The sequence below is a fragment of the Sphingobium sp. CCH11-B1 genome (assembly GCF_001556865.1).
In the GTDB taxonomy this organism is placed as follows: domain Bacteria; phylum Pseudomonadota; class Alphaproteobacteria; order Sphingomonadales; family Sphingomonadaceae; genus Sphingobium.
Window position 1 is genome coordinate 1 of record NZ_LSJY01000089.1, and the last position, 52,491, is coordinate 52,491.

A 52,491-nucleotide genomic window follows, 5' to 3' on the forward strand; every position below is an offset into this window, starting at 1 on the left:
AAAGGGGGTCCCTCTTCGACGCCGATCGGGGGTCCCTTTTGAACGCCGTTTGACAGCTTACCTTCCAACTCTTCTACTAGATCGACTAGATCCTGCATGTCCACATCGTAGTCGATGGGATCGTCAGCCTCGTCTTCATCAAGCGCGAGCTGGCGCAGATCAGAGTCATCGAGCAAGTTTTCGAGCCCGTGGATTTTTTGCGCCAGTCGCCGACTCACGGAAAGATCGACGCTCCCCAAACCAGCGGGTGCCTTGGTGCGATAGATGTGAATGTTCGTTTCGGTCCCAGGCTTCAGCCCGAGACGGTGAATTCGATCTATCGATTGCAGGTAATGCGTGGAGACATAGCTTCGGTCGAGATAGATGGCGTCGTGACATACAGTGTGCAGGCTGATGCCCTCACCAGCGGCTGCTGGGTTCGCGATCATCACTTTGCAGAACGGGTCCTGGTGAAATTTTGCGAGACGGCCCTCTCGCGTACTCATGTCCGTGGCTTCGCCAGTGGGAATGGCCCCATACAGCGACACGGGATTCAGGTCGGCCAAAAGACGTTCGAGATCGAGGATCGACTGCGTAAAGATGGTCCAGATGACGGACTTCTTTCCCTCTTTCGCCAATGCGCGCGCGTGCGCACACACCGCTTTCATCTTGAGAGATGCACCTTCTTCTACGACCTTGTCGGCGATGCCCGAGGAGATGTCGCGCATGTCCCGCGTCATAGCTTGCAGCGCCAACGTAGGATTAGTCGAAAGCTGCAAGAGGCGCATGACAGACTTACGCGCGGATAAGAAATCCGGCTGACTTGCCCTCGACATGGCCTTGGTAATTTGTCGGAGAACCTCCTCTTTAACGACGCCGTAAAGCGCTAACTGGCCATCGGCCATCGCCACATCATGGAAATGCCGGACAGCAGGTTTAAGGCCCAGCTCATGCTTCGTCGTGCGGACATACAAATCACCGAGCACCTGGCGCGGCGATACGCCCCGCTGGATTTGAAGATCGTATCCCTGACCCGGCCACAGGAAGCTAAGTTGGGACGCCATGTCATTGGCATCCTGTGGCATCGGAGTTCCGGAAAGAATGTCGCGGCGCGCCGGCGAGGACGCGATATTGATGAGGAACGCCCCTCTCTGTGATGCAAGCCCCGCCTTCATGCGATGTGACTCGTCGAGCACTAAATGGACGGATTGTCGCGAGAAGTAGGCAGCAACGAGCGATTGTTGCCTGACGAGCAAATCGTAGGACATCAAGAAGCGACGAGCACCGCTCCGAAGGGCCACTTCATTCTGCAAGTCGCTGCCCGACAAGACAGTGAATTCTTCACGGACCCACTCTGGCGCATTCGCATCTACGCACTCCGCTACGATTCCGCGCCACGCCGGAAAAGCCGCTTTAGGAGCCACTACAAAGAGGTGGGCATCGGGTTTGGCCGCGAGCAAACTTAGCGCTAAGGTGACGGTCGTTTTGCCCGCTCCGGGTACCGAGAAGTTCGCCCCATGCGGCAATGAGAGTAGGCGCGCTAAATCCCTCAACTGGAAGGGTTTGAGCTGCCGCCGAAATCCAAGGGCGTCCAACCGCGGCTGAATCTCCCTTTCGTCGATTTGGAGCACCAACGTGTCCTTCGACGCGCGGGCCTTTTTCGTCTCGACTACGAAAGCCGCAACCTTCGCCCTTGCGCGGTCGGTCGGTACAAGTCGAAACGCCAACGCCTTCTGAGTGCTCGCACTCCCGAACTCACGGATGACGCCAAGCACTTCAGGCCAAGGAAGGTCGATGACATCATCCAAAAGGATGGCGTCGGCCTGAGCAGAAAATCGAGCCTTTAAGCGTTCCCAAATCGGCGAGATGCCTTCGTCGCCGGTCTTAGACAGCGTTCCCCGGACTCTCGGCGTGTCGTAATCGATCCCAATTTCGAGAGGCATTGCGCGGCCCGCTTCCAACCTAAGACTTCAGCTTCGCGATTTTGCCTTCAAGCTCCGCAACGATTTTCTTTATGGCATCAAGCTGCTTGGAAATTTTCGGAACGGTCGACTTCTCGGCCCGTGACATATCGACGGAAGCAAGTTTCGTGTGGGCTTGCTGGACCGCCTTCAGCGCAGCCCCGCCAGACTTCTGACCCTTGTCTAGCTGGATTTCCGTCTGCGCAGCTTCGATCAGCGCTTCGATAGCCGCTTCATTGTCTTGTGCACGAAGGGCGGCAATTACCCCAGCAAAGCTTGTGGGCTGTGGCTCGTCCCCGATGTCGATTGCGAAGTCGTCAGCGCCATCGTCATCATCGGCCTCCTCAACTTCGGTCACGATGCCCAGTTCACCTGCGACGCGGTCGAGGACATTATCCGCAAGCGTGCCGATAGCAGGATTGTAGTCGTAGAGGCGTCCTTCAAGCCGGCCCTTGTTCTGATAAAGCGACCACGCAATCGCACGGCTGGCCTCTTTCATAGCCTCCGACTTACCTTCAAGGAGCTTCGGCAAGTCGCCGAAAAGCTGTTCTGCGTCCTCGCGGATTTCGCTGTAATTCCCTTTAGTGCCTGGAGCCTCCTTGAGATAAAGGTCAGCCTCCGCCAGCGTTTGGATGGCGTACTTTACGTCCTTCTCTTTCCGGCGAAGCTGATCGGCGACTACCTTTGGCGTGCGTCCGAGATTGACCAGGCGACTGATCAGCTGCGCCTCGCCGATCCAGTCGTAGTCCAATTTTGTTTCTGGCACCGCCTGCAAATTTGCTTCGATGTCGACAATTTCTTCGGCGGTTGCATCGGCTGGCAAGACGAGCACGTCGATGTGGCTGAAGTGCGCGAACTTGCTGCCCTGGTCATAAAGCTCTCGAAGCGCCGCGAGCCGACGGTTGCCATTTACGACAATTCCGCCCGCCGTGATCAGTAACGGTTGGCGTTGCCCCTCCGTCTCAAGCACATCTGACACAGGCACGACCGAGTCGGCTTTGCCCTTGAGGGAGAGGCGGTGCAGGAGCTGATGCTGAGCTTGCTGAACCTCTTCGGACTCTGTACCTGCAGCGAAGTAGTCCGACTTCTTTCCATTCTCGGCGATGTAGTCGCGCTGATCTGTGAAAGTACGGAAGTTCTCCATGCGATAGACCGGAAGGTCAATCGGCACCTGGATGAACGGCAGTTTATGGACGCGATTCCGGAAGCCGTAAAACTCTCGCTTTTCGGTTGCCGCAACCACTTTGCTGGCAATTGTCGCGGCGCGGCTGACAGGCGCGGTGAGCTGGACCTTATACGGCATCGCTGGCTCGCCCTTATTCGAACGCGATCAGGAGGATAGGCACGTGGATGACCTGCGCGAAGACCGCCAGCTCTTTTGAGACACGCTCAAAATTGGCGATGTTGCTGCCGATTTTTGAAGCGGCGAACTTTGTGGGCAGGGCGAACGCGGCCGCCTTGATCCGCTTCGATTGAGCGAGATATTCCAGCTTCAACAAGTCATAGGGCGCGCGGCTCATGTTTCCGGTTTGAACTTGGAACGCGAGATCATCCTTGATGGCGGTGACCGTGTTACGCAGCTCCTGATCGATCTTAACGTTCAGCGCCCAACCTTCCGCCGTAAATTCAGCGGCGATGTGGTTGCGGATGTCGTTGGTGCAACCAGGCTGCATCTTGATCGCAGGAGCCTCGAAGACATCCGTGATCCACTCATAAAGGTCGCGCTCTTCCCACGCGGCCCGCCCGTGATGGTGATCGTAGATGAATTGAAGCTTCATCCGTTAGCCCTCGTTCGGATCGTAGACCGGCTTGTTCAGCGGGCGGGTTCTCAGATCACCAGCGTAGAAGCTGTCGATGCGATCGGCGGCAATATCGATATATTGTTGTGTAATGTCGCAGCCATAAGCCATCCGCCCATGCTTGAGCGCGGCGATAGCGGACGAGCCAACACCCAGGTAAGGGTCGAGCACGTTCTGGCCAGGGTTTGTTAGAGCAAGCACGAGGCGCTCAACCAGCGCCACGGGAAACTGGCACGGGTGGTCCGTCTTCTCGACATGGTTGGCTTTGACGTTCGGAATGTCCCAAACATCCGCAGGGTTCTTTCCTAAGGGGTTACCTGAAAGCTCGCCCCGGTTCGGGCCTTTGAAGTGTTTTTTGTTCGGATACTTCGATGGCACTCGAACCGGATCGAGATTGAATATGTAATCGTCCGACTTCGTGAACCACAGTATGGTTTCATGCCGTCCAGAAAACCGACGCTGACAGTGAAGCCCGTGCCCGAAGGTCCACACGATGCGGTTACGAAGCTTGAGCCCGTGTTGCTTGAACAGCCCGTACAGAACTATGTCGAGTGGAAATACTTCTCCATCATCCACGTGGTTGCCGACCTGCCAGCAAATCGAGCCGTTGGGATGAAGAAGACGCACTGCCTCCGCGATGGTGGAAGCCTGCTGCTCTATGTAAAGCTCCAGCGACGTCCGGCGCTCGTACTCTTTGCCAATGTTGTAGGGCGGCGAAGTAACAATCAGGTTCATGCTTTCTTTCTTTAAAGACCGCATGAAATCGATGTTGTCCGCGCACTCGATTGTGTGCTGCGGTTTAGAAGAAAACGGGATGACGTTTTGCGCTGACCTTTTCACGCCAGAGTGTTCGCACTTAGCCGCTTTGTTGGCAAGATCGACGTCAGCGTCGGGGGCGCCTGGAAAGCTTAATGATTTTCGCAACTTGGATCGCCTTTCGACATGCCGTTAGGGTATGGCCCGTCGCCAGCCGCGGCGAGGCTGAATGACCGCTGGTTCTTACATTGTCTGAAAAGCTGAGAAGTGCGGCGAGTCGCGACCTGGGAAAGGGGTTGGACCTGCCCTTTCAACCGGCTTTGGAACTGCCACCTTGCCCCCGTCGGTATCACTCTTTTCAACGGGCGGCGCACGATCAGCGGTGACGAGACGTGCGAGATCAATTGCTCACCTCAGGCGCTGATGCGTTGGCGATCGAGACTAGCGTAGGCCGCATCCAAGCAGGAGCTTTGATGGCAGTTGAAGCCAGCACTTTCTTGTCACTGGGAGACAGATGGCTCACCGCAACCCGTGCAACGTCAGCCGCCCGAACGGGGCCGAGATGGCGAAGCGCCTGAACCACAGTTCCCGCTGGGCTACCCGGCGCGATAAGATGCTTGGGTGAGGCGTGACGGATATCCACGACCCGCTTACCCAGCACAACACGGCGTGATGGGCCATCAGTCAGATAGGTGCTCTGGGCCGGCACTTGGGATACTAGACCAAGAGCATTCGCAGCCCGCGCGCCCGCGATCTGTATGTGCGAACCGGTCTCTCGGGCAAAAGCGCCGGCAATATCGTCTGGCGCAGGTGACAGTGCCCCAAGCTCGGGATGAAACTTTGGGAAATCGTAGAGCCCTCGCGCGAGGCGACGGAGATGTCCGCCTTTAACCAACCGGCAAAGGGCTTGATCAACAGATGGGCGAGCAGCGACCGTCAGGAAATCGCTGGGTGTGAAAACGCTGCCGCGCCCGCGAGCGCGCACACGCTTCATAACCAAGTCAGGAACAGAGTCGGCCACCGTTTTCATGTGTCAGAAAATAGCGCAAGTTTTTCTGACTAGCAACCGTCCGTGTCATTACCTCATTAAGCGTCAACAGATTTCGAAGCAGCGCCACGCTAAGCTGCGACAGGTTGATCCTCGCTTCGAGGACCTGCGTCCGCCGCCGAAGCTTGCTGCAGGAAACGAGCGAGGGCTGACCGCCGCGACTCGCGATCAACGGCGTATGCGGTTTGCTTGAATTCAATGCCGTCCAGAAGGCCTTGGATGTAGCCGGAGATGGTATCAGCGGCCATGATCAGCGCCGTGTCGAGCGTGTGTATGTAGTTGCTGGTGACGGAGCCCTTAGAATGCCCAACCAATGCAGCGATGGTGACCTCCGTAAAGCCAAGATCATTTGCGATGCTGGCGAAGCTATGTCGCAGGACATGAGGCGTGATGTCGGCGAGCGGCGTATCGTCGAATATCTGCTCCCAATGGTTCGGCAAACTTCCGAAAGCGTTATCATCTCCTTGGCCCGAGAAGACGTAGGTGCCTGCTCTCACTTTCCGGCGCTTCTCCAGATATTCCACGACAGGCAGGCCGATTGGGCGGATTGACCTTCCCTCCTTGCTGTCCGTCAGTCGCAGGCAGCTTGAATCGGTATCGGCTTCGGCCCAAGTCAGAGTGACCATTTCGGTTCGGCGGCAGCCGGTCAGCGCAAGCTGGCGGATCAATTCGACCGAAACCTCATACTTCTCGTTCTCGGCCGCTTTAGCGAGCAACTGGCCAAGCACGCGATACTCGGCCTCGCTGAGCCTCCGAGCGCGGACGCTGTCCTTCGGTCGCCGCACACCGTGGGCAGGGTTCACTTCGATGATGCCAGCATCCACGGCGTAGGTGAGAATTCCACCGAACAAGCCGATCGTACGGGTAGCCGTCCCGGCTCCGCCCTTGACGATCGATTTTCCTCGCAGCTTCTTGGTCTTGGCAACGAGGCGCGTCTTGCCCGCCATGATGTCCTTCATGGCCTTGTTGATTTCGGCCTTGGTCAGATCCTTCACCCGTCGGGAACCGAGCAAGGGGACTATGTGCCGGTGGATTCGGCCAATGTCCGAGGCGATCGTGCCTGGCTTCTTCGGGCGCCCGCCTTTTCCGAGAATGAGGCCGGCGTTCAGGTCGGCGAGGTAGAGGTCGCACAGCTCTTTGACCGTGATCGCCCTATTGTCGAGCTGCTTCTCTTCTGCCGGGTCTTCGCCTTGAGCGATACGCCCCAGTTGCACCTTCGCTTCCTGGCGGGCCCGCTCGGGCGTCCAGACGCCGTGCAGGCCAATCGTGAAACGTCTCGATCGCTTGCCGAGCCGATACTGAATGACGTAGCTGCGCTTGCCGGAGGCGAACACTCTGAGGCCGAAACCGGGCAGTTCGTCGTCCCAAATAACGTAATCTTTTTCGCGACCGTCTGCGGCGTCGACGACCCGTTTAGTGAGCTTAGGCATGGGCTTCCTCCGACCCTACCGTTTCCTCTCGCGTAAGCACCACGTAAGCACGCGGGCGAAAACTGTGGCGGGGAGAAGAGTAGCTTCGGCGGAGAAGGAATTCAAATTGTTTAGCATTTACAGGGAGATAGGCGGGCATTGGCGGCTCCTTGCGCTTTTTGGCGGAGCTAGCCATATTCCCTCCGAAGGCAAAGGCCAGAGGTTCGAATCCTCTTGGGTGCACCATTTACCGGCTTTCGAACGACAGCAGCCAGGCCTTGGTTTCCATGCCGCCGGCAAAACCCGTCAGTCCGCCCGCCTTGCCTATCACCCGGTGGCAGGGCAGGACGATGGATAGCGGATTGCGTCCGTTTGCGGCCCCTACCGCCCTGCTCGCGGACGGACGACCGACCTGCGCTGCGATCTCGCTATAGCTGCGCGTTTCACCAAAGGGGATGGCAGCCAGCGCAGTCCACACCTGCTGCTGAAAGGGCGTGCCCTGGGGATCGAGCGGAAGGTCGAAGCTGCGCCGGGCGCCAGAGAAATATTCCCCAAGCTGCCGCGCCGCAGCCGTCAGGATGGGATGCCCCCGCCCGTCCTGCCGCGGCGGAAGACGTACGCGTGCGGGATCGTCATCGGGCCACAGCAGCGCAACCAATGCCCCCTCGCTTGCAATCAGCGTCAGGTCGCCAACAGGGGACGACAGGCCGGTTTCGTACAGGATCATGGCATTCTCTCCATTTCGAGACGCCTTTCTAGCGGGACAGCGTCTATCCCGCCTCCCATCGATTGCGGTCAAATATTCTTATTTCAGGCCGCCGCCCATCGCCCGGTAAAGCTCGACCATGTTCGTCGCTCGCGTCAGCCGTGTCGCCAGCAGGCTCTGCTCGGCCGTATAGAGTGACCGCTGGGAATCCAGTGTCGAGAGGAAACTGTCCACGCCTGCCCGGAAGCGGGCTTCGGAAAGTGTGTAGGCAACCCGCGACGCATCGCGCAGGGAGGTCTGCGCTTCGATCTGCTGCGTCATCGTGCCCCGGCGGGCGAGCGCGTCGGCGACTTCGCGGAAGCCTGTCTGCACGCTCTTCTCATATGTCGCGACCATCGCGTCGTAGGTGGCGCGAGCATATTGGAGATTGCCCTTGCGTCGACCGAAATCGAAGATCGGCAGGCTGGCCGACGGAGCGACCGACCAGAAATCGCTGCCACTGCCGAACAGATTGGACAGGCCCTGGCTCACGGAGCCGAAAGCCGCCGTCAGTGAGATGGTCGGGAAGAAGGCTGCGCGCGCCGCCCCTATATTGGCGTTCGCCGCGCGCAGTTGATGTTCCGCCGCCGCAATGTCGGGCCGGCGCAGCAGCACTTCCGACGAAATATTGGCTGGCAGATTTTCCAGCGTTGCGCTTTGCCGCGGCATTGCATCGGGCAGGTCCCCAGCCGGCACCGTCGTCCCCGCCAGCAGGTTGAGCGCGTTCTGGTCCTGCGCGACCAGCGTCGTCGCCTGCGCGATGTCGGACCGTGCCTGGTCGTAGCTGGTCTGCGCCTGCCGCACCTCCAGTTCCGATGCAATCCCCTTGGCGAAGCGGGCGCGGGTCAGTTCCAGCGTCTTGCCGAATGTTTGTTCCAGGTCACGTCCGATCCGCAACCGCTCCTGATCCGCCGCCATGGTGAGCCAGGCATTGGCGATCTCCGCAATCAACGCGATCTGCGCGGCGTTGCGGTTCTCGACTGCCGCGAAATATTGCTCCTGCGCCGCCTTGCTCAGGTTCCGCACCCGCCCGAACAGGTCGATTTCCCAGGCCGAAATGCCGACCTGCGCCTGATAGACATCGTTGTTCAGCCGTTGCGACTGGCCGAACTGAACCAGCGGCTGCTCGCTATAGGTGGCGGACCCGGTCGCGCCGACCGTGGGCAACAGATCGGCGCGCTGCACCCGGTATTGCGCCCGCGCCTGTTCGATATTGGCGACTGCCAGCCGCAGGTCGCGATTGTTGGCGAGCGCGGTCTCAATGACCCGCGCCAGCCGCACATCGGTGAAGAAATCGCGCCAGGCCGTCTCCGCCGGCACGATCGCGCCGCCCGCATCGGCAGCATAAGCCGGGCCATCCGGCAAAGCGACCGGCACGGGACTGGCCGGCCGAACATATTTGGGTGCGAGGTCGCAAGCCGCGAGTGTCAGCGACAAGGTAAGCGCGCCCAGCGCATGGATGCTGCGCATCATGGTCTCAAGCCTCCCGCGGCGCGTCAGGGTTTACCCGGTCGCCTGCCGCCTCATGGTCCTTATGTTCACGGAACAGCCGCTTTACCACGGTAAAGAAGACCGGTACGAAGAAGATGGCCAGCACCGTCGCCGACAACATGCCGCCAACCACTGCCCAACCGATCGCATTCTGCCCGCCCGCGCCCGCGCCAGTGGAAACCGCCAGCGGCAGCACGCCGAAGACGAAGGCAAGGCTGGTCATCAAAATAGGTCGCAGGCGCAGCTTGCCCGCTTCGAGTGCAGCTTGCGCCGGAGCAAGCCCTTCGCGCATCTTCTCTTCGGCGAACTCCACGATGAGGATCGCATTCTTGGCAGAAACGCCGATCGTGGTGATGAGACCGACCTGCAGATAGACGTCGTTGTTAAGGCCCGCCAGCGTCGCGGCGATCACCGCGCCAAGCACGCCGAGCGGCACGACAAGCATGACGGCGATCGGCACCGACCAGCTCTCGTACAGCGCGGCAAGGCACAGGAATACGATCAGCATGGAGAGCGCATAGACATAGGGGGCCTGTCCGCCGGAGGTCTTTTCCTCGAAGGAAATGCCGTTCCACGCAAAGCCGACGCCGGGCGGCAGCTTGGCCGCTATCTCCTCCATGGCCTGCATCGCCGTGCCGGTGGATACACCCGGCGCAGGGCTGCCCTGGATGTTCATCGAAGGCACGCCATTGTAACGCTCCAGCCGCGCCGGCCCGTTGATCCACTCCGTCGTGGAGAAGGCCGACAGCGGCGCCATCGTGCCCGTGCTGCCGCGCACATGATAATTGCCGACGGCATCAGGGGATGTGCGGAATGGCGCGTCGGCCTGGACATAGACCCGCTTCACCCGGTCACGGTCGATGAAGTCGTTGACATAGGATCCGCCCAGATTGGTGCTGATCGTGTCGTTGACGTCCGCCTGCGCGATCCCCAGTGCACCTGCCGCCGCCTGATCGACGTTGAGCTTGATCTGCGGCGTATCCTCCAGCCCGTTGGGCCGAACCTGCGCCAGCCTTTTGTCGGCCATCGCCATGCCGAGCAGCTGGTTGCGCGCGGCTAGCAGCGCCTCATGCCCCAGATTCGCCTGGTCGAGCAGCTGGAAGTCGAACCCCGATGCATTGCCCAGTTCCTGCACCGCTGGCGGCACGAAGGCGAAGGCCATCCCCGCCTTGATCTTCTGGAACGCCATATTGGCGCGCAACGCGATAGCGGGAACCGCGTTCTTCTCGCCCTCGCGCTCCTTCCAGTCCTTCATTCGCGCGAAGAGGATGCCGACATTCTGCCCCTGCCCGACAAAGCCGAAGCCTGCGATGGTGAAGACGGCAGCGACATTATCCTTCTCTTGGATCGTATAATGATCGCGCATCCGCACCAGCGTCCGCTCGGTTTCCTCGATCGTGCTGCCGGCAGGCAGCGACACCTGGTTTATGATGATGCCCTGGTCCTCTTCGGGCAGGAAGCCGCCCGGCAGCCGCAAGAAAACAAACGCCATGCCGGCCACGATCAGGCCATAGACGATCATCGTCCTGCCCCAGCGCCGCTCGACCTTCTGAACGCCCTGCCCGTACCGGGTCACGCCCTTGTCGAAGGTGCGATTGAACCAGCCAAAGAAACGTCCGAAGATCGACCCGACCGGGCCGTTCCAGCTATGCCCATGATCGGCTGGCCGCAATATGGTGGCGCACAGCGCCGGCGTGAGGATCAAGGCGACCAGCACCGACAATATCATCGAAGATACGATGGTGATCGAAAACTGGCGGAAGATGACGCCGGTAGATCCGGGAAAGAAGGCCATGGGCAGAAACACGGCGGAAAGCACCATGCCAATGCCGATCAGCGCGCCGCTGATCTCGTCCATGGACTTCTTGGCCGCTTCCTTGGGGCTGAGCCCCTCGGTCTGGATCAGGCGCTCGACATTTTCGACCACGACGATCGCGTCGTCGACGAGCAGGCCAATCGCCAGCACCATGCCAAACAAGGTGAGCGTGTTGATGGTGAAGCCCGCCACGCTGAGCACCGCCAGCGATCCCAGCAGCACTATCGGCACCGCGATCGTCGGGATCAGCGTCGCCCGCCAGTTCTGGAGGAAGATGAACATGACGACGAAGACCAGCAGCACAGCCTCGACCAGGGTGTGGATGACCTGTTCGACCGACAGTCGAACGAATGTCGAATTGTCGACCGGGAAGTCATATTTGACCCAGACCGGGAAGTTCTTCGACAGCGCGTCCACCCGCTCCTTGACTGCCGTAACGGTGTCGAGCGCATTGGCCCCGGGCGCCAGCCGGATGCCGAAGCCGGCGGCCGGATGTCCATTGAACTTCGCGCTGAACCCGTAATTCTCCGCGCCCAGCTCGATCCGCGCGACGTCCGACAGCAGCACTACCGATCCATCGGGATTGCTGCGGAGGCGGATATTGCGAAATTCCTCGGGCGTCCGTAGCCTAGATTGCGCTGTCACTGTCGCGTTCAGCGCCTGGCCCGCGGGCGCGGGCAAGCCGCCTATCTGCCCCGCCGACACCTGTGCGTTCTGCGCCGTGATGGCGTTTTTGACGTCGCTTGTCGTGACCTGCAGCGTCGCCATCTTGAACGGGTCGAGCCAGATGCGCATCGCATATTGCGATCCGAACAGCTGCGTGTCGCCGACGCCCGTGACCCGGCTTATCGGATCCTGCAGGGACGACGCGACGAAATCGGCGGCATCCTGCCCGTCGTGAATGCCGTCATCGGCATAGACAGCCATGATCAGCAGGAAGCTCGCCGCCGACTTACTCACCCGCAGCCCCTGTTGCTGCACTTCCTGCGGCAGCAGCGGCGTCGCCTGCGCCAGCTTGTTCTGCACCTGCACCTGCGCGATGTCGGGATCGGTCCCCTGCTCGAAGGTCAGGGTGATGTTGAGATTGCCCGACCCGTCGCTGGTGGACGAAAAATAGCGCAGATTATCGATGCCCTTGAGCTGCTGCTCGATGATCTGCGTAGTCGTGCTCGACAGCGTTTCGGCGTTCGCGCCCGGATAGGTGGTCTGGATCGTCACCGCAGGCGGCGCGATCTCCGGGAACTGCGCCACCGGCAGCGATCGGATGGCAAGCAATCCGGCCAGCATGATGACGATGGCGATGACCCATGCAAAGATGGGCCGGTCGATGAAATAGCGAGCCATGGCTTATTGCGCCCCGCCGGCTGCGCCGTTCTGGCCTGCTACCACCTGCTGCGGCACGCCGGGTTTGACGAGTGTACCGGGGCGCAGATTGAGGAGTCCCTCCACGATCAGTTGGTCGCCGGCCTTCAGCCCCTTGGTCACGATCCACTTGTCGCCGACCGCGCGATCCACTTCGACCTGGCGCATCTCGACCTTATTGTCCCGACCCACGACCAGCGCCGTCGCGCGACCGCGCGCGTCGCGGCTGATCCCCTGCTGCGGCGCCAGAATGGCATTGGCCCGTTCCCCTTCGACCAGGCGGGCCCGGACATACATGCCCGGCAACAGCAGCCCGTCGGGGTTGGGGAAGATAGCGCGCAACGTCACTGCGCCGGATGTCGGATCGACCGTGACTTCAGCAAATTGCAGCCGCCCCTCGATCGGATAGACGCTGCCATTGGGCAGCAGCAGTTGAATGCGCGCGCCGTCCGCTTCGCTGACCCCGCCCGCCTTCATCGCCTGCCGCAAGTCGATGAGTTGCGCCGCGGATTGGGTGATGTCGACGTAGACGGTGTCGGTCCGTTGAATGGTCGCGAGCGCGTCCGCCTGGCCGGCCTGCACCAACGCGCCGGGCGTGAACAGCGAACGACCTATGCGGCCGGAAATGGGCGCGCGGATGCGGGTGAAATTCTGGTTGACCTGCGCAGCCTGCACCGCGCCGCGCTGGGCCGCGACATTGGCGCGGGCCTGCTGGGCGGCCGCTTCCGCATTGTCAAATTCCTGCCGGCTTACCGCATTGATGCCCACCAGATCGCGATAGCGTTCAGCCTGAAGCGCGGTGGAGCGGATTGCAGCCTGGGCGTTTGCCAAAGATCCCTGCGCTTGTGCCAGGGCCGCGCGGTAAGGCGAATCCTCGATCTCGTACAACAACTGTCCTGCGCGGACAAAACCACCCTCCTGGAACAGGCGACGGCGTATGACCCCGCTGATTTGGGGCCGGACTTCAGCGGTTTCGACTGCAGTGATGCGGCCCGGCAATTCATTCACGAGGGGCGCGGACTCGGTTTTCAGTGTCACTACGCCGACAGCCGGCGGTGGCGGCGCCGGCGGTTGCTCCTGGCCGCATGCGCTCAGCGTCAGCGCAGACGCGCACGCCAGCAGACCGATGATTGACCCCTTTTGCATGACCCGAGTTCCGTCTTTTGATAAGCTTATATTAGCGGAATGAACGTTCATTCCGCTTGCCGGCCACGTAGGATCGTGGCAGGGCAATTTCAAGGGTTAAAAGGTCAAGCATCGCCATGGTTGCAGTGCAACATGAAAAAAATGGTCGAACTGCCGTGCTGGCTGCTGCGCGCGACCTGTTCGACAGCCACGGCTTCCATCAAACCTCGATGGCGGAACTGGCGGCGTCCGCTCATGTGTCGGTCGGCCAGATCTATCGGCTGTTCAAAGGCAAGGAAGACATTATCGAAGCCCTGATCATCGACAATGTCGACCAATCGTGCGCGGAAATGACCGCGCTTTGCCGTCAACTCGATAGCGGAGAGCTGAGCGTTGATCAAGCGTTCGAAGCGCTTTTGCGCTACACGGTTGACAGTGAGGATGAGGCCTTATCCTTTGATATATTCGCAGAAAGTTTCCGCAACGAAGCGGTGTCGAAGACGATTGGCGACATGTGCGCCCGCTTCCGCAATATCATCCGCTATTTCGCATATGCTGCCAACCCGCGATTGGCCGGCCAGGATCTCGACGCTGCGGAGGAGGTGGTGCTGGCGTGCATGTTCGGGCTCGGCCACCGTAGCCTGTCCCGCCCGAAACTCGACGCGGCGTGCACGGCCGCCCTTTCCGCCAAGATGATTCTGGCAGCGCTGCGATCGCTAGCCCCGGCCCCAGCTCCTGCGTCGCGTTAGTCTTTTTGACCATCGCGCCTTTGCCACCGTTCGTCCCATCCGGCTGCAATTCATGTTGCACCGCCGAAACCTTCCCGCCCTAATCGGCTTGATATCCGAACTGAGCGGGAGGGAAGCATGACGATTACCAATCGTTTCGATCGCGCCTATTTTCAGGAACGGATCGAGACAAACCGGCAGCTGGCGGAAAAATCCCATAATCCGATTATTCGAGACCTCCATCTCGAATATATCCGGCTTTACGAGCATTTGTTGGAAGCGGAAGTTCCTGCCTGAAACCCGATGCTTCAGCGAGCTGACACGCCTTGTGGCAACGCCACCGCAGACCAACTTTTCTGAGGTATGAGATATTTCGCCGCGAGGGCCTGTAGCTGTGCGGGCGTAACGGACAGCAGGTCTTCCGACATGGCCTTCATGGCGTCGACATAGCGAGGATCCTGAGTCGCGCCTTCCATCTGGCTCATCCAGAAAGCGTTGCCGGTGCTGGCGCGCATCAGCAATTGCCGCATCGGCGCAACCGCGCGCTGCAATTCATCATCGCTGACCGGCGTTTTCGCCAGATCCTCGGCCGTCTTCTTCACGACATCGTAGAAATAAGCGATCCGATCGGGCCGAACCTGGCTGGTCACCAGGATGTAACCACCGCTTTCGTAAGAAAATGGCCAGTTGTTCTGTACGCTGGGGGAATAGGCGGCCCCCTCGGTCGAACGCAGCTTGTCGAAAAGCCTGTCGTTGAAGATTTGCGTCAATATCTCCAGCTGGCGCGCCTCTTTCTGCAAGGCAAAGCCACCGGCCGTGGGCCAGGCCATGACGGCGGCGGCCTGATCCTTGTCGCCATCGTGACGCAGCACGACCGGCGCATCGACATGGGCGGGAAACCGCATCGCCCGGTTGGCCGCCGGGACGGGCTTGTTCGCCCTTGCCGGCAGCGCGCCAAAGGTGGACGCCACCGCCTGGATCGCCTCATCGGGCTTCACCTGCCCGAAAATCTGGATTTCGATGGGCCCGGATGCCAAAATGGGTTCCCACGCCGCGCGGAAGCTCTGCGGCGTCAGAGCCGAAATCTCCTCGCGTGAAGGCGTGCGAAAGCGCACATCCTTGTCATGCAGCAGCCAGTTTAGATCGCGGCCAAGAACCGCGTCGGGCGATCGCGTCATCGCGTCATAAGCGACCAGCGCCCCGGTCTTCACGCGAGCGATCGGTGCCGGATCCCATCCCGGGAAGCCCAACTTGGCAGCGAAGAGCCGCAACTGGTCCTTATAATCGGCAGGGCGGGTCAGAGCCTGCAATTCGAAGGCATCATCATCAATGTTGAAATCCATCCCCATGCGCCGGCCGTTCGTCAGCTCATCAAGCTCGCCCTGCCCCAGCGATCCGATACCGCTTGCCACCAGCGCATAGCCACCGGCCCAGCCGGGAGCCGCGCGGGTCGGCGAAAATGCCTGCTGGCCATGGCCGAAGCGGACGTTGATTCGCACCTTTTCGGTTTCGACATCGTTGGCGAAGAGCGTGAGCTTCACGCCATTGGAGAAGGTGACGCTTTCCATGCCGGGCAGGCCGGTGGGCGTACGCGAAACGACAGTGCCGGGCGCGCCGAATTTGGGGAGGTCGTCCATCGTGACAAGCTTGTCCGCCAGTCGGACGTCGGTCGCCGCCTTCACCGGGGCCGCGACTGCGGCAGCGAGCCTTGCATCCAGCCCGGCCTGCGGTGTGCCCGTCACCAGGAGCGCGCGGAACACGCCGGCCGTGAACAGGCGACGGGTCGAATCCAATATCTTCTGCGGCGTCATGGCCGGCTTGCCGGCCCGGAAGATGTCCACCGCCGCCTGCGGGCTGACCGTCGTTTCCCGGATATCGACGGCGCTGACCAGATCGCTCGCCTGCTTCGACCCGGGCTCTGTATCCGCATTTTCCACCTGGATCGCGAGCGCCGTATCCATTTGCGCATATTCGCGATCGATTTCCGCCTGGCTGGGCGCGGCGGCCTTGGCATCCTCTACGATGGCGCGGACGTCGCCCAGCGCCTTTTCCCAATTGTTGCCGGTGGGCATGATCGTCATGAACGTGCCGTCGGCGGACCGGCTGACATCCTGCTGCTCGACGCTCGATTGCAGGAAGCTGCCGCCCGCGCGGGCCGCGCGCTCCAGCCGACGGCTGACGATCTGTAGCGCCAGCATGTCGGTGAGCTTGTCCTGGTTGTAGACGATCGTGTCGGCATGTGGCTTCCACGGGCGCAACCAGGCCAGGGTAAGCCCGAGCGGAGCGCCCGGTTCCACGATCACGCGGGTCACCGGCTGCTTCGCATCGGGCGCGCCGAAATCGGGCACCGTGCCGCCCGGCCCCACGCCCTTCCAGCCGCTGAAATTATCCTTCAGCAATTGTTCCACCGCCGCCGGGTCCATATCGCCCGACACGGCGATGACCGTGTTTTCGGGCCGATACCAGCGGTCGTGGAACGCCTGCAGCTTGTCCGCAGTCGCGGCGGTAAGCGCGGCAACGGTGCCGATCGGCGCGCGATCGGCCAGTGGCTGACCGGAAAAGAAGTGAAGGCGGCTGCCTTCGGAAATGCGCATCTGCGGACCGTCGCTCTCTCGCTTTTCCGCGAGCACCACCGCGCGTTCGGCATTGACCGCGCCGTCCACGATGTTGGGATCGCTCATCATGCCGGATAGGATTTTTAGACTTTCGCCCAGGCTTGCCGGTGTCGCCTGCGGCAGATCGAGCGCATAGGTGGTGCCGGTCGGCGTCGTTTGTGCATTGCTGTCGCTGCCGAAGGTCACGCCCAGCCGCTGCCAGATGCGCTTGGACTCGCCGTCCGGTACATGGCGCGATCCGCGCATGGAAAGATGTTCCATATAGTGCGCGTAGCCCAGTTCGTCGGGCTTCTCCATCAGCGAGCCGGCGTCCACCCGAAGTCGGACGGACACCTGCCCCGGCGGCACGCCGTTGCGGCGGATGGCGTAGCGCAACCCATTGGGCAATATGCCGAACCGCCAGGCGGTGTCGATCGGCACGTCGCTGTTTTCATAAAGCCACGGCCGCGTCTGCGCCTGCGTCGCGCCCTGCGTGGTGCCGGGTGCAGACGCGGGTTGCGCCGCGAGCGGCGAACCGGTGAGCAGCAGGGCGAGAAGGGAGAGCGAAGCGGCCGAACGGCGTGGGAAAAAGCGCATAGGCAGCCAGCCTAACGTCCTTTTCCTGAATGGCCACTGACAAGTTGGGACAGGTTTGGCGGCACAAAGCTCGCCCAACCATCATCCCGAACTGGTTCAGCATCCATCGTGCCTGCTTCCCAGCCAGGGATCGGCAGCGCCCCGGTGTGGCCGGATTTGTTGCTTCAATATTCCGAGGGCGCGGAGATGTTGTTTCTGAAACAGGCTCAGCAACGCGACGGAAGGAAGAGCAACCTGGCTGTTCCCCAGCGAAAACCGGGGAACAGCCAGGAACCCAGCCAATGCCGGGCGCAAGTTTTCAGCGTGGCGCGCCGGTGCGCTGCACCGCGCCCTTGTGCGCGCCAACGCCCCCGCGCCGCCGCCGCCGGCCGCCCGGCTTCTTCGCCACCTCGCCCTCACCGCGATGCGCCTTGTCGGGCGCGCCGCGCTGGGCCTTCTGGCCGTCCTGATAACGACGCTGCCCCTCGGCGCGCTTGGCCTGCTGAGCCGGACTCTGGCTCGGCCCCTTGCGCGGCGCTGCCGGCTTGGGAAGGTTGCGCACCGCTTCCATGAAATTCTCCGGCAGCGGCGCGATGTCCAGCTTCACCCGCGTTGTTTTCTCGATGGCCTTGAGATGGGGCCGCTCGTCGTCCGCCACGAAGCTGATCGCGACGCCTTCCGCACCGGCGCGCGCCGTGCGGCCGATCCGGTGAACATATTGCTCCGGCACGTTCGGAATCTCGAAGTTGATGACATGGCTGACGCCCGACACGTCAATGCCGCGCGCGGCAATGTCGGTCGCGACCAGCAGCTTGCAATGGCCGTGGCGGAACGCCTGGAGCGCGGTCGTCCGCTGCGCCTGGCTCTTGTTGCCGTGGATGGCGAAGGCCTGGATGCCCGCGCCTTCCAGGAAGCGCACGACCCGGTCCGCGCCATGCTTGGTGCGGGTGAAGATCAGCGCGCGATCAATGTCCTCGGTCTTGAGCACGATATGCAGAAGCGCCTGCTTTTCCGCCTGATTGACGAAGGTCGCCTGCTGGCGCACCCGTTCCGCCGTGGTCGATTGCGGCGCGACGCTGACCTTCACCGGGTCGTTGAGGAACTGGCCGGCCAGCGCCTCGATCTCCTTGGGCATGGTCGCCGAGAAGAACAGGTTCTGCCGGTCGCGCGGCAACAGTTTGGCGATGCGCTTCAACGGATGGATGAACCCCATGTCCATCATCTGGTCGGCCTCGTCCAAGACGAAGATTTCCGTGTCCTTGATGGTGAAGCAACGCTGGTCAATGAGGTCGAGCAAACGGCCGGGCGTCGCGACGACGATGTCGACGCCCTGCGACAAGGCGCGGATCTGCTTGTTGATCGGCACGCCGCCGAACACGGTTTCCACCGACAGTTTGAGGAAACGGCCATAGTCGCGAAAGCTCTGCGCGATCTGCGCGGCGAGTTCGCGAGTGGGCGAAAGCACCAGCATCCGGCACCCCAGCTTGGGCGTGGGCTTGGGATGACGAGCGAAATAGTCGAGGCTGGGCAGCGCGAAGGCGGCCGTCTTGCCGGTGCCGGTCTGCGCGATGCCGCACAGGTCGCGGCCCTCCAGCAGGACGGGAATCGCCTTCTGCTGGATCGGAGTGGGGTTGGCGTAATTTTTGGCGGCAAGCGCCTTTAGGATCGGCTCAGAAAGGCCAAGTTCGGTAAATTCCATGGATATGCTCACAAGTCGGCCGGGCGCCGGCCTGGTGCGAGACGACGCAGCAAGGGCGCAAGGCGGGTTACGAAACGACCCGCGTGAATAGGGAAGCCTCAAACAGCTTTGCGCAGACTTGTCATTGGCCGGTCCCCGCCGTTCAAGGCCAGGACGATCACGCTGCCAATCGCTGTGGGGCCAATATGGCCATCTGCTGCGCTGCGGCGCATATGGCGCACCGGCAGGCAAAAAGCAAGCGGCCCGGAAATGGCCCGGGCCGCCGCAATTTCTGTCCCTGATGATTTTCAGTTCAAAGCGCGACTTCGGCGTGCTTGCCCTTCATATCGGACCGGACATCGCCGCCGAACATCATCTTGAAGACACCCTTCAGCGACAGATCGGCAAGCCAGATTTCCGCCGTGCCAAGATCGTAACGCAGCATCAGCAGGCTGGGATCATCGCGGCCCTGTGGATACCATGCTTCCACCTGCTTGGACCAATATCGATCAATGATCGCCGGGTCGGTTTCCGGTGATAATGTCCCATCGATACAGGCGAACAGGCTGTGATCCTTTGCGGAAAACTGCGCCATGGCCGGACCGCCAGGAGCAAGCCGATTGTCTTTCGAGGTGTAGAACCAGAAGCAGTGGTTGGCGGCGGGGTCGAGCTGCGCGGTCATCGGCAGGCTATGCTCGCTGCTGTCTTCCAGCCCGACCATGACGAAGGGGCTGCTCGACAACTCTTTCCAGAACCGGTCGCGAATGTCGCTCGTGTCAGTCATAACCTGTCTCCTTTCGCTTTTCGCTTTGTTCTCCCAATCATCGGACCCTCGCGAAGTTCCGCCGCTTGATCTTGACCGCGTCTATCGCCACATGGGCGTCATGCTGATCGAGACCGAACTGACGCCCAATCCGGCGACCATTAAATTCCTGCCCGGCCGCGAAGTGATGGGTGCAGGAACTCGCGACTTCGCCTCCCCGGAAGAGGCGGAGGCATCGCCGCTCGCAGATGCCCTATTCGGCCTTGGCGACGTCACCGGCGTTTTCTTCGGCAGCGATTTCGTATCGGTAACCATAGCACCTGGCGCGGAATGGTCAGACGTGAAGCCCGATATACTGGCCACGCTGCTGGACCATTTTTCCGCCAATATGCCGCTCTTCGCGCCTGGATCGGCGGCCGGGATCGTGGTGCCGGATGGCGATGACGCCTTTGCGGACGATCCGGAGGATGCCGAGATCGTCGAGCAGATCCGAGACCTTATCGACACGCGCGTTCGCCCGGCCGTGGCCAATGACGGGGGCGACATCGTCTATCGCGGCTTCGACAAAGGCACCGTTTATCTCAAGATGCAGGGCGCATGCTCAGGCTGTCCGTCCTCCACCGCCACGCTGAAGAACGGGATTGAGCAGTTGCTCAAACATTATGTGCCCGAAGTGACCGAGGTGCGCGCGGTCTGACCCCGGTTCGGATCGACGCTGCGGCAATTGGCAAATCGCGGCGGATCGATTAACCGGCAGGAAAGTCTGCAGATGGCGGACACGTGACGGGGAATTTGCTTGCGCCTTCTGGTGATCGACACTGCCACTCAGGCCTTGTCCGTTGCGCTGCTGGAAAATGACGTCCCGATCGGGCGCTTTCACGAAATAGTGGGCCGGGGGCATGCCGAAGCGCTGCTGCCGGCGATCGCAGCCCTGCCGGACGGCGGACGGGCCGATAGGATCGTCGTGGATATCGGGCCGGGCAGCTTCACGGGAGTCCGCATCGGCATCGCCGCCGCGCGTGCGCTGGGGCTGGCGTGGCGGGTGCCAGTCCATGGATATAGCACCCCTGCCCTGATTGCGGCCATGGCCGCCCGCCAAAATGAGGCGGGAGGGCGCATCGCCGTCACCATAACCGGCGGACATGGCGAACTGTTCTGGCAATGGTTCGACCCTGCAGGCCGCGTCGCGGAAAGCCCCGTCGCATCGACCCTGATCGCTCAGCTGGCAGAGCAACTGGTCGCACCGGCCTATTATGGCACAGGTGCCGAAGCGCTGGTCACGGCGCGGGGCGCGGGCATCGCCGTCACCCTCTATCCTGACGCGGCAGACTATCCATTGATCGCCGACCAGCCTCTCCTCCCGCCCAGCCCGATCTACGGCCGGGGCGCCGATGCGATGACGATGGCGGAGCGCGCCGCGTCATGATGCCGGGTCTTTCGCTGGACATCTACGACCAGGGCGAACGCAACGCATTGGCCGATGCGATGGAGGTCATGGTCCGTGCCTTCGACCCGGCCTATGGCGAAGCCTGGACCCTGTCCCAACTGTCCGGGGTCATGCTCATGCCCGGCACATGGCTGACCGTAGCGCGTCTGGATGCGGCACCGCTGGGCTTTGCCCTGGTGCGGTCGGTGCTCGACGAATGCGAACTGCTGCTACTGGCCGTCGACCCGTCCTGGCGCGGCAAGGGGATCGGAGAGACCCTGCTGCGCGATTCCATGCTGACCGCTCGCCGCCGTGGAATAACATCGATGAATCTGGAGGTGCGCGCGACAAATAACGCCATAAGATTGTACGAAAAAAATGGCTTTGAATATGTACACCGCCGTCCCGGTTACTATCGCGGTAAGAATGGTCAACTTCACGACGCGCTCAGTTTCCGGCTCGATATGCTGATTTAAGGGGGATAAGCCCTTGCGCAAATGAACCGGGGGGTTTAGCGGTCCCCTACCGCTCCAGCATTCATTGTCCTCGGGCGGGTCGCACGACATACAGCCTTTGCAGGAAATAAAAATGGAAACTGAAACGGCCCAAAATGAGCTGCTGATTACTTTGACTTCGGACATTGTCGCCGCACATGTCTCGAATAACAGCGTCGCCGTCTCCGACGTGTCGACGCTGATCCAGAATGTGCATGCCGCGCTTGCCAATCTCAGTCAGCCTGCGCCCGCTCCTGAAGTAAAGCCTGAACCCGCCGTGTCCGTACGCTCGTCGGTCAAGCCGGATTACATCATCTGCCTGGAAGATGGTAAGAAGCTGAAGATGCTGAAGCGCCACCTGATGACCCATTATCAGATGACGCCGGAAGATTATCGCGCCAAATGGGGTCTGCCCGCAGACTATCCGATGGTCGCGCCTAACTATGCAGAACAGCGTCGCAGCCTGGCCAAGAAGATCGGCCTTGGCACAAAGCGTCGCCGCACCCGCGCGGCAAAATAATCTGTCGCACGCTCGACTGCATGAAGGACAAGGGCGCATCGGCGATGCGCCCTTCCCTGTTTTTGCAAATGTCGCTACCCTTGCACTTCCCTGCCGCACCGATCCAATAAGCGAGCCTGCATGAACCGCAAAATCGACGTCGAAGCCTTGTGTCACGAAAAGGGGCTGCGCATCACGGAGCAGCGCCGCGTGATCGCCCAGGTGCTGAGCGACGCCACCGATCATCCCGATGTGGAGGAGTTGCACAGGCGAGCAGCCGCGATCGATCCCGGCATATCAATCGCGACAGTGTACCGGACGGTTCGCCTGTTCGAGGAAGCGGGCATATTGGAACGGCATGACTTTGGCGACGGACGCGCCCGCTACGAAGCCGCCCCGGAATCCCATCACGATCATCTGATCGATGTGGAAACCGGCAACGTCATCGAATTCGTCGATCCCGAACTGGAGCAGTTGCAGAAGCAGATCGCGGAGAAGCTTGGCTTCCGGTTGGTCGACCATAGAATGGAACTGTACGGCGTCGCGCTCGACCGGAAGAACTGACACATCCTTGGCGCGCGCCCGCAGACTGTTGCGCATAGGCGCGCTGGTGTGCAGCCTGCTATTCTGCCTCATCCCGCATCTGGCCTGGCGGGCCATCCGCCGCCCTTCGCCCTGGCCGCGCCTCTTCCTGGCGATGGCCGCGCGGTCCGTCGGCGCGCGCGTGCGCATCGAAGGCGCGCCACAAGGCGGCGACATGTTCCTGCTCGCCAATCATGTCAGCTGGATCGACATTTTGGCGCTGGGCGGCGCGACCGGCACCGCCTTCGTCTCGCATGACGGCGTGGCAGGCTGGCCGGTGATCGGCTGGCTGGCGGCGCAGAACAACACGCTCTTCGTCGCCCGCGAACGGCGCGGCGCGCTGTCGTCACAATTGGAATCCCTGCGCGCCGCCATGTTAGGGCATCAGCCGGTTGCCCTTTTCCCCGAAGGCACCACGGGCGACGGCACAACCCTGCTCCCGTTCAAGCCGGCTCTGCTGGCCGTCCTTCTGCCTCCACCGCGGCCAGTCATGATCCAGCCAGTGCACATAGATTATGGCGCCAGCGCGCGGGAAATCGCGTGGCATGGCGCTGAGACGGCGGGCGCGAACGCAAAGCGCATGCTGGAGAGGCGCGGCGCGTTGACAGTCACCCTGCGCTTCCTTCAGCCGTTTGATCCTGCGGACTGCGCCGATCGCAAAACCATCGCGATGCGGGCGCATGCGGCGATTGCCGCCAGCATGGCGGAACATGCAATTGCGTGATCACCAGCGCCCTTCCGCTTGGATGATACCCCCTGTATAGCTGGACCACATGAATCGATCCGACGCCCCCAAGACCCCCGCGACATTCCACGTCAAATCCTTCGGCTGCCAGATGAACGTCTATGACGGCGAGCGCATGGCGGAGATGCTGGGGACGCAGGGCATGACCGCCACCGCGGAGGGAACGGACGCCGACCTGGTCATCCTCAACACCTGCCACATTCGCGAAAAGGCCGTGGACAAGGTCTATTCGGACATCGGCCGCATGGTCCGGGAGGATGGCAGCCGCCCGATGATCGCTGTCGCCGGGTGCGTCGCGCAGGCGGAAGGCAGCGAGATCCAACGTCGCGCCCGCAATGTCGACATCGTCGTCGGCCCGCAAGCCTATCACCGGCTGCCCGACCTGATCGAAAAGGCCGGACGCGGAGAAGCTGCGGTCGACACCGACATGCCGCTGGCGTCCAAGTTCGGCGCGCTTCCCGCCCGCACGCGGCAGGCGCGTCCCGCTGCCTTCCTGACCATCATGGAGGGCTGCGACAAATTCTGCACCTATTGCGTGGTGCCCTATACGCGCGGGGCGGAGATCAGCCGGCCCTGGTCCGCCATCGTCGACGAGGCGAAGGCACTGGTCGATGGCGGAGCGCGCGAAATCACGCTGCTCGGCCAGAATGTCAACGCCTGGACCGGCGAGGATAGCGGGGGTCGGGCGCAGGGCATGGACGGCTTGGTCCGCGAATTGGCGAAAATCCCGGATCTGAGGCGTATCCGTTACACGACCAGCCACCCCAACGACATGAGCGATGGCCTGATCGCCGCGCATGGCGAAATCGACAAGCTGATGCCCTTCCTTCATTTGCCGGTCCAGTCGGGGAACGACCGTATCCTCAAGGCCATGAACCGCAGCCACAGCGCCGAAAGCTATCTGCGCATCATAGAGCGTGTGCGCGCGGCGCGGCCCGATATTGCGGTATCGGGCGACTTCATCGTCGGCTTTCCGGGCGAAAGCGAAGCGGAGTTTCAGGACACGCTGAAGATCGTGGAGCAGGTGGGCTACGCGCAATGCTACAGCTTCAAATATAGTCCGCGCCCCGGCACGCCCGCCGCCGACATGGATGACCAGATCGATCCGCAGGTGATGGACGATCGCCTCGCCCGGCTGCAGGCACTGCTCAACCGTCAGCAGTCGGCGTTCAACGCCGCCACGGTGGGACGGCGTACGGACATATTGCTGGAACGCAAGGGTCGCCATGCCGGGCAGTTGATCGGCAAGTCGCCCTGGCTCCAGTCAGTCGTGGTCGACGCGCCGAACCTGTCCATCGGCGACATGGTTGAAGTTGACATCATCAGCGCCGGCCCGAACAGCCTGGCCGGCGAAACAAGGAGGAAAGCCGCTTGAACCAAAGCCTCGTCCTTTCCGCATCAGCGGGAAAACCAGCTCCTCAGGCGCCAGAGTCCGGCGGAACACAGAGGATGACGAGCGAGGGAGGCTGCTGAATGTCCAAAAAGCCAAATCATCACAACCGCGCTGCGGATACCGCCGAGCGCGCCCGTTTGGAAGTCACGTTCGATCGGCCGCATCTGCTGACCACACTGTTCGGGCAATATGACCAGAATCTGGTCGCGATCGAGAATCGTCTGGGTGTCTATATCGCCGCGCGCGGCAACAAGCTGCAGATCGAGGGCGAGGCGCAGGCCGCGGCCCGCGCGCGCGAGGTGATGACTGGCCTCTACAACCGCATCGTCGCCGGACAGGAGATCGATGCGGGCGCGGTAGAGGCGGTGATCGCCATGTCTTCGGAACCTACGCTCGACGGCATCATCCGCGGCGATGTCGCCGAACCGCCCAAGGTGATGATCCGGACGCGCAAGAAGACCATCGTCCCGCGCTCCGCAACGCAGGTCACCTATATGGAGGCGCTGACCCGCAACGACATCATCTTCGCGCTCGGCCCGGCAGGCACCGGCAAGACCTACCTTGCCGTGGCGCAGGCAGTCAGCCAGCTCATTACCGGCAGCGTCGATCGGTTGATCCTCTCGCGCCCCGCCGTGGAAGCGGGCGAGCGACTCGGCTTTCTGCCGGGCGACATGAAGGAGAAGGTCGATCCCTATCTCCGCCCGATCTACGATGCACTCTACGACACGCTGCCCGCCGAGCAGGTCGAGCGCCGCATCGCGAGCGGGGAGATAGAGATCGCGCCGCTCGCCTTCATGCGCGGTCGCACCCTGGCCAATGCCTTCATCGTTCTGGACGAGGCGCAGAACACCACCATCGCTCAGATGAAGATGTTCCTGACCCGTTTCGGCGAAGGCAGCCGCATGGTCATCTGCGGCGATCCAAAGCAGGTCGACCTTCCGCAGCCGGGCATTTCCGGCCTCGCCGACGCCGTCGTCCGGCTGGACGGCGTGGACGGCATCGCCATGGTGCCCTTCGGCATCGGCGACGTGGTCCGCCATCCTGTCGTCGGCCGCATCGTCCAGGCTTATGAGGGCCCGGATGCGTGACCTGACCCACAGGCTGTTCGCGCTGAGCCGGTCGACCGGCTCAGCCGGGGGGAGCGAGGCGCCCCGGACTTCGCTCCACCCGAACGGAATATCGCCATCATGATCGAGGTCGCGCTCCTACACGAAGACGGCTGGCCCGGTGCGGACTGGGAGATGCTGGCGCAGCGCGCGGTCGTGGCGGCGATCGCGCACAGCCCCTACGCTGCCTTCGCGACCGACGCCGCGCTCTATGAAGTCGCGGTGAAGCTTACCTCCGACGAAGAGGTGCACGGCCTCAACCGCACCTATCGCGACAAGGACAAGCCGACCAACGTCCTGTCCTTCCCGATGGTGCAAGAGGATCTGCTCCAGGCGACCGCAAATACGGACGATGGCGAAGTCCTGCTGGGCGATATCGTGCTAGCCGAAGGCGTATGTGCGGCCGAAGCGGCGGACAAAGGCATTTCCGTCGCCGATCATGCCGCCCACCTTATCGTGCACGGTACTTTTCATTTGCTCGGCTACGACCATATGGACGACAATGAGGCCGAAGCGATGGAGGCACTGGAAATTGCCGCGCTCGCCTCGCTTGGACTTTCCGATCCCTATGGGGATCGCGCAACAGGGGACTAAGGATAGCAATGGCTGACGACGGCACCACTTCGAAAGAAGCGGACAGTAGCGGCGAAGGCGGCATATGGAGCGGCATCAAGTCGCTCCTTTTCGGTGAAGGCGAAGAATCCAGCCTCCGCAGGGAGCTGGAAGAAGCGCTGGACGAATATGACGAAGAGGCACAGGGCGAAGCCGGAAGCACGCCATCCAAGGGCGACCTGTCCGCTATAGAGCGGCAGATGGTCCGCAATCTGCTCCATTTTTCCGAACATACCGTCGATGACGTGGCGGTGCCGCGGGCGGACATCATTGCGATCGAGGAAAAGGCGAGCTTCGCAGAGCTTGCCGCCCTGTTCGCCGAAGCCGGGCATAGCCGCATACCGGTCTATCGGGACAATCTCGACACCATCGTGGGCATGATCCACATCCGCGATGCCTTCGCGATCCTGGCCGGCAAGGCGCCGGTGCCCGAAACGCTCGAACCGCTGATCCGGCAGCCGCTCTATGTGCCCGAAAGCATGGGGGCGCTCGATCTGCTCGCTGAGATGCGAGCCAAGCGTACGCATCTCGCCATCGTGCTGGACGAATATTCGGGCACCGAAGGCCTCCTCACCTTCGAGGATCTGGTCGAGGAAATCGTCGGCGAGGTCGAGGACGAGCATGACGATGCGCCCGAGGCCATGCTGGTCCCGCTGGAGGATGGCCTGTGGGAGGCGGACGCACGGGCGGAACTGGACGATGTCGCGAAGGAGATCGACGAGAGGCTGGGCGATATCGAAGAGGATGTCGATACGCTGGGTGGCCTTGCCTTCATCCTTGCCGGCCGCGTCCCTGACCCCGGCGAGATATTGCTGCATGAGGAAAGCGGCTGGAAGCTGGAAATCGTTGCAAGCGACGGCCGTCGAGTCACAAGACTGCGGCTGCATCCGCCCGTCGGACAACCGCGGGAAGAGGAATGAGGCCCCGGCATAGTCGAAGCATCGACCGGAACTGAAGCCGCAAGCCGCGAGAAACATTCTCCGATAGTCGCGAAATATTAAGCCGGGGCGAATAGTTGCGGCTTATGAGATACGGGCGGATGAAGCGGCAAGATGGTCATGGCGCGGACATGCTGTTCGCGGCGCCGTGGAGCCTGTCGGAAAAGCTGTTGCTGGCGGCGATCTGCGCCGCGACGCTGTTCTTCGCGCTGGTGACGCCGCCGTTCCAGGCTCCCGACGAGAACCAGCATTATATGAAGGCGTTGACCCTGATGCAGGGTCGGCTGCTGACGGAACAGCGGGGAGAAGCGATCGGAGCGGACCTGCCGCGCGCGGCGCTCGACATCCATGCGGTCGATTTTCCGTCCGATGTCCCGCCGGACCTTCGCCATTTCACGGCTGAGCAACTGACGGACAGCGCGGCTGCGGACGGCGGGCGATCGGGGGTGGCCTTTGCCGATTTCCCCAACGTCGCCAGCTATTCCCCCTCGCTCTACGCGTCCGGCGCTGCGGGACTCGCGCTGGGCAAAGCTGCCGGGCTGCCCTGGATCGAAGCCTTTTATGCCGGGCGGCTGGTCAATGCGCTGGCAGGGCTGGCTTTGCTTGTCGCGGCGCTGACACTGCTCCCCTTCGGACGCAACGCCATGCTCGGCACGGCTCTCCTGCCGACCTTCGCCTATCAGACCGGATCGCTGTCGCCCGATGCCCTCATCAACGGCCTGGGCTTCCTGGGGCTCGCCCTGGCACTGAGGACCGGATTTATGGCGGCCGCGCCCGGACGCAGCCTTGCCTTGCTCGTGACAGCCCCGCTGCTGGCCCTGTGCAAGGGCGTGTATCTGCCGTTGATGGCCGCCGGCCTGCGCTGGCCATCGCAGCGCCGTGACTGGCGGCCGGCACTGATCCTGGCGGCCATGGCGCTCGGCGCGATTGGCTTCGTGGCGTGGATGCATCTGTCCGGCGGCAGCCAGGCGCTCTATCATATCCAGTCGCGCAAGACGGGCGAGACGATGATGACCGCGCCGTTGCGCGCGCAACTGGCAGTCATCCTTGCCGACCCTATCGGCTATATCCGCGTCCTGGTGTCGAGCGTGGCAGAACGCGCGCCTGTGTACGCGCTGCAGATTGTCGGCCGGTTCGGGTGGAACGCCATCCTCCTGCCCCTGCTCGCTTACCCCCTTGCCATGCTGATGCTGGCCGCAGCCGTCGCGAACGGATCGAGCGTGCGGTTCGGATGGAAGCAAAGGCTGTGGTGGCTGGCCGTCGCGGCGGGCATAGCGCTGCTGATCGAAACCGCCATGTATCTGACCGGCACGCCGCTCGCGGCGGACTATATTCAAGGGACGCAGGGCCGCTACTTCCTGCCGGTCCTGCCGCTGGTGCTGATCGCCCTTTCCCCCGCCGGGCCGGTGCGAGGCGCAAGGGGGCTGCTTGCCGCGTCCGCGATCCTGCTGCTGATGATCGCGGCCGTGACGGTGTACGACAGTTTCTGGGTGCATGGCTTCATCACCAGCGACGGCATGCCGCCGCATCAAAGCCTGCTACGGGCGTTCCTGCTCCCCTCCCCGCGCTGGTAGCCAGAGGCGGCAGAAGGCGAGCCAGCCCAGCCCCTCAATCCAGCCGGCGACCACATCGCTCGGCCAGTGGACGCCCAGCCATATCCGGCTGGCCCCGATCAGCAGGACCATGGCAGCGGCGGCGACATAAGCGCTCGCCCGGACTGCCAGCAACGCCAGCGCACCGAAGACCATCATGTTCCCCGCCGCATGGCCGCTGGGGAAACTGTAGGTGTGAACGATGTCGAGGTGCGGCAGCAGGTCGGGGCGGGGCGCGGCGAATATCTGCTTGAGCGCGAGGTTCAGCAGCGTGCCGCCGGCAATCGTCAGCGCCAGCCATATGGCGGATCGACGAAACCCGAACCAGAGGAGCGGCGCGAGCAGGACGGCAAGCAATACAAGCCGCCCTCCCGTCCCTCCGACGGCGGAGGCAAGGCGCATGACGGTGGTGACATGGTCGCCCATGCCCGTGGCGCGCGCCTGCCCCGCCGTCTCCATCAGTTCGACATTCACTCCATCGAGCCATCCCGCCCGTTGCGAGAGCGCGATGAGGAGGACGCAAAGCAGCGCGAGAGCCAAGGCCCCCGCACCCTTCGTGATCGATGACCGCCGATCAGATATGGAGCGCGCGTCCATAAGCGGCGAGCACGCTTTCGTGCATCGACTCCGAAATGGTCGGGTGCGGGAAGACCGTGTGCATCAGTTCCGCCTCGGTCGTCTCCAGCGTCTTGCCGATGGTATAGCCCTGGATCATCTCGGTCACTTCCGCGCCGATCATGTGTGCGCCCAGCAGCTCGCCCGTTTTGGCGTCGAACACCGTCTTGGTGAAGCCTTCCGCCTCGCCCAGCGCGATCGCCTTGCCATTGCCGATGAAGGGGAACATGCCGACCTTGACCTCGTAACCGGCTTCCTTCGCCTTCGCTTCGGTGAGGCCGACGCTGGCGATCTGCGGGTGGCAGTAGGTGCAGCCCGGGATGTTGCGCGGGTCCATCGCGTGCGGATGCTTGCCAGCGATGGCCTCGGCCGCGATCACACCTTCGTGGCTGGCCTTGTGCGCCAGCCATGGGGGGGCGGTGATGTCGCCAATGGCCCACAGCCCTTCGACATTGGTGCGGCACATCTCGTCGGTCTTCAGGAAGCCCCGATCGTCCACCGCAACGCCTAGTTCCTTGAGGCCGATGTCGGCGGTGTTGGGGACGATGCCGATGGCGACGATCATATGACTGAACTCGGCCGCCGTCTCCTTGCCAGCCTTGTCCTTGAGCTTGGCGGAAACGCCCTTGTCCGTGACCTTGATATCGCTGACGCCCGCCCCGGTCAGGATCGTCATGCCCTGCTTCTTCAACGCCTTTTCAAGAAAGGCGGAAACGTCGGCGTCCTCGACCGGTACGATGCGGTCCATCATCTCGACGACCGTCACGTCCGCGCCCATGTCATTGTAGAAGCTGGCGAACTCGATGCCGATCGCGCCCGAGCCGATGACGAGCAGCTTGGTGGGCATTTCGGGCGGCGTCATCGCATGGCGGTAGGTCCAGACGCGCTTGCCGTCCGCCGGCATGCCGGGAAGGTCGCGCGCCCGCGCGCCGGTGGCGAGGATGATGTTCTTCGCCGTCAGTTCCTCGGTCTTGCCGTCCCTGGTGACGCTGAGCTTGCCTTTGCCGGTCAGCTTGCCGTCGCCCATATGGACCGTGATCTTGTTTTTCTTCATCAGGTGCGTGACGCCCTGATTGAGCTGCTTGGCCACCCCGCGCGAGCGCTTCACGACCGCCGCGATGTCGGCGCTGATCTTTTCGGCGGCCAGGCCATAATCGCCGGCATGCTGCATATAATGATAGATTTCGGCCGACCGCAGCAGCGCCTTGGTCGGGATGCAGCCCCAGTTGAGGCAGATGCCGCCCAGATTTTCGCGCTCCACGATGGCGGTCTTCAATCCGAGCTGCGCGGCGCGGATCGCTGCGACATAGCCACCGGGGCCCGAACCCAGAACGATGAGATCGTAATTCTCAGCCATGATGTCTGTCTCTCTTGCTTATTCTGTTTCTGCCGGAAGCGGCGGCACGGACCGGGGCTGGCGGTCCTCACCGATCGCGACGAAGGTAAAGGTCGCGCGGGTCACGCGATAGCTGCGGTCGTCATGACGCGTCCGGCGCCAAGCTTCGACGTCGATCTTCATCGACGTGCGACCGACCGATTTGAGCGTGGCGAACACCGACACCTCGTCACCGACCACCACGGGACGAAGGAAGGTCATGCCTTCGACGGCGATCGTGACGGCGCGACCGTGGCTGTGCCGCGCTGCGACCGATCCCGCCGCCGAGTCCATCAGGCTCATCAGCCAGCCGCCGAATATGTCCCCGTAGGGATTGGTGTCGGCGGGCATGGCGATGACCCGGACCGCCGGGCTTGCTTCTGGCGGACTTTCGTCGGGATGGCTCATCAGGCGAGCAGGCCGATCGGATTTTCGATCAGTTCCTTGAATGCCTGCATCAGCCGGGCACCGTCCGCGCCGTCGATGGCGCGATGGTCGAAGCTGCCGGTGGCGGAAATGATCGTTGCGATCTGCACTGCGTCGTCGACGATATAGGGCCGCTTCTCACCCGCGCCGATGGCCATGATCATCGCCTGGGGCGGGTTGATCACCGCTTCGAACTGCTTGATGCCGAACATGCCCATATTGGACAGCGAGGCAGTGCCGCCCTGATATTCCTCGGGCTTGAGCTTGCCGTCTTTCGCGCGGGCGGCGAGATCCTTCATCGCGCCGGAGATGGAGGCGACACCGCGACCCGCCGCGTCAGTGACGATCGGCGTGATGAGGCCGCCGGGGATCGACACCGCGACGGAAATGTCCGCGCGCTGGAACTGGAGCATCTGGTCGCCGGCGAACTGCACATTGCACTCAGGCACCTGCATCAGCGCGACGCCAAGCGCCTTGATCAGCAGGTCGTTGACGGACAGCTTGACGTTGCGGCTGGCGAGGCCGGTGTTAAGTTCGCCGCGCAGTTTCAGCAGCTTGTCGAGCTGGATGTCGACGGTCAGGTAGATGTGCGGCACCTGCTGCTTGGATTCTGTCAGGCGGCGCGCGATCGTCTTGCGCATGCCGTTGAGCTTGATGACTTCGTGCGGAATGCCGAAGTCCTGCGCGGCGGCAGCGACGGGCGCGGGCGCAGCTGGGGCCGCCGCCGGGGCGGACGCGGCGGCGGACGGCGCGGATGCGGCCGCCGGAGCAGCGCCGGGCTGCGCCGCGTCGATGTCGGCCTTGACGATACGGCCGTTCGTGCCGCTGCCCTTGACGCTGGCAAGGTCGATGCCCTTCACCTCTGCAAGGCGGCGGGCGAGCGGGCTGGCCTTGATCCGGTCGCCCGATGCGACGGCGTCAGCCGCCTTTCCGGGAACCGGGTCGGCCTTCGGCGCGGCGGCGGCTGGCTCGGCCTTGGCGGGAACGGGATCGGCCTTGGGCGCTTCGGCCTTTGCCTCGCCGCCGCCCGCTGCCGCGGCCGCCACATCCTCGCCTTCTTCGGCGATGATGGCGATGACGGTGCCGACCTTCACGCCCTCGGAGCCTTCGGCAACCAGGATCTTGGCGACGACGCCTTCATCCACCGCCTCGAACTCCATTGTCGCCTTGTCGGTCTCGATCTCCGCCAGCAAGTCGCCGGACGACACAGTGTCGCCTTCCTTCACCAGCCACTTGGCGAGCGTGCCCTCCTCCATCGTCGGCGAAAGGGCGGGCATCTGGATCGTCTTGCTCATGGCAGGGCCTCTTCTCGAATTATCTGGCTGGCGCCGGTTTTCACCCATTTGCCGCATTGGTCAAGCAACGCCTTGCGAACCGCTGATTTATGGCTCACATTTCACCACTATGGTTCGTCGGCATGTTTTTCGGAACGTCGATGGATAGTTGGAGCAGCAAGGAGCGGGATCGTGCGCACATATCTGGTCGTTGTGGACGAATCGCCAGAGGCCGAAACCGCGCTGCGGTTCGCCGCGCGGCGGGCTGCCAAAACCGGCGGCGCGGTCCGCATCCTGGCGCTGATCCCGCCGGCCGAATTCGTGCAATGGGGCGGCGTCCAGGCAACGATGGAGGATGAAGCGTTGCAGCGCGCCGAGGCGCTGGTGACGAGCGCGGCCGGCACACTGTCGGACGAATCGGGTATCCGCCCCAGCATAACGGTGCGGCAGGGTGACGCGGTAACGGTCGTTCGCCGGACGCTGGAGGAAATGGACGATGTCGCTGCGCTGGTTCTGGGCGCGGCGGCCAGCGGCAACCCAGGCAAGCTGGTGTCCCACTTCGCCGGGGCGGACGCGGGCAAGTTGCCCTGCCCGATCATGGTCATCCCCGGCGGCCTGGACGCGGATGCCATCGACCGGTTGAGCTGAGACCGCGTTGGCCTTCATATTTGAACGTCATCCCAGCAAAGGCTGGGATCGCGTGCGGCTACATTCCGCCCTGCCTCCTGAGATCCCCGCCTCCGCTGGGATGACGAGATGCAGCACGGATCACCGCTTATGCCTCCCCCGCTTCGCCCCCATATGCCGGACGTTCGCGGGCCGGCCGCGCTTGATCCCGGGACGCGTCCGGTCCCGTTTCTGCATTCCGCCGCGCGGGGCGGGATTGTCGGGGAGCTCGAAGCGTAACGAGCCATTGATCGGGTCCGCTTCCGCCAGACGCAGGTCCAGCCGTTGCCCGACAGTGTATCGGTCGCCGCTTTCCGTCCCTTGCAAAGCCTTGCCCGCTTCATCGTAGAAGAAATGTTCGGCGCCAAGCGTGGATACCGGCACGAGGCCGTCGCCCCCCAGCCCCTCCACCGTGGCGAAGAAACCGAAATTCTGAACCCCGGTGATCCGCGCCGGCATCACCTCTCCCACATGGGCGGCGAGATACGCCGCGACATAGCGGTCGATCGTCTCTCGCTCCGCCTCCATCGCGCGGCGCTCATGGCCGGAGATCATCTCGCCCACCCGGCCCATATTCTCATAATCCTCCTGGCTGAGCGAGGAGCGTTCAGGAATGTCTTTCCCCTTGGGCGCGGGGAGTTCCAGGCCCCATGCGCCGACCAGCGCGCGATGCACCAACAGGTCGGCATAACGGCGAATGGGTGAGGTGAAGTGGGCGTAGCTGCCCAGCGCCAGGCCGAAATGGCCCATATTCTGCGGACTATAATAGGCCTGCGTCTGGCTGCGCAGGATCTGCTCCATGACCTGGGGCTTTTCCTCTGCCTCGCCGATCTTCGCGATCAACTGGTTGAAGGTGGAGGGCCGCACGACCTGCCCCAGCGCGAAGCTGATGTCGAAGGTAGCCAGATAATCCTTGAGCGCCACCAGCTTGTCGCGGCTGGGCGGCTCGTGCACGCGGTACATGACGGGCGCTTTCTTCTGTTCCAGCGCCTTTGCCGCCGCGACGTTGGCGGCGATCATATAATCCTCGATCAGCATGTGCGCGTCGAGCCGTTCGCGCACCGCGACGCTGATGATCCGACCCATATCGTCCAGCACGACCCGCCGTTCAGGCAGGTCCAGCGCCAGCGGATCGCGCGCGTCCCGCGCCTTACGCAGCAGCGCCCAGCATGCCCAGAGGGGCCTGAGCGCGGGTTCGAGCAGCGCATTGTCCTTCTGCCCGTCGATCGCTGCCTGCGCGTCTTCATAGGCGAGTACGGCGGCGACGCGGATCACTGCGCGGGCGAAGCGCCAGGCCGTGACCTTGCCATGGGCGTTGACGGTGAGGTGGCAGGCCATCGCCGCCCGGTCCTGTCCCGCGCGTAGCGAGCACATGTCGGACGAGAGTTCGTGCGGCAGCATCGGCACGACCTGATCGGGGAAATAGACGCTGTTGCCGCGCTTGCGCGCTTCCTTGTCCAGCGCGCTGCCGGGCCGGACATAGTAGCTGACGTCTGCAATGGCGACGATGGCCTTGAAGCCGCCGGGGTTGGCGGGATCGTCATCGGGCGCGGCCCAGACGGCGTCGTCATGATCGCGCGCATCGACCGGGTCGATCGCGACGATAGGCAGGTGGCGCAGATCCTCCCGATTGTCCTCATGGAGCGGCAGGGCGGACGCCTTTAACGCTTCCTCCTCCACCCGGTCGGGGAAGACATGGGGAATACCATGCTTGTGGATCGCGATCAGGCTGAAGCTGCGCGGGGCGAAAGGATCGCCCAATATGTCGGTGACCCGCGCCGATATGCGCGGCGGGCGGCCATGGGGCTCCGCGAGAACGAGGTCGCCGGGTTTCGCGTCCCCCGCGTCGCTGATCGGCGTGTCCTTGCGGATGCGCTTGTCCACCGGACGCAACCACAGCTTGCCATCCGCCATCTCCTCGACCACGCCCAGCAATTCCTCGCTGGCCTTGGCGAGTTTCTTCATGACGTGCGCGATCCAGCCGCGCCCGGCCTCCTCCGTCCGCGCAAGGATGCGGTCGCCGATGGTGAGCGCGCCCCTTTTGCCCCGCTCCACCACGCGCAGGCGCGGCGCGGGCTGGCCTTCCGCTTCCCACCGCTCGGGTGTGGCGATCAGCGTGGTATCGTCGACATCGATGATGCGCAGCACCGTGACCTTGGGCACGCCGCCCATCTTGTGGAAGGCCCGCGCCGGGCCGATGTCGATCAGCCCTTCGTCCGCCATGTCCTTCAGCAGCGCCTTCAGGGCGATCTTCTCCTGCCCCTTGAGGCCGAACGCCTTGGCGATCTCGCGCTTGCCGGCGGGCTGCTCGGACTCCGCGATGAAGGCGATGACCTGATCGCGGGTCGGGAATCCGGCGGGGCGCACCTTGTTGCCGGCGGCGGGCTTCTTGTGCTTTTGGGTCGATGCCATGAACCGGCTATAGGGATGCGGCCACTCGCTTACCAGTGGCATGGCGGGACCGACCGGCAGCATCGTTGACGCAGTTATGATCCCAGCCCTCATCCTGCTGCTCGCCGCCGCGACGCCCTCCCCCGATCCGGTAGTCGTGCAGAAGGAAGACGCGGAACATTATGTCTGGGGCGGGGTCAACGATGGCTGGCACCTGGTCAAGGGGGACGACCTGTCCGTGATCGCGGAGCGGCTGCAGCCCGGCAGCAGCGAGGTCCGGCATCGCCATGCAAAGGCGCGGCAGTTCTTCTACGTCCTGTCCGGCGAACTGACGATGGAGGCGGCGGGCGTGAGCCATCGCCTGACCGCAGGACAGGGGGTGGAGATCGCGCCGGGCACGCCCCATCAGGCGCAGAACCGGAGCGCCGCGCCGGTCGATATCCTCGTCATCTCCAGCCCCAAAAGCCATGGCGACCGGATTGAGGAACCGGCCGGCTGAAGCGACCGGATGTTGGAGATCGCGCGCTTAATTTCGCATATGTCCCGCAGGATCGAGCGTTTCGTTTCAAAAGTTGGAAATTTTCAGTCCCGGCAGTTCCCGTTGATCCATTCCCTTCTTTAGGCTGGAGACGGGAAATAGGACATGGCGGGCGTTTCAACCCGCCAGCTTCTCCGCGCGGCCGCGCCATGCTTCCGCCAGCACCGGCATCGCAGCCAGCGCCCGGACGGCGGCGGGATCGGTCCGATGGCCACCGCCGATCAGCAGATGGAAGACGCGGGCGGCACTCCATTGGGGATAGGGGCGTTCGAGGAGCGACATGACGGCCCCGGCTTGCGCCTCCCCTTCGCTTATCACGCGGAAGTAGAGGCCAGCCCGCCCGGTCTTGATGATGGTCGCCATTACGTCCCGCGCGCCGAAGCGATGATCGAGCTTCCAGCAGGGCTGCCGGCCGTGACTGACCTCGACAATGGCGCTGCCCAGTGAAAAACGGTCGCCAAGGCAGATGTCCTCCTCCGTCATGCCGCGGCTCGCGATATTTTCGCCGAAGGCCCCGGGGGCATCGAACAGAGGATGACCGGGCTTGCGATCACGCCACCAGCCATAATGATCCTGCGGGTAAAGGTGGATCGCCTTGTCCCAGCCGCCATGATGGATGCGGTCCGCGACCGCGTCCCCGGCCAGCCCGTCCCATGTAACGCGGACGGCGCCGTCGACGGGGCGCTTGCCGATGGCGCTGTGATCGTCGCCGCGAAACGGCATGGGTGTGCCGACCAGCAGCGCGTCGACGGTCATGAAAGGCGTGCTCATGCGCACGCCATGCCATCATGGCAGGCACAAGGCGATGGCCGTTTTGAACGGGCCGGCCCGCACGGCGATTTCAGCCCGCGCTCAGTTCCGATCCGAGCTTGAGGACTTCGCCGCCACGATCGACACTGATGAGGAATGCGGGGTCCCGGCGCGATCCGTTGCGGCGAACCGGCCTTCCTTCGATCACCCGTTCGACCTGTCCTTCGAACCTTTCGGCAATGCGTCCCCGGCCGACGCCCTGCCCCCAGTTCCACCTGACCCGCATTCCCTTACGGAAAGTCTCGGTCATTTTCAGCACTCTCTCCTGTTCGGGCGCATGCCGCGCCGGCCGGCTTTCTCTACAACGATGCCATAATCCCTGGCCGCCTGCAGGGTTCCCTTGGGTTTTGCGGATGGATCGTCTACAGGCGCCGCGATGGATGTTACCGGCCTTCGTGTCGCCCTGTTCAGCGGCAATTATAATTATGTGCGCGACGGCGCTAACCAGGCGCTCAACCGCTTCGTGGGATATTTGCTGCGTCAGGGCGCCACCGTCCGGGTCTATTCGCCGACGGTGGCCAGTCCGGCCTTCGAACCGACGGGCGAACTGGTGAGCGCGCCGTCCTTTGCCGTGCCGGGGCGCAAGGAATATCGCGTCCCCTATCGGTTGTCGGCCGGATTGCGCCGCGACCTCAAGGCGTTTGCGCCCAACCTCGTCCATGTCGCCAGTCCCGATCCGCTCTGCCACCGGGCCCTTAGCTGGGCACGGCGCAGGAACATCCCCACGGTGGCGTCGGTGCATACGCGGTTCGAGACCTATCCGCGCTACTACGGACTGGCTTTCCTGGAGCCGTTGGTGCTGTCCATGCTGCGCCGCTTCTATCGCCGCTGCGACGCGATCGTCGCGCCGTCGGAATCGATGGCACAACTGCTGCGCGAGCAGCGGATGAACTATGATGTCGGCATCTGGACGCGGGGGATCGACCGCGACATCTTCAACCCGGAACGGCGCGACCTGGCCTGGCGGCGGTCGATGGGGATCGAGGATGACGCGCCGGTCATCGGCTTCATCGGCCGACTGGTGATGGAAAAGGGCCTGGACGTCTTTTCCGACACGGTCGACCGCCTGAGCGCGCGGCATGTGCGCCACAGGGTGCTGGTGGTGGGCGAAGGGCCGGCGCGCGAATGGTTCCAGAACCGCCTGCCCGGCGGCATCTTCACCGGGTTCCAGACGGGCGCTGACCTTGGCCGGGCGGTGGCGAGCATGGACATGCTGTTCAACCCGTCCGTCACCGAGACGTTCGGCAATGTCACGCTGGAAGCGATGGCCTGCGCGCTGCCCACGGTCGCGGCGCGCGCCACCGGCAGCGAAAGCCTGGTCACCGAAGGGGTGACCGGCCGGCTGATCCGCCCCGGCGCGATCGAGGATTTCGCCGACGCGCTCCAGACCTATTGCCTGGAGGCGGAGGTCCGCCAGCGGGCCGGGCAGGCAGCCCGTGCACGGGCGGAACGCAATGGATGGGATCAGGTGAACCAGGCTCTGGTCGACACCTATCTGCGCCTCATCCGCCAGCGATCGCATGGCCTGTCGCCCCGCTCCAGTCCGGTTCCATAATCGGCGCGAACGCCTATATCAGTCGGCATGGCCGACCTTTTCGCTTCCGATGATGTGCCAGCCGCCGATGGTCCGGCGGCCGATAGCCCGCTGGCCGACCGGCTGCGTCCCCGTACGCTGGACGAGGTGGTCGGGCAGGAGCATCTGACCGGTCCAGAGGGCGCGATCGGCAGGATGGTCGCGGCGGGGCGTCTTTCCTCCATCATCTTCTGGGGACCGCCCGGCACTGGCAAGACGACCATATCGCGCCTGTTGGCAGACGCGGTCGGCATGCGCTTCGAGCCGATCTCCGCCGTCTTTTCCGGCGTCGCCGACCTCAAGAAGGTGTTCGCCGCCGCACGCGAACATGGCCGACGCGGGGAAAAGACGCTGCTCTTCGTGGACGAGATCCACCGTTTCAACCGGGCGCAGCAGGACAGTTTCCTGCCCTTCGTCGAAGACGGCACGGTGACGCTGGTCGGTGCGACAACCGAAAATCCGAGTTTCGAACTCAATGCGGCGCTGCTGTCGCGGGCGCAGGTTCTGATCCTGCAGCGGCTGGATGCGGCGGCGCTGGAACAATTGCTGGAGCGCGCCGAAACGCTGACGGGCCGGCCCCTGCCGCTGGACGACGCCGCGCGCGAGGCATTGCTGGCGAGCGCAGACGGCGACGGGCGTTTCCTGCTGAACCAGGTGGAGACGCTCTATTCCATAGACATTGGCGAGCCGCTCGATCCAGCCGGGCTTTCGGCGCTGCTGCACCGGCGGGTCGCAGTCTATGACAAGGATCGGGAGGGGCATTACAACCTCATCTCCGCCCTGCACAAATCCTTGCGCGGGTCGGACCCGCAAGCAGCGCTCTATTATCTGGCGCGGATGCTGACAGCGGGGGAGGAACCGCTATACGTGCTGCGGCGGCTGGTACGGTTCGCGACCGAGGATATCGGCCTCGCTGACCCGCAGGCGGTGGTGCAATGCCTTGCCGCCAAGGACGCCTATGAATTTCTCGGCTCGCCGGAGGGCGAACTGGCGATCGTCCAAGCCTGCCTCTATTGCGCGACCGCGCCCAAATCGAACGCCGGCTATATGGCGATGAAGGCGTCCTTCCGATCGGCGCGGGAAACGGGATCGCTGATGCCCCCGATGAACATCGTCAATGCGCCGACCAAGCTTATGAAGCAGGTGGGGTACGGCAAGGGCTATCAATATGACCATGACGCGGCGGACGGCTTTTCCGGCGCGAACTATTGGCCGCAGGAGATGAGCCCGCAGGCCTTCTACGCACCCAGCGACCGGGGGTATGAGGCGCGGGTGGCGGAACGCATGGCCTATTGGGACAGGCTGAGGGCGGAGCGTGCCGAGACGTGATGCGTCGATTCACGCGCTTCGCCGCGATTGACTGGTCTGGAGCGAAAGGCATGCGGCACAAGGGGATCGCGGTCGCCCTGTGCGAGGAAGGCGATGCCGTTCCCCGACTGGTGGCGGCGCCGGACGGCGTCTGGTCGCGACAGGCGGTCGCCGACTGGCTGACCGGCGCGGCGGGCGATGCGCCTACCCTTTTCGGTTTCGACTTCAGCTTCGCGCCGCCCTTTGTCGCGCGGGGCAGTTATCTGCCGGGCGATACGGTGCCGCAGGGTGGGCCGGCCTTCTGGGCTTATGTCGACGCGATCTGCGACGACCCGGATCTGGGCGCGGCCAGCCTGCTGGAAGTCGCCCACCGCCGCCATTTCTATTTCGGCAAGGCGGACGGGGTGAAGGCGGCGTTCATGCACAATCGCGCCTGCGAGGCGCGCTACAACGCGGGTGGAGGGGGCAAGCCGTCCACCGTCTATGACGCGATCGGCGCGGCGCAGGTGGCCAAGGCCAGCTTTGCCGGGATGCGGCTGCTGCATCATGTCCATCGCCATGTCCCGATCTGGCCATTTGACGCACTTCCCCCGGCCGGATCGCTGGTCGTGGAAATCTATACCAGCATCGCCGCGCGGGCTGCCGGACGCCCCAAGGGCCGGACCAAGATGCGCGACGCGGCGGCGCTGAACGCCGCGCTGGCAGCCGTGGGATCGGCATCCCATGATGGCTCCGTACCGGACGATCATGGCGCGGACGCCATCCTGACCGCCGCATGGATGCGACAAGTGGCGGAAGACGCAGCGCTCTGGACCCCGGACGGCATGACGCCAGCCGTCGCGCGGACGGAAGGCTGGACGTTCGGGGTGACTTGAAGGGGGTGGTGCCGGCTGAGGGGATCGAACCCCCGACCTTCGGTTTACAAAACCGCTGCACTACCGCTGTGCTAAGCCGGCTGGATGGCGGACGCACTAATAGTCATGGGGACCATGGTCAACGGCGAAAAGCAGGGGGTGCGCGTGCGCCCGCTTCCCCCCTCGGCAGCGGCGGGACGAACTGACCTCGCGACAGAAGAAAATGGGGGCCGGCATCTCTGCCGGTCCCCACTTCCGTCGAGTCTTCCGATCCGCGTCTTTCCGAAGAAGGATGCGATCATCGGCCCGGCGATCCCGCGCGTCCGCTTCTGACGAAGCATGGCAAGGGGTTTGCTTCGGGCGTCCGGCCATAGGCCTTTACCCTCCGCCGATCGTCTCTTCCGCTCTGCCCGACGTTCACTTTCGCGCGTACCCGGCAGGGCTGTCCTGACGATTTGGCTTCCGATCCGGACGATCTTTTCAGATCGAACGCCCATCCACCGACCGATGCAGTAAATGGCTGATTTCTCATCCATTTTTTGGTTCGGATCGCTCCGGCCCCACTGCTTCGACAAGGGGATGGTGTCACCGATGCCGAGTCGCTCCAAGCAAAATCGGACAGGCTCATGACCGGCAGACTCGCAAATCTGTGGATAGATGTGGATAAGTTTTCGAGCGGTCCGCGACGCGCGGATGAACAGGCAAAATCGACGCCGGGCGTCGCCGCACAACCGACGAAGGTCGAACAGCCCGTTCGGGCGTTGGAGCCAAGCCTTTCACCGTCCAGCGGGTGGCAGCCAGGATCGATTGAGCCCGCGGGGTGGCGCATCCTCTTCCTTCCTAAAAATTTAAGCCATTTGAAACAAATGTTTAGGTCGTTGCCTCAGGTTCATGCAACCTCGATCAAGGTGGCGGGGTTGAACCGTTCGATTACGCTATTGGAGGAGATAGATATGCGTAAAGCCCTGCTTGCCCTGGCCGCCGTTTCGCTGGCCATTCCGGCTTCGATGGCTGTGCCGACCGATGGCGCACAGGCACGGAAGAATTATCGCTACAAGGAATGGCGCGGCAGGGATGGCCGTACCTATTGCCGCAAGTCGAACGGGACGACGGGCCTGATCGTCGGCGGCGTCGGCGGCGCGCTGGTGGGCCGTGCGATCGACACGCGCGGCGATCGCGCCACAGGCACGATCCTGGGCGCGGCCGGTGGCGCGCTGCTCGGCAAGGAAATCGACAGCAAGCGCCGCTGCCGTTGATCGGGATCGGCGGCGCGTTTACCGCGCCGCCCTCCACGCCCGGATGCGGGGCATGAAAAAGGGGCCGGTTTCCTATTGGAAACCGGCCCCTTTTTCAATGACATGACGCCTTAGTTGCCGGCGGCGGCGCCGCGCGCATCCTCGACGTCGAAGGCGACCCGCTGGCCACCCGACACGCCCGAAACCCTGCCGTTCTTCACAGCCAGGTTGAAGGCGACGGCGTCGGGGTAACGACGGCCCGAAATCACCTTGCCCGCCTTGGTGTCTTCGACCTGATAGACATAGGTATAGCCTTCATGGCTGAAGCGCTGCTTGGGGGCATCTTCGGCAGCGTAGCCGGTGGAAGCGGCCGAGGCCATGATGAAGGCAACAACAAACTTGGACAGCATTCGCATGGTTTTGCTCCTTGTGAATGCCGATCAAACACCTCTGGATATTCTTATTCTGTTGAAGCTTTTTTAGATGGCCTCGCTGCATTGCAGCAATCGCAAAGCACGTCAGGTGGATTGCAACGGACGCAATCGCAACCGTAACGACGATTATTGGCGGGACAGGCCGACAATATGGTCGAATTGCGCTTTCGTCAGTGGCGATACCGACAGGCGCGATTGGCGGATCATGACCATGTCGGCCAGGGCAGGGTCCGCCTTCATGGTCTTGAGCGTGACGGGCTTTGCCAGCTTTTCCTTGGGCGCGACATGGACCGCGATCCACTTGCCCGTTTCGTCCGTGCTATCGGGCGCGGCTTCCTCCGCAATGGTCATGATGCCCACCGCCTCCACGCCGATGTTGCTGTGGTAGAAGATCGCCAGATCGCCCTTCCGCATCGCCTTCATATGGCCCTGCGCCGCGTGGTTCCGCACGCCGTCCCATTCCGCCTTCCCCTTTGCGACCAGGTCGTCGTAGGAAAATACGTCGGGTTCCGATTTCATCAGCCAGTAGTTCATTTTGCCTCCTTGCATCAGCGGCCGGGCGCGATCAAGGATAGGTGCATGAAGGGTGGCCCCGGCGCATGGCGGCCCCCGCATCGACCTTTTTGTGGAGAATAGACGTGTCGCAAACGGTGCTGGATCAGGTGCCCGTCCTGTCCCTGGCAGAAATGCCCAAGGCAGAGTTTGCCCAGGCGTTCGGCCAGTCCTTCCAACGTTTCGGCTTCGCCATGGTGAAGGATCATGGCATGGATCAGGCGCTGATCGACGAAGGGTGGACGCTGGCCCGGCGCTTCTTCGAACTGCCCGAGGAGGTCAAGCAGCGCTACAACGCCAAGATCAATGGCGGCCAGCGCGGCTATACAGCGTTCGGCACCGAGATCGCGAAGGGCGCGAGCGAGAACGACCTTAAGGAATTCTGGCATGTCGGCCGCGACCTGCCGGCCGGCGATCCGCTGGCGGAAACGATGCCGCCCAATATCTGGCCGGAAGAAATGCCGGATTTCAAGCCGGCCTTCGCGCGGCTCTATCGCGAATTCGACCGGGTGGGCGCGGAATTGCTGTCGGCGATCGCGCTCTATCTGGGCCTGCCGGAACGCTGGTTCGACGGCCCGATCGAAAATGGCAATTCGATTCTGCGGCTTCTCCATTATCCGCCGGTGTCGCCGCAGGCCCCCGGCATCCGGGCCGGCGCGCATGAGGACATCAACCTCATCACCCTGCTGCTGGGCGCGGAGGAAGGCGGGCTGGAGTTGAAGGATCGCGGCGGAAACTGGTTGCCCGTGGTCCCGCCGCCGGGCGCGCTGGCGATCAATGTGGGCGACATGCTGCAGCGATTGACCAACCATGTGCTGCCCTCGACCAGCCATCGCGTGGTCAATCCACCGCCCGAACGGCGCGGCCATTCGCGCTATTCGATGCCCTTCTTCCTGCATCTGCGCCCGGACTTCATCATCGATGCGCTGCCGCAATGCGTAACGCAGGATAATCCGCGCCGTGAGCCGCCGATCAGCGCGCATGATTATCTGACCGAGCGGCTGATCGAAATCGGGCTGATCAAGAAATAGGCGATCGGCGGTCGTGCCGCGGGGCGATCACAGACCTGGCCGGAACCGGCCCCCGGCCTTCGCCGGGGACAGGTTTTCATGCGTTTTCAGTGTCGGCCGCGCCCCAGCGTGATGCCGATTTCCTCGCCCCGCTCCGACAGGGCGAGCTTCACGATCTTCACCTCGACATGGCTGACCTTGTCGTCCTGAAGGAAGATGGTGTCGATGATGTGGTCGGCGACTGCCTCAATCAGCGTGAAATGAACGCCCTCGGGCAAGGCGGTCGAGGCCGCATGCTTGAGGTCCATGTAATTTTTGGACCGGGTGAGCGGGGTGACGGGGTCGTAATGGTCCCCGACTCGCAGCCGGGCGCGGATGGAAATCCGCAACGGCTGGGGCAGATGCGTCTCCTCCGAATAGATGCCGGTCAGCACGTCGACGTGCAGGTTGTTGACTTCCAGGGTCAGAAAATCGTCAAATCCGGTGTGCATAGCTCGCCATATACGGCCCTGCCCACAGTCGGGCGGCAGCCTGTTTTAGTCTTTCATTTTGCGGAACGGGCGCTAAAAGCCCGCCGCTCCGGCGCGCCCCATGCGCCATTGATGGCGGAACGGCAAGACGTGTCACATATCGTGCCCCTCGACAGTCAGCCCGAACAGGCAATCGACCAGCTGCTCGACACGGCGTTCGGCCTGGATCGCCATGGCCGCACGGCCTACATCATCCGCCGCGGCATGCCCTGGTTGCCGGGCCTGTCCTTCGCCGCGCTGGATGCCGGCGGCGCGCTCATAGGGTCGCTGCAAAGCTGGCCCGTCGCCCTGACCCACCCGGACGGCGCGCAGATGCCGCTCATCATGGTCGGGCCGGTCGCCGTGCACCCCGATCGCCAGAATGGCGGCCATGGACGGGCCATGATGGACGCGGTGGTTGCAGCGGCCCGCAAGCAGCAAACGGAGCCGCTGATGATGATTGGCGATCCTGAATATTACGGCCGCTTCTGGGGATTCAACGCAGACTGCACCGCCGGCTGGCGCGCACCCGGTCCGTTCGAGCAGCGTCGGCTGCTGGCACTGTCGGTGGATGGCCGGCCGGTAGGCGGCGAAGGCATGCTGGCGCCGCGGATGGCGCTGGCGGCCTGACGCGCGGTCAAATACCCCTTTGCCTTCGAGCGGGGACGCTCCTATCTCGGCCCCATGCCGATGGAGCCTGTCCCCGACCTGTCCACCCTGTCCCTGACGGACATAGCGCGGCTCGCGCAGGAAAAGCGCCTGCCCCCCGTCGAAACGTGGAACCCCGATCATTGTGGCGACAGCGAGATGCGCATCGCACGCGACGGACGCTGGTATCATCAGGGCAGCCCCATTGGGCGCGAGGCGATGGTACGCCTGTTTTCGACGATCCTGCGGCGGGAAGCGGACGGACGCCATGTGCTGGTGACGCCGGTCGAGAAGCTGGACATAGAGGTGGAGGACGCGCCGTTTGTCGCGGTGGAATTGAAAAGTGAGGGGGATGGCCGCCGCCGCACGCTGGCCTTTCGCCTGAACAGCGGCGATGTCGTGACCGCCGGGCCCGACCATCAGCTGTTCCTGCGGGAAACGCCTGACGGGCCCCGCCCCTATCTTCATGTCCGGGGCGGCATGGAAGCTCTGATCGGGCGCAGCGTCTATTACGAACTGATGAACCTGGCGCTGGAGGAATCGGACGCCAGGGAGGACAGGCGCGTCGGCCTGTGGAGCGGAGGCGCCTATTTCGCGCTGGACGACGCATCGTGAGGCTGGCGGAACGGCTGCGAGATGCGCTGGAACTGGGGCGTGGCTTTATCCTGCCGGACGACGACACGCACGACCCGCGTATCGTGGGTGACATCGTCCTGGCCCCCGCCGCCGTGCTGGTTGCGATCACCGACCGTGCCGAGCCGGGTCTGATCCTCACCGAACGATCCGCCGCGCTGCGCAAACATGCCGGCCAGATCGCCTTCCCCGGCGGTCGGGTGGACGAAGGCGACGCCGACGCAATCGCCGGTGCGCTGCGCGAGGCGCAGGAGGAGATCGCCCTGCCCCCTTCGCAGGTGGAGGTGGTCGGCACGTTCGATCGCTACCCGACCTTCACGGGGTTCGACATCGTGCCGGTGCTGGGCGTCATCCCGCCCGATCTGCCGCTGCGCGCGCAGGAGGATGAGGTGGCCAACTGGTTCGAGGTGCCATTGTCCTATGCGCTCGACCCCGCCAACCGGATCCGCCGGGAAGTGGAGTTTGGCGGATCGACGCGGCATTATTACGAGATTTTCTGGGAGGAGCGCCGCATCTGGGGGATAACAGCCGCCATCCTCGCCAACCTGTCGCGGAGGCTGGGCCATGACCGTCTGGCTGCCTGATGCGCCATGGCGGCATCGGCCGGGACTGGATGGCCTGCTATCGGCGTTGGATGCGCGACAGGGCACGGCCCGCTTCGTTGGGGGCGCAGTGCGCGACGGGCTGCTGGGCCTTCCCGTCAACGACCTGGACGTTGCGACGACCATCGATCCGCAAGGCGTGGTCGACAGGCTGACGGACGCGGGGATCAAGGCGGTGCCGACCGGGATCGACCATGGCACGATCACCGCCATCCTGCCCGACGGCCCGGTGGAGATCACGACATTGCGGCGCGACGTCAGCACGGACGGGCGGCGGGCCACCATCGCCTATACCGACGACTGGCGACAAGACGCGGCGCGGCGCGACTTCACCATCAACGCCCTCTATGCCGATCCGGCCAGCGGCGCGATCAGCGACTATTTCGGCGGCGTCGCTGATCTGAAGGCGCGGCGGCTGCGCTTCATCGGCAACGCGGCGGCGCGGATTGCCGAAGATCATTTGCGCATCCTGCGCTATTTCCGATTCCTGTCGCGCTATGGCGGGGACGAGCTGGACGCGGAGGCTTACGCAGCCTGCGTCGATGCGGCCAAAAGCCTGATGGCCCTGTCGCGGGAGCGGATCGCGGACGAATTGCTGAAACTTCTGGGTGGCGAGTCCCCGGTCCATGCGCTGCGCCTGATGGCGGAAGGCGGCATCTTTCAACCCGTCCTGCCCGAGGTGGAGATGGCAGGTGTCGATCGGGTCGCGCAGGTGATCGCGCGGGAGGCGGAGGCGGGAATATCCCCTGCGCCGCTCCGCCGGCTGGCCGCGCTGCTGCCCCCCGACCCGACCCTGGCGGACCAGATCGGCGCGCGGCTGAAGCTGTCGAACAAGGCGCGCAAGCGGCTGATGGTGGCGCTGGAACCGGTTGCCGGGCAGGAAAGCGCGCGCGCGCTCGCCCACAGGGTCGGCGTGGAGGGCGCGATCGATCGCCTGTTGCTGGACCCTGCACGGCCGGCGGGTGCGGTGGAAGATGTGCGCGACTGGACGCCCCCTACCCTGCCGATCGGTGGCGGCGCATTGATCGCGCGCGGACTGCCAGCCGGTCCCGATGTCGCCAAAGCGCTACAGGAAGTGCAGCGGCTGTGGGTGGCTGAGGATTTTCCCGATACCGCGCGCGTCGAGACGCTGGCCGATCAGATCGTTTCGAAATTCCAGCGCGCGCGCCAATAGTCGAACGCGTCCGTTTCGTTCATCGGCCTGGCGAAATAATAGCCCTGCCCCTGCCAGCAGCCCATCTTCTGAAGGGCGAGCGCAAGATCCTGCGTCTCGATGCCTTCGGCGGTGACTTTCAGGTTGAGCGATTCGGCCAGCGACAGGATGGTGCGCACGATCACCGCCTTGTCCCTGTCTTCCAGCATGGAGAAGACGAAGCTGCGGTCGATTTTCAATATGTCGATGGGCAGGCTGTGCAGGCTGGCGAGGTTGGAAAAGCCGGTGCCGAAATCGTCCATGGCGATCGACATCTGCAAATCCTTCAGCGCCACCAGCAGTTTGCGCGCCTTGTCGGGATCGGCGATGATCGCGCTTTCCGTGATTTCCGCCGTCATCCGGCCGCCGGCAATGCCCGAATAGCGAAGCGCCTCCTCGAACATCGCGCCCACATCGTCGCGCGCCATCTGGATCGGAGACAGGTTGACGTTAACACCCACGGGCAAGGGCTGGCCGAATTTCGCATCCCAGCGCGCCAACGCCTGCGCCGCTTCATAGGCCGCCCATCGCCCGAGCGGGGTGATGAGGCCGCTCTCCTCGGCCACGGCGACGAACTCGACCGGGGACACATTGCCCAGTTCCGGGTCGTTCCACCGCGCCAGCGCTTCGAACCCGGTTATCTCTCCGGTCGGCAGGTGGATGAGCGGCTGAAAGGCGAGCGTCAGCCCCCCTTGCGCCAACGCATCCCGCAACCGGCTTTCGATCGAAAATCGCCGCTGCGCTTCCTTGAGAACACCGTTGCGATAGATTTCCACCTTGCCGCTGCGCTTGGCGATCTTGACCGCCGCCTGCGCCTTGCGGATCACATCGTCCGGGTCGTCGTCCAGGTTGATGGAAAGGGCGCAGCCGATGGCGCAATCGACCCGGATCTGCAGGTCGCTCAGCCTGATCGGCGAGCTCAGCGCTTCCTGTATGCGCTGAACGATGTGAAGAGCGTCTGACAAGCCATTGTTCAGGCGTGCGAAAATGGCGAAATCATTGCCGCCGATCCGGGCCAGCACATCGCCCTGGCGCAAGCTCGACTTGAGCCGCTTGGCAACAGTGATGAGGAGTTCGTCGCCAGCCATCGGCCCGAGCGATTCATTGACCCGGCTGAAGCGGCTGAGGTCGATGGCGATGATGCCGAATTGCGCATTGTCCGGCCAGACGCTGTTGTTCAGGCGGTCGTCGATTTCCTCACCGAAGCCGGTGCGGTTCGGCAGGGCGGTCAGCCCGTCCGAAAGGAGTTCGCGGCGCAGATTCTTCTCGATCGCGCGCTCGCTGGTACGGTCGGTGGCGGTAAAAAGAAAGAACGATGCCTCGGCGTTTTCGGCAGGCAGGCGGCCCAGGGTGCACAGGAAATATTCCGGCCCCAGCTTTCCTTCCCGCCTGATTTCGAAACTGTCGGTGTCGCAGTTGGAGTGGGCGAAACCGGAAACGCGGTCGAGCAGTTCCGAGCGGATTTTGCCCAGCGACGAGGAGTCGCGCGTCAAGCCTTCGACCGCAGCAAAGCGCCTGTTCCCCATGACGACGCGGATGCCTTCGCCGTCGCAAGCGAAGACCGCGGCAAGATGCGGCAAGGCCGCGAGCCATTGCGCCATCCCGATGTCCTGATGTGCGCCATCCTCCCCAAGCAGAGGAGTATCGGTGGCCGGTTTTACCGGCAAATTACGCACCGAAGCGGATTCCATGCCCTTGGGTTATCGGGAAGGAGTAAATTTTCGGGAAACGTTAAACAGTTTTGCGACGAACCGAATGCGCGCAAAAAGCCGCTGATTAGAACCGATTGTCGCGCGGGAATCCTGTGGGCGGCATCCGGCCCGCCGCGCCCCGCGCGACCTTCCATGGCAGCATGTCGCTTTCCGTCCGTGTCCGTCCCGACTCGCCGCCCATGGTCCAGCTGAGGCCATCGGCAAGGCGGAAGGCCAGCGCATCGGACAGGCCGCCATCCCGGTAGCGCTGCATCTGCACCCCCTGCCCACGCGCCATCTTGGGCATTTCGCCAAGGGAAAAGACGAGCAGCTTGCGGTTCTCGCCGATCACGGCGACGCTGTCGGCCTCGGCCGGGACGGGCCGAACAACGCTCAGCTTCGCGCCGGTACGGACATTGACCACCTGCTTGCCCTTGCGCGTTTCGGCGATCAGGTCCGCCGCCGCCGCAAGGAAGCCGCGGCCATCCGACGACGCGAGCAACAGGTCGCCACCCGGTCGCGCCGGCATCAGCGCCACGATGCTGCCTTCATTGTCCATGTCGACGAGCGACCGCACCGGATCGCCAAAGCCCCGGCCACCCGGCAGTTTGTCCGACGCCAACGTATAGACCCGGCCGGTTGAGGTCGCCATCAGCAGCTTGTCCGTCGTATAGGCGTGGAAGGCGAATTGAGGCCCATCGCCTTCCTTGAACTTGAGCGTATCCGCCGCGGCCAGGTCGCGATGACCGCTCATCGCGCGAATCCACCCACGTTCCGACAGGATGACGGTGATGGGTTCACGCTCGATCATCGCCTCCAGCGGGATTTCCCGCGCCGGGGCCGCTTCCTCCACCAGCGAGCGGCGGCGGCCAAGATCGGTGTCCGGCCCGTAGCGCTTGCGCAGCGCGGCAAGATCCTTCTTCAGGCGCGTACGCTGGCGCGCGGGACTTTCCACCAGCTTTTCAAGCTCGTCCTGCTCCTTGAGCAGTTCGGCATGTTCGCGGCGCAGTTCCATCTCCTCCAGCTTGCGCAAGCTGCGCAGTCGCATGTTGAGGATGGCCTCGGCCTGCCGGTCGGTGAGGGAGAATTCGTCCATCATCACCGGCTTTGGCTCGTCCTCCGTACGGATGATCTCGATCACCCGGTCGAGGTTCAGATAGGCGATGATATAGCCGTCGAGCAGTTCCAGCCGTGCGGCGATCTTGTCCAGGCGGTGACGGGCGCGGCGGACCAGCACGTCGATCTGATGCTTCAGCCATTCGATCAGCAGCGGCTTGAGGCCCAGGACGCGCGGCGTGTGGCTGGCGTCCAGCACGTTGAGGTTCAGGGGGAAGCGGTTTTCAAGGTCGGTCAGGCGGAACAGGCTGTCCATCAGCACCTGTTCGTCCACGGTGCGGGCGCGCGGCTCTATGACGATGCGGATTTCCGTGTCGCTTTCGTCCCGCACATCGGCCAGGATCGGTAGCTTCCGATCGTTGATGAGGGCGGCAATCTGCTCGATCAGCTTGGATTTCTGCACCTGGTAGGGAATTTGCGTGACCACCGCGACCCATGTGCCCCGCCCGCCATCCTCCTTGTGCCAGCGCGCCCGGGTGCGGAACGCGCCGCGACCCGTGGCATAGGCTTCGGAAATGATCGATGGGCTGTCCACCAGCACGCCGCCGGTCGGGAAGTCAGGCCCCTTCACCACCTGCATCAATGCGGCATGGTCGGCGTCGGGATTGTCGATCAGCAGATTGGCGGCGTCGATCAATTCAGCAACATTGTGCGGCGGGATGCTGGTCGCCATGCCCACCGCGATGCCGCTCGCGCCATTGGCGAGAAGATTTGGGAAGAGGCCGGGAAAGACCTCCGGCTCCTCATCCTCGCCATTGTAGGTCGGACGGAAATCGACGGTGCCCTCGTCAAGCCCCGACATGAGATCGGCGGCGGCCTGCGTCAGGCGCGCTTCGGTATAGCGCATCGCCGCCGCATTATCGCCGTCGATATTGCCAAAATTGCCCTGCCCGTCGACCAGGGGCGTGCGGAGCGAGAAATCCTGCGCAAGCCGCACCATCGCGTCATAGACCGAGGCGTCGCCATGCGGGTGATATTTGCCGATCACGTCGCCGACGACGCGGGCGCATTTCTTGTAGGGCGTGGTGTTGCGTGCCGGATTTTCGACCAGCACGTCCGGGTTGGCGCCGCCCGGCTCCATCCGCAGCAGGCGCATCGCCCAAAGCAGCCGCCTGTGCACCGGCTTCAACCCGTCGCGCAGGTCCGGCAGCGATCGGGCCGTGATCGTCGAAAGCGCATAGACGAGATAACGCTGGGAGAGCGCTTCGTCGAACGGATGATCCTTGATGGCGTCGAACGGGTCGCGGAAATCTGTCATCGCGGAGGACTTAGCAAAGCAGGCACGAAACGGAAACGGTTTCGCTCAATGGTCAGTGACGAGCATGTCGGGGGCAGTTCAGCGCGGCAAGTAAACCCCGCCGGGGTCCGCCGCGACCGCATCGGCGAATTCGGCGCATATCCAGTCGCGAAACGCCTTCACCTTGGGCGTGTTGCGGGCGTGGGACGGATAGACGATCCAGTAGCTCGCCAGCTCCCGAACATAGGAGGGCACGGCCTCCACCAGCAATCCCGCTTCCACCTCCGCCTTCCAGAGGAAATGATTGAGGATCGCGATCCCTTGGCCCGCGATGGCGGCGCGCCCCTCCATCACCTGGCTGTCGAGCGCGATGCCCGGCGGGCCGGCGGCGGGATCATCCTCCACCCCCATGGCAGCGAACCATTCGTGCCACCACATGTCGTCAGGCGACAGGCGCGGCATCGCGTGCAACGCCCGCGCATCCGGGACAGGACCGTGTCGCGCCAGCCAACCTGGACTGCACATCGGAACCAGCCTGTTGTGCGTCAGCAGTCGCACGTCCAGCCCCGGCCATTCGCCCCGCCC

50 protein-coding genes and 1 tRNA gene are annotated in these 52,491 nt (G+C 63.3%); 24 read left to right on the top strand and 27 right to left on the bottom strand.

Going from position 1 to position 52,491, the window contains the following annotated elements:
* From AX724_RS09960 to AX724_RS10000, 10 genes are all read right to left on the bottom strand, one after another.
* On the bottom strand, nucleotides 1-1,922 hold a 1,922-nt coding region (locus tag AX724_RS09960; RefSeq protein WP_156448045.1), incomplete at its 3' end, for an SNF2-related protein.
* A gap of 19 nt (nucleotides 1,923-1,941) precedes the next feature.
* Nucleotides 1,942-3,243 (bottom strand): hypothetical protein, encoded by a 1,302-nt coding sequence (locus tag AX724_RS09965; RefSeq protein ID WP_066765843.1) that lies wholly within the window; start codon nucleotides 3,241-3,243, stop codon nucleotides 1,942-1,944.
* A gap of 13 nt (nucleotides 3,244-3,256) precedes the next feature.
* Complete coding sequence (locus AX724_RS09970) at nucleotides 3,257-3,718, bottom strand: BglII/BstYI family type II restriction endonuclease (protein WP_066765845.1); 462 nt, start codon at nucleotides 3,716-3,718, stop codon at nucleotides 3,257-3,259.
* Between the two features lie 3 nt (nucleotides 3,719-3,721).
* A complete protein-coding gene (locus tag AX724_RS09975; protein WP_231736621.1) occupies nucleotides 3,722-4,474 on the bottom strand; it encodes a DNA-methyltransferase in 753 nt (250 codons plus the stop codon).
* A gap of 421 nt (nucleotides 4,475-4,895) precedes the next feature.
* Nucleotides 4,896-5,525, bottom strand: coding sequence for a DUF6088 family protein (locus AX724_RS22795; protein ID WP_197421536.1), 630 nt, complete (start codon nucleotides 5,523-5,525; stop codon nucleotides 4,896-4,898).
* An 89-nt stretch (nucleotides 5,526-5,614) separates the two neighbouring features.
* On the bottom strand, nucleotides 5,615-6,973 hold the full coding sequence (locus tag AX724_RS09980) for a tyrosine-type recombinase/integrase (RefSeq protein WP_066765849.1): 1,359 nt from the start codon (nucleotides 6,971-6,973) through the stop codon (nucleotides 5,615-5,617).
* 226 nt (nucleotides 6,974-7,199) lie between these two features.
* Nucleotides 7,200-7,679, bottom strand: a complete 480-nt coding sequence (locus tag AX724_RS09985) for a methylated-DNA--[protein]-cysteine S-methyltransferase (protein ID WP_066765851.1) — start codon at nucleotides 7,677-7,679, stop codon at nucleotides 7,200-7,202.
* Nucleotides 7,680-7,757: 78 nt separating this feature from the next.
* On the bottom strand, nucleotides 7,758-9,167 hold the full coding sequence (locus tag AX724_RS09990) for an efflux transporter outer membrane subunit (RefSeq protein WP_066765926.1): 1,410 nt from the start codon (nucleotides 9,165-9,167) through the stop codon (nucleotides 7,758-7,760).
* A 7-nt stretch (nucleotides 9,168-9,174) separates the two neighbouring features.
* Nucleotides 9,175-12,348 carry an efflux RND transporter permease subunit gene (locus AX724_RS09995; protein WP_066765853.1) on the bottom strand — a complete coding sequence of 1,058 codons (3,174 nt, stop codon included), beginning with the start codon at nucleotides 12,346-12,348 and terminating at the stop codon, nucleotides 9,175-9,177.
* Nucleotides 12,349-12,351: 3 nt separating this feature from the next.
* Entirely contained in the window at nucleotides 12,352-13,512 is a 1,161-nt protein-coding gene (locus AX724_RS10000; protein WP_066765854.1) for an efflux RND transporter periplasmic adaptor subunit, read from the bottom strand.
* A gap of 116 nt (nucleotides 13,513-13,628) precedes the next feature.
* Between AX724_RS10000 and AX724_RS10005 the strand changes: the two genes are divergently transcribed.
* Both AX724_RS10005 and AX724_RS24015 read left to right on the top strand, forming a co-directional pair.
* Nucleotides 13,629-14,240, top strand: coding sequence for a TetR/AcrR family transcriptional regulator (locus tag AX724_RS10005; protein WP_066765858.1), 612 nt, complete (start codon nucleotides 13,629-13,631; stop codon nucleotides 14,238-14,240).
* Between the two features lie 117 nt (nucleotides 14,241-14,357).
* Entirely contained in the window at nucleotides 14,358-14,516 is a 159-nt protein-coding gene (locus AX724_RS24015) for a hypothetical protein (RefSeq protein ID WP_197421537.1), read from the top strand.
* A gap of 11 nt (nucleotides 14,517-14,527) precedes the next feature.
* Here the strand turns inward: AX724_RS24015 and AX724_RS10010 are convergent, their stop codons facing one another.
* The 3 genes from AX724_RS10010 to AX724_RS10020 all read right to left on the bottom strand — a co-directional run bounded on the left by AX724_RS10010 (nucleotide 14,528) and on the right by AX724_RS10020 (nucleotide 19,851).
* A complete protein-coding gene (locus tag AX724_RS10010; protein ID WP_066765860.1) occupies nucleotides 14,528-17,410 on the bottom strand; it encodes a M16 family metallopeptidase in 2,883 nt (960 codons plus the stop codon).
* A gap of 298 nt (nucleotides 17,411-17,708) precedes the next feature.
* Entirely contained in the window at nucleotides 17,709-19,088 is a 1,380-nt protein-coding gene (locus AX724_RS10015) for a DEAD/DEAH box helicase (RefSeq protein WP_066765862.1), read from the bottom strand.
* A 292-nt stretch (nucleotides 19,089-19,380) separates the two neighbouring features.
* On the bottom strand, nucleotides 19,381-19,851 hold the full coding sequence (locus tag AX724_RS10020) for a pyridoxamine 5'-phosphate oxidase family protein (protein WP_066765864.1): 471 nt from the start codon (nucleotides 19,849-19,851) through the stop codon (nucleotides 19,381-19,383).
* Nucleotides 19,852-19,951: 100 nt separating this feature from the next.
* Here AX724_RS10020 and AX724_RS10025 point away from each other — a divergent pair, with 100 nt between their 5' ends.
* The 11 genes from AX724_RS10025 (at nucleotide 19,952) to AX724_RS10075 (ending at nucleotide 29,199) form a co-directional block, all read left to right on the top strand.
* Complete coding sequence (locus tag AX724_RS10025) at nucleotides 19,952-20,527, top strand: NifU family protein (protein WP_066765927.1); 576 nt, start codon at nucleotides 19,952-19,954, stop codon at nucleotides 20,525-20,527.
* Between the two features lie 99 nt (nucleotides 20,528-20,626).
* A complete protein-coding gene (gene tsaB / locus AX724_RS10030) occupies nucleotides 20,627-21,256 on the top strand; it encodes a tRNA (adenosine(37)-N6)-threonylcarbamoyltransferase complex dimerization subunit type 1 TsaB (protein WP_066765866.1) in 630 nt (209 codons plus the stop codon).
* A complete protein-coding gene (locus AX724_RS10035) occupies nucleotides 21,253-21,732 on the top strand; it encodes a GNAT family N-acetyltransferase (RefSeq protein WP_066765868.1) in 480 nt (159 codons plus the stop codon). The genes tsaB and AX724_RS10035 overlap by 4 nt, the downstream gene beginning before the upstream one ends.
* 112 nt (nucleotides 21,733-21,844) lie before the next feature.
* Entirely contained in the window at nucleotides 21,845-22,270 is a 426-nt protein-coding gene (locus tag AX724_RS10040) for a MucR family transcriptional regulator (RefSeq protein ID WP_066765869.1), read from the top strand.
* Nucleotides 22,271-22,390: 120 nt separating this feature from the next.
* On the top strand, nucleotides 22,391-22,813 hold the full coding sequence (locus tag AX724_RS10045) for a Fur family transcriptional regulator (RefSeq protein WP_066765870.1): 423 nt from the start codon (nucleotides 22,391-22,393) through the stop codon (nucleotides 22,811-22,813).
* A gap of 7 nt (nucleotides 22,814-22,820) precedes the next feature.
* The gene (locus AX724_RS10050) at nucleotides 22,821-23,555 is read left to right on the top strand and encodes a lysophospholipid acyltransferase family protein (protein WP_066765873.1); all 735 of its coding nucleotides are present in this window, start codon (nucleotides 22,821-22,823) and stop codon (nucleotides 23,553-23,555) included.
* A gap of 49 nt (nucleotides 23,556-23,604) precedes the next feature.
* Nucleotides 23,605-24,951 carry a tRNA (N6-isopentenyl adenosine(37)-C2)-methylthiotransferase MiaB gene (gene miaB, locus AX724_RS10055; RefSeq protein WP_066765874.1) on the top strand — a complete coding sequence of 449 codons (1,347 nt, stop codon included), beginning with the start codon at nucleotides 23,605-23,607 and terminating at the stop codon, nucleotides 24,949-24,951.
* A 98-nt stretch (nucleotides 24,952-25,049) separates the two neighbouring features.
* Nucleotides 25,050-26,057: a PhoH family protein gene (locus AX724_RS10060; RefSeq protein ID WP_066765876.1), complete on the top strand. Its 1,008-nt coding sequence runs from the start codon at nucleotides 25,050-25,052 to the stop codon at nucleotides 26,055-26,057.
* Nucleotides 26,058-26,156: 99 nt separating this feature from the next.
* Nucleotides 26,157-26,669: an rRNA maturation RNase YbeY gene (ybeY, locus tag AX724_RS10065; RefSeq protein WP_066765878.1), complete on the top strand. Its 513-nt coding sequence runs from the start codon at nucleotides 26,157-26,159 to the stop codon at nucleotides 26,667-26,669.
* An 8-nt stretch (nucleotides 26,670-26,677) separates the two neighbouring features.
* Entirely contained in the window at nucleotides 26,678-27,607 is a 930-nt protein-coding gene (locus AX724_RS10070) for a hemolysin family protein (RefSeq protein WP_066765880.1), read from the top strand.
* 104 nt (nucleotides 27,608-27,711) lie between these two features.
* Nucleotides 27,712-29,199: a DUF2142 domain-containing protein gene (locus AX724_RS10075; protein ID WP_066765882.1), complete on the top strand. Its 1,488-nt coding sequence runs from the start codon at nucleotides 27,712-27,714 to the stop codon at nucleotides 29,197-29,199.
* On the opposite strand, the gene AX724_RS10080 is transcribed toward AX724_RS10075, so the two are convergent.
* From AX724_RS10080 to AX724_RS10095, 4 genes are read right to left on the bottom strand one after another with little or no spacing between them, the layout of a single operon-like run.
* Nucleotides 29,164-29,814 (bottom strand): phosphatase PAP2 family protein, encoded by a 651-nt coding sequence (locus AX724_RS10080; RefSeq protein WP_066765885.1) that lies wholly within the window; start codon nucleotides 29,812-29,814, stop codon nucleotides 29,164-29,166. The two genes, AX724_RS10075 and AX724_RS10080, sit on opposite strands and share 36 nt — an antisense overlap.
* Nucleotides 29,792-31,189: a dihydrolipoyl dehydrogenase gene (gene lpdA / locus AX724_RS10085; RefSeq protein WP_066765887.1), complete on the bottom strand. Its 1,398-nt coding sequence runs from the start codon at nucleotides 31,187-31,189 to the stop codon at nucleotides 29,792-29,794. Before lpdA ends, AX724_RS10080 begins: the two co-directional genes overlap by 23 nt.
* An 18-nt stretch (nucleotides 31,190-31,207) precedes the next feature.
* The gene (locus AX724_RS10090) at nucleotides 31,208-31,615 is read right to left on the bottom strand and encodes an acyl-CoA thioesterase (RefSeq protein ID WP_066765889.1); all 408 of its coding nucleotides are present in this window, start codon (nucleotides 31,613-31,615) and stop codon (nucleotides 31,208-31,210) included.
* Nucleotides 31,615-32,928, bottom strand: coding sequence for a pyruvate dehydrogenase complex dihydrolipoamide acetyltransferase (locus AX724_RS10095; RefSeq protein WP_066765891.1), 1,314 nt, complete (start codon nucleotides 32,926-32,928; stop codon nucleotides 31,615-31,617). Before AX724_RS10095 ends, AX724_RS10090 begins: the two co-directional genes overlap by 1 nt.
* A gap of 171 nt (nucleotides 32,929-33,099) precedes the next feature.
* Here AX724_RS10095 and AX724_RS10100 point away from each other — a divergent pair, with 171 nt between their 5' ends.
* Nucleotides 33,100-33,555 carry a universal stress protein gene (locus AX724_RS10100; protein WP_066765893.1) on the top strand — a complete coding sequence of 152 codons (456 nt, stop codon included), beginning with the start codon at nucleotides 33,100-33,102 and terminating at the stop codon, nucleotides 33,553-33,555.
* Nucleotides 33,556-33,675: 120 nt separating this feature from the next.
* Here the strand turns inward: AX724_RS10100 and rnr are convergent, their stop codons facing one another.
* On the bottom strand, nucleotides 33,676-35,985 hold the full coding sequence (gene rnr, locus AX724_RS10105) for a ribonuclease R (RefSeq protein WP_066765928.1): 2,310 nt from the start codon (nucleotides 35,983-35,985) through the stop codon (nucleotides 33,676-33,678).
* A gap of 76 nt (nucleotides 35,986-36,061) precedes the next feature.
* Here rnr and AX724_RS10110 point away from each other — a divergent pair, with 76 nt between their 5' ends.
* Nucleotides 36,062-36,463 (top strand): cupin domain-containing protein, encoded by a 402-nt coding sequence (locus tag AX724_RS10110; protein WP_066765894.1) that lies wholly within the window; start codon nucleotides 36,062-36,064, stop codon nucleotides 36,461-36,463.
* 156 nt (nucleotides 36,464-36,619) lie between these two features.
* Here AX724_RS10110 and AX724_RS10115 read toward each other — a convergent pair whose 3' ends face one another.
* Both AX724_RS10115 and AX724_RS10120 read right to left on the bottom strand, forming a co-directional pair.
* Entirely contained in the window at nucleotides 36,620-37,273 is a 654-nt protein-coding gene (locus AX724_RS10115) for an MOSC domain-containing protein (RefSeq protein ID WP_066765895.1), read from the bottom strand.
* Nucleotides 37,274-37,343: 70 nt separating this feature from the next.
* Nucleotides 37,344-37,562: a DUF2945 domain-containing protein gene (locus AX724_RS10120; RefSeq protein ID WP_066765898.1), complete on the bottom strand. Its 219-nt coding sequence runs from the start codon at nucleotides 37,560-37,562 to the stop codon at nucleotides 37,344-37,346.
* 126 nt (nucleotides 37,563-37,688) lie between these two features.
* Between AX724_RS10120 and AX724_RS10125 the strand changes: the two genes are divergently transcribed.
* From AX724_RS10125 to AX724_RS10135, 3 genes are read left to right on the top strand one after another with little or no spacing between them, the layout of a single operon-like run.
* Nucleotides 37,689-38,867, top strand: a complete 1,179-nt coding sequence (locus AX724_RS10125) for a glycosyltransferase family 4 protein (protein WP_066765899.1) — start codon at nucleotides 37,689-37,691, stop codon at nucleotides 38,865-38,867.
* Nucleotides 38,868-38,894: 27 nt separating this feature from the next.
* Entirely contained in the window at nucleotides 38,895-40,214 is a 1,320-nt protein-coding gene (locus tag AX724_RS10130) for a replication-associated recombination protein A (protein ID WP_066765901.1), read from the top strand.
* Nucleotides 40,211-41,068, top strand: a complete 858-nt coding sequence (locus tag AX724_RS10135) for a hypothetical protein (RefSeq protein ID WP_156448046.1) — start codon at nucleotides 40,211-40,213, stop codon at nucleotides 41,066-41,068. The genes AX724_RS10130 and AX724_RS10135 overlap by 4 nt, the downstream gene beginning before the upstream one ends.
* Before the next feature lie 6 nt (nucleotides 41,069-41,074).
* On the opposite strand, the gene AX724_RS10140 is transcribed toward AX724_RS10135, so the two are convergent.
* A tRNA-Thr gene (locus AX724_RS10140) sits at nucleotides 41,075-41,149 on the bottom strand.
* Nucleotides 41,150-42,000: 851 nt separating this feature from the next.
* On the opposite strand from AX724_RS10140, the gene AX724_RS10150 reads away from it, so the two are divergent.
* The gene (locus AX724_RS10150) at nucleotides 42,001-42,303 is read left to right on the top strand and encodes a glycine zipper 2TM domain-containing protein (protein WP_066765911.1); all 303 of its coding nucleotides are present in this window, start codon (nucleotides 42,001-42,003) and stop codon (nucleotides 42,301-42,303) included.
* A 110-nt stretch (nucleotides 42,304-42,413) separates the two neighbouring features.
* Here AX724_RS10150 and AX724_RS10155 read toward each other — a convergent pair whose 3' ends face one another.
* Both AX724_RS10155 and AX724_RS10160 read right to left on the bottom strand, forming a co-directional pair.
* Nucleotides 42,414-42,692: a hypothetical protein gene (locus tag AX724_RS10155; protein WP_066765930.1), complete on the bottom strand. Its 279-nt coding sequence runs from the start codon at nucleotides 42,690-42,692 to the stop codon at nucleotides 42,414-42,416.
* A 150-nt stretch (nucleotides 42,693-42,842) separates the two neighbouring features.
* Complete coding sequence (locus AX724_RS10160) at nucleotides 42,843-43,250, bottom strand: EVE domain-containing protein (protein ID WP_066765913.1); 408 nt, start codon at nucleotides 43,248-43,250, stop codon at nucleotides 42,843-42,845.
* A gap of 104 nt (nucleotides 43,251-43,354) precedes the next feature.
* Here AX724_RS10160 and AX724_RS10165 point away from each other — a divergent pair, with 104 nt between their 5' ends.
* Nucleotides 43,355-44,299 carry an isopenicillin N synthase family dioxygenase gene (locus tag AX724_RS10165; RefSeq protein WP_066765932.1) on the top strand — a complete coding sequence of 315 codons (945 nt, stop codon included), beginning with the start codon at nucleotides 43,355-43,357 and terminating at the stop codon, nucleotides 44,297-44,299.
* 86 nt (nucleotides 44,300-44,385) lie between these two features.
* Here AX724_RS10165 and AX724_RS10170 read toward each other — a convergent pair whose 3' ends face one another.
* Nucleotides 44,386-44,769: a dihydroneopterin aldolase gene (locus tag AX724_RS10170; protein ID WP_066765914.1), complete on the bottom strand. Its 384-nt coding sequence runs from the start codon at nucleotides 44,767-44,769 to the stop codon at nucleotides 44,386-44,388.
* A 111-nt stretch (nucleotides 44,770-44,880) separates the two neighbouring features.
* Here AX724_RS10170 and AX724_RS10175 point away from each other — a divergent pair, with 111 nt between their 5' ends.
* The 4 genes from AX724_RS10175 to AX724_RS10190 are packed head-to-tail and all read left to right on the top strand — an operon-like array spanning nucleotide 44,881 to nucleotide 47,844.
* Nucleotides 44,881-45,417, top strand: a complete 537-nt coding sequence (locus tag AX724_RS10175; RefSeq protein ID WP_197421538.1) for a GNAT family N-acetyltransferase — start codon at nucleotides 44,881-44,883, stop codon at nucleotides 45,415-45,417.
* 54 nt (nucleotides 45,418-45,471) lie between these two features.
* Nucleotides 45,472-46,050, top strand: coding sequence for a DUF1285 domain-containing protein (locus AX724_RS10180; protein WP_066765916.1), 579 nt, complete (start codon nucleotides 45,472-45,474; stop codon nucleotides 46,048-46,050).
* Nucleotides 46,047-46,652, top strand: a complete 606-nt coding sequence (locus tag AX724_RS10185) for a CoA pyrophosphatase (protein WP_066765918.1) — start codon at nucleotides 46,047-46,049, stop codon at nucleotides 46,650-46,652. The genes AX724_RS10180 and AX724_RS10185 overlap by 4 nt, the downstream gene beginning before the upstream one ends.
* Complete coding sequence (locus tag AX724_RS10190) at nucleotides 46,633-47,844, top strand: CCA tRNA nucleotidyltransferase (RefSeq protein ID WP_066765920.1); 1,212 nt, start codon at nucleotides 46,633-46,635, stop codon at nucleotides 47,842-47,844. The genes AX724_RS10185 and AX724_RS10190 overlap by 20 nt, the downstream gene beginning before the upstream one ends.
* Here AX724_RS10190 and AX724_RS10195 read toward each other — a convergent pair.
* The 3 genes from AX724_RS10195 to AX724_RS10205 all read right to left on the bottom strand — a co-directional run.
* Nucleotides 47,808-49,463: a putative bifunctional diguanylate cyclase/phosphodiesterase gene (locus AX724_RS10195; protein ID WP_443018692.1), complete on the bottom strand. Its 1,656-nt coding sequence runs from the start codon at nucleotides 49,461-49,463 to the stop codon at nucleotides 47,808-47,810. The two genes, AX724_RS10190 and AX724_RS10195, sit on opposite strands and share 37 nt — an antisense overlap.
* A 175-nt stretch (nucleotides 49,464-49,638) precedes the next feature.
* Nucleotides 49,639-51,927, bottom strand: coding sequence for a DNA topoisomerase IV subunit A (parC, locus tag AX724_RS10200; protein WP_066765924.1), 2,289 nt, complete (start codon nucleotides 51,925-51,927; stop codon nucleotides 49,639-49,641).
* 78 nt (nucleotides 51,928-52,005) lie between these two features.
* Nucleotides 52,006-52,491 (bottom strand): LysR substrate-binding domain-containing protein (locus AX724_RS10205; protein WP_231736624.1); only part of this gene is annotated, 486 nt, incomplete at its 5' end.

What these genes read in the sequence shown, in the direction of transcription:
- AX724_RS09965 (WP_066765843.1), bottom strand. Translation starts at nt 3,243, where the DNA reads ATGCCGTATAAGGTCCAGCTCACCGCGCCTGTCAGCCGCGCCGCGACA.
- AX724_RS09970 (WP_066765845.1), bottom strand. Translation starts at nt 3,718, where the DNA reads ATGAAGCTTCAATTCATCTACGATCACCATCACGGGCGGGCCGCGTGG.
- AX724_RS09975 (WP_231736621.1), bottom strand. Translation starts at nt 4,474, where the DNA reads ATGAACCTGATTGTTACTTCGCCGCCCTACAACATTGGCAAAGAGTAC.
- AX724_RS22795 (WP_197421536.1), bottom strand. Translation starts at nt 5,525, where the DNA reads ATGAAAACGGTGGCCGACTCTGTTCCTGACTTGGTTATGAAGCGTGTG.
- AX724_RS09980 (WP_066765849.1), bottom strand. Translation starts at nt 6,973, where the DNA reads ATGCCTAAGCTCACTAAACGGGTCGTCGACGCCGCAGACGGTCGCGAA.
- AX724_RS09985 (WP_066765851.1), bottom strand. Translation starts at nt 7,679, where the DNA reads ATGATCCTGTACGAAACCGGCCTGTCGTCCCCTGTTGGCGACCTGACG.
- AX724_RS09990 (WP_066765926.1), bottom strand. Translation starts at nt 9,167, where the DNA reads ATGCGCAGCATCCATGCGCTGGGCGCGCTTACCTTGTCGCTGACACTC.
- AX724_RS09995 (WP_066765853.1), bottom strand. Translation starts at nt 12,348, where the DNA reads ATGGCTCGCTATTTCATCGACCGGCCCATCTTTGCATGGGTCATCGCC.
- AX724_RS10000 (WP_066765854.1), bottom strand. Translation starts at nt 13,512, where the DNA reads ATGCAAAAGGGGTCAATCATCGGTCTGCTGGCGTGCGCGTCTGCGCTG.
- AX724_RS10005 (WP_066765858.1), top strand. Translation starts at nt 13,629, where the DNA reads ATGGTTGCAGTGCAACATGAAAAAAATGGTCGAACTGCCGTGCTGGCT.
- AX724_RS24015 (WP_197421537.1), top strand. Translation starts at nt 14,358, where the DNA reads ATGACGATTACCAATCGTTTCGATCGCGCCTATTTTCAGGAACGGATC.
- AX724_RS10010 (WP_066765860.1), bottom strand. Translation starts at nt 17,410, where the DNA reads ATGCGCTTTTTCCCACGCCGTTCGGCCGCTTCGCTCTCCCTTCTCGCC.
- AX724_RS10015 (WP_066765862.1), bottom strand. Translation starts at nt 19,088, where the DNA reads ATGGAATTTACCGAACTTGGCCTTTCTGAGCCGATCCTAAAGGCGCTT.
- AX724_RS10020 (WP_066765864.1), bottom strand. Translation starts at nt 19,851, where the DNA reads ATGACTGACACGAGCGACATTCGCGACCGGTTCTGGAAAGAGTTGTCG.
- AX724_RS10025 (WP_066765927.1), top strand. Translation starts at nt 19,952, where the DNA reads ATGCTGATCGAGACCGAACTGACGCCCAATCCGGCGACCATTAAATTC.
- AX724_RS10035 (WP_066765868.1), top strand. Translation starts at nt 21,253, where the DNA reads ATGATGCCGGGTCTTTCGCTGGACATCTACGACCAGGGCGAACGCAAC.
- AX724_RS10040 (WP_066765869.1), top strand. Translation starts at nt 21,845, where the DNA reads ATGGAAACTGAAACGGCCCAAAATGAGCTGCTGATTACTTTGACTTCG.
- AX724_RS10045 (WP_066765870.1), top strand. Translation starts at nt 22,391, where the DNA reads ATGAACCGCAAAATCGACGTCGAAGCCTTGTGTCACGAAAAGGGGCTG.
- miaB (WP_066765874.1), top strand. Translation starts at nt 23,605, where the DNA reads ATGAATCGATCCGACGCCCCCAAGACCCCCGCGACATTCCACGTCAAA.
- AX724_RS10060 (WP_066765876.1), top strand. Translation starts at nt 25,050, where the DNA reads ATGTCCAAAAAGCCAAATCATCACAACCGCGCTGCGGATACCGCCGAG.
- ybeY (WP_066765878.1), top strand. Translation starts at nt 26,157, where the DNA reads ATGATCGAGGTCGCGCTCCTACACGAAGACGGCTGGCCCGGTGCGGAC.
- AX724_RS10070 (WP_066765880.1), top strand. Translation starts at nt 26,678, where the DNA reads ATGGCTGACGACGGCACCACTTCGAAAGAAGCGGACAGTAGCGGCGAA.
- AX724_RS10075 (WP_066765882.1), top strand. Translation starts at nt 27,712, where the DNA reads ATGAGATACGGGCGGATGAAGCGGCAAGATGGTCATGGCGCGGACATG.
- AX724_RS10080 (WP_066765885.1), bottom strand. Translation starts at nt 29,814, where the DNA reads ATGGACGCGCGCTCCATATCTGATCGGCGGTCATCGATCACGAAGGGT.
- lpdA (WP_066765887.1), bottom strand. Translation starts at nt 31,189, where the DNA reads ATGGCTGAGAATTACGATCTCATCGTTCTGGGTTCGGGCCCCGGTGGC.
- AX724_RS10090 (WP_066765889.1), bottom strand. Translation starts at nt 31,615, where the DNA reads ATGAGCCATCCCGACGAAAGTCCGCCAGAAGCAAGCCCGGCGGTCCGG.
- AX724_RS10095 (WP_066765891.1), bottom strand. Translation starts at nt 32,928, where the DNA reads ATGAGCAAGACGATCCAGATGCCCGCCCTTTCGCCGACGATGGAGGAG.
- rnr (WP_066765928.1), bottom strand. Translation starts at nt 35,985, where the DNA reads ATGGCATCGACCCAAAAGCACAAGAAGCCCGCCGCCGGCAACAAGGTG.
- AX724_RS10110 (WP_066765894.1), top strand. Translation starts at nt 36,062, where the DNA reads ATGATCCCAGCCCTCATCCTGCTGCTCGCCGCCGCGACGCCCTCCCCC.
- AX724_RS10115 (WP_066765895.1), bottom strand. Translation starts at nt 37,273, where the DNA reads ATGAGCACGCCTTTCATGACCGTCGACGCGCTGCTGGTCGGCACACCC.
- AX724_RS10120 (WP_066765898.1), bottom strand. Translation starts at nt 37,562, where the DNA reads ATGACCGAGACTTTCCGTAAGGGAATGCGGGTCAGGTGGAACTGGGGG.
- AX724_RS10125 (WP_066765899.1), top strand. Translation starts at nt 37,689, where the DNA reads ATGGATGTTACCGGCCTTCGTGTCGCCCTGTTCAGCGGCAATTATAAT.
- AX724_RS10130 (WP_066765901.1), top strand. Translation starts at nt 38,895, where the DNA reads ATGGCCGACCTTTTCGCTTCCGATGATGTGCCAGCCGCCGATGGTCCG.
- AX724_RS10150 (WP_066765911.1), top strand. Translation starts at nt 42,001, where the DNA reads ATGCGTAAAGCCCTGCTTGCCCTGGCCGCCGTTTCGCTGGCCATTCCG.
- AX724_RS10155 (WP_066765930.1), bottom strand. Translation starts at nt 42,692, where the DNA reads ATGCTGTCCAAGTTTGTTGTTGCCTTCATCATGGCCTCGGCCGCTTCC.
- AX724_RS10160 (WP_066765913.1), bottom strand. Translation starts at nt 43,250, where the DNA reads ATGAACTACTGGCTGATGAAATCGGAACCCGACGTATTTTCCTACGAC.
- AX724_RS10170 (WP_066765914.1), bottom strand. Translation starts at nt 44,769, where the DNA reads ATGCACACCGGATTTGACGATTTTCTGACCCTGGAAGTCAACAACCTG.
- AX724_RS10175 (WP_197421538.1), top strand. Translation starts at nt 44,881, where the DNA reads ATGGCGGAACGGCAAGACGTGTCACATATCGTGCCCCTCGACAGTCAG.
- AX724_RS10180 (WP_066765916.1), top strand. Translation starts at nt 45,472, where the DNA reads ATGCCGATGGAGCCTGTCCCCGACCTGTCCACCCTGTCCCTGACGGAC.
- AX724_RS10190 (WP_066765920.1), top strand. Translation starts at nt 46,633, where the DNA reads ATGACCGTCTGGCTGCCTGATGCGCCATGGCGGCATCGGCCGGGACTG.
- AX724_RS10195 (WP_443018692.1), bottom strand. Translation starts at nt 49,463, where the DNA reads ATGGCGCAATGGCTCGCGGCCTTGCCGCATCTTGCCGCGGTCTTCGCT.
- parC (WP_066765924.1), bottom strand. Translation starts at nt 51,927, where the DNA reads ATGACAGATTTCCGCGACCCGTTCGACGCCATCAAGGATCATCCGTTC.